Source organism: Thiocystis violacea (genome assembly GCF_016583575.1).
In the GTDB taxonomy this organism is placed as follows: Bacteria; Pseudomonadota; Gammaproteobacteria; order Chromatiales; family Chromatiaceae; genus Thiocystis; species Thiocystis violacea.
On record NZ_NRRG01000033.1, the window covers coordinates 1 to 55,775 of the forward strand.

Consider the following 55,775-nt stretch of genomic DNA (forward strand, 5'->3'; position numbering starts at 1 on the left):
GGGTTGACGGTGACCGTGACCGGGTTGGAGGTGGCAGGACCGTAGCTGCTGTCCCCCGCCTTGGCGGCGGTGACGTGGCATTGTCCCTCACCGGTGGCGGTGAGAAGGTTGCCGGCGAGGGTGCAGGGGCCGCTGTTCAGGGCAAAACTCACCGCGCCGGTACCGCTGCCGCCGGTGGTAGCGAGGGCACTGGTGTCATTGACGCCGAAGCTGGTCGGGCTGGCCGTGAGCACCAGGAGCGCTTGCGGGGTTTTGCCGATGCTGATGGCGACCGGGTTGGAGCTGACCGCCAGATAGTTGGCATCCGCCGCCTGCGTGGCGGTGACGGTGCAGGTGTCCGCTGTCGACCCGCCGGTGAGCGTCGTGCCGCTGATGGAACAGGTACCGGTCACCGCATAGCTGATGGCACCCGTACCGCCGCCGCCGCTGGTGCTCAGCGCGCTGGTGCCATTGAGGGCGATGCTCGTGGGGTTGACGCTGAGAACCAAGGGCTTCGGCTGGGCCTTGGCGATGCTGATGGTCTGGGTCACCTGTGGGGCGGGGCCGTAGTGGGCATTGCCCGGCTGATTGGCGGCGATGGTGCAGACGCCAGCGCTAACCATGTGTATGGCACTGCCGCTGGCGGTGCAGACCGCCGGGGTCAGGCTACTGTAGGTGACCGGCAGGGCCGAGCTGGCGCTGGCGAAAACCTGGAAGCCGCCACCAGGCGCATAGGTCGGACTGGGCGGCGGGCCGAAGCTGATGGTCTGGCTGGCGGCGCCGATGGCGAGATTGACCGTCGCCGTGGCGCTACCGCTGACGGACCCGATGCCGCGAATCGTGAAGGGGGTCGTCGCCAGAGCGGCGGTCGGCACGCCGAAGAGGGCGCCGGTGGCGTTGTTGAAGTTCAACCCGTTGGGGAGGCCGGGACTGATCGTGTAGGTCACGGTGCCGCCAAAGCCGCTCGGGATCATGTTGGCGGTCTGTGTCAGCGGGGCGCCGACGGTGCCGATGACAGTCTGGGGGTCCGGGCTCAGGCTGGCGGTCGACGGGACCGCCGGGACCACCGTCAGGGTGATCGCTCCGATATAGCCGGGATCGGGGGTGTCCGCGTAATTGATCCGGTAATGATTCAGACCCAGAACGAAGGTGCTGCCATCCTGATAGCCGTTGAAGAAGTGGTTTTTGGCCGAGGCAAATGCGCCATAGTCGATCAGGGTGAACGTCGTGCCGTCGGGCAGCACGGTGTCGTTGACGAGCGCGAGGTGCAGTTCGGCGAACGGAGCAATGTCCAGCGTGCTGCCGGCGCGGAGCTGGCCGTTCTTGAGCGCCGTGGGGTCAAGCGTCAGTTGCAGCGTCGAGAAATTGTCCAACTCCACGAGGTTGTTGGTCGTCAGGCTTTCGGTAGCGGCGAGGGCCGTGCCGGGATTACCGATCATGAGTGCACCCGCACTGCCGATGTCCAGAAGGCCTTCGCTGCCGCCCTGAATGATGACGGGTCCCACGGCCTGGAGCGTACTATCCGTTCCCACGACGATCTGGCCGTGGTTGGTCACCTGGCCCGGATCGGCGGCGCTGGCCCTCAGGACAAGGCTGCCGCCGTTCGTGGCGACCAATGCGCCAACCGCGTTACTGGTGCGATTGATGGTGATGGGTGAGCTGGGCCTGATGTCGAATCTAGCCCCGGCACTGACCAGGGTGGCCGTGTCGTTGATGACGATTTGGCCGGATGCCGGGAAGGCATAGTCCAACCCAAAGGTCACGGCCAGGCTACCCTGCCCGTTGAGCGTGAGGCTGGCGCCGGGCTCCATGACCATCGCGCCCGTCGTGGCGATGTAGTTCCCGGCACTCGATTCTTTGCCCAGGGCGAACGTGTTGGTCCCGAAGACATCGAGCACCGCGGTGTCGAGCTGGCTATCCTCATCGGTGGTCACATTGGCGCCATTGATCGTCACCCTATCGACCGCCTTCAAGCGGTTGGCGCTGCCCAGATTCAGGCGGCTGTTGAGAAAGAAGAAGTTGCCCGAGTCCAGGCGCCCGCCCTCGCCGGCGATATCCAATACCGCATTGTTCTGGAACGTCATCTTCCCAAGCTGCTCGCCGGGGGCGACCGCCGGTGTTCCGAATGTGACGAAGGATTGGTCCAGTTTCAGCGCGCCGCCGTCGATCGTCGCGACATCATCGGGGTGATTGAAGAACCAGGAGTCCGTGGCGATAGTCCCGCCCGCGAACTTGCCGAGCCGGAAGAAGGTCAGCGTGGACCCCGGCGTGACGTTCAGCGTGGTCTGGGAGCTAACCCGGCCTTTGCCCCAGTTGCTCAGCGTCGAGTCACCCGCAGCGGTCAGGGTGAAGTTGGCATCGACGTTGAAAAGCGGGGGGTTCAGGGCGGTCAGCGAGCTATCGTTGAGCGTCAGCGAGGTGGTCGTGCCGGGGCCGGGGGGGATGGGGTAAAACCGGAACTCGACATTCTGCGCATCCAGGTCCGCCCGCTCGAGCGTCAGGTTACGCAACTGGATATAGCGATCCTCCTGCTGCGACGTGCTCCAGTCCGTGCCCAGCAGGGAGGCGGGGAAACGCTGGGTGGGAAAACTTGAAGCCGGACGCCAGGTAGCCGATTCCCACGGCCCGTAGGACGGGTAGTCGTACTGCATGTCCATGTTCACATAGATTAGATTCTGGTGAACATTCGGATCATTCATGACCAGCCAGAGGGCATCGTAGATGGGATTTGAAGCCCCGATCATATTGATGAGACCCCAGGCGGGCGCCTTGTTTTCGTCCGCGCGGACGGCACCCGTGCCGCCGAGCACGAGGACTGCCGCGACCGTCAGGGTTTGCCAGAATTTAGGTAAATGCCGTTGGGTTTTCATGGTCTGGATGTCCTGACGGTTCCGCCAGCCCCGCGCGGATGGATGTCTGATCCGCCGCGTGGGGCGGCCAATCCTTCAATTGCCCGAGAATTGGGTGATTTTGCCCTTGGCATCGACGTCGCAGTAGCCCTCGGCCTTTCTGCGGGGCACGCTCCAGTTATAGGACGCGCCGCTGTCCTTGAGATCCGCCAGGCTCATGTCGCCGCTGTCGAGGCTCTCCTGGAGGCTGGCACCGACCGTGACCTGGATATCGGCCATGCTCACACCGGAAAACTTTTCGGCCACCCTGTTCTTGCAGACCTTCCCCAGACGCACCAGGGTGGCGTCGATCTTGGCCTGATCGTCGGCGAAGGCTGGGGTCATGACGCCGGCCACTAAGGTCGCGGCCAGACTGACGATGAGTGCTGTCTTCATGCGGGTATCCTCCGGTGATGAGCGATCGAGCGTCGGATGGTTTGAGTTAGCGATCCTTTAGTTCACTGATTCGGGCGTGATACTCGGCCTTGATGCAGGCCCTGATATCGGCGGCCTTGTCGCAGGCATTGCGGCTTTCCAGCCAATCCCGCTGCTCGTCTCTCAGGGTCGACTGTTCCTCATCGGAGAGACTTTTCAGCAGGACGTGGTAAAGCGATGCCAGGCTGGCATCCAGTTGGGCCAGTTCGTCATCGGTGCAGATCCGCTTTTCGACCGGCGAGGAATGGGCGTTGCACTTAAAACTCGCGTGGGCGGCCTGGGCCGACGGGCTCAAGGCCAGAGTGGCAAGAAGCATGATGAATGGATAGCGCATCGGTAGGCTCGTGGTCAGAGTGAGTCAGGAGGCGAGAGGGTCGAGACAGCATGACGACCCACATGGACCATATTTCCGCGCACGGCGGACTGTCTATCCAATATGCGAAGCCGGCTGTCCCAAATGCGAAACGCGACGCCTCCGAGCCTGACGGCGACGGCTCATGGCCGGGTCGGATCGGGGAGAGATCCGGAAGAGGCTAAATCGCTGCCAGGGAGACTGCGCTGTTTCGAGTCATGGTCATCAAAGGAGGCCGCTGCGACGCGGCTGAGTCGGATGTCTGGATGCTCGCGGGCGGGCTGGCGGCGGAGCCGCCTGAGCGTTTCCGCCGGCGGCTCGCCGAACTCACGCCGATAGGCATCGGCGAAGCGGCCCAGGTGAAAAAAGCCGAATTCCATGGCGACTTGAGTGACGGTGACGGTGGCCTCCTCGCCTCGTGCCAGGAGTGCCCGCCGGAGGCTGTGCAGACGCGCGCGGCGGATGAACGCCAGCGGGGTGCACTGGCGGTGACGCCGGAACGCCAACTGCACCGCGCGCGGCGAGACGCCGGCGAAACGCGCCATCAGGTCAACCGAAAGGGGTTGGCAGAGATTGTCAAGGATCCAGCCCTCAAGCTCGCTGAGCTTGAGCTTGCCCAGCATGGGACCGGGCGTCGCGGGGGAAGGACAGGATTCGGCGATGCAGGCCAGAAAGAGGCTGAACAAGGCATGGTCCAGGTGCTGCGCCGCTGGCCCGCGCGCGAGCGGCGTGCCGATCTGGTCCAACTCACGGGCTGTCCAGCGGCTCAGTGAGCGCAAGGCGGCGCCAGTGGGGGAAGTCAGATCGCAGTGGCTGGTCCACGGCTCGACGCGAATCCTGGGGAGTCCGCGCGCCAGCAGCGCCGCCTCGACCCGGGCCTGGGAAAAATCCAGGGCCAGGAGCCGGACCGCGCCAGTCTCCATACGCGCCTCCTGTCCAGGCGCCAGAATGACCCCGGTATCAGGCGTGGCGACGATGGATCGGCCATTGAGTCGGTGCTCGGCCGCGCCCTCTTCATGCAGATACAGGGTGAAGCGGTCGCCCCCCACCGTACAGCGCACCCGCAGAGGGGTCGGACAACGGACGTAAGTGAGCCCCATCTGCGCGATGTCCGCATGATTGACCTGGGTCTCGAAGGGGACTCGCCCCTTGATCGCCACCTCGTGCTCGCCCCACAACTCGCCGATGACCGCGCGCGACTCGTCCAGGTCGCGCGTGCTCAACAAGGGAAAGCCGGTCAGGTAGTCCGCGAGTGGATGGTCGCTCATGAGTGCCCTGGTTCCTGGTCGGCCCTCGGACGGTCGTCCGTCGGTTTGCACAGCTCGATCCGCAATGGGCCGATCGCGTCCAAGTGCAGATCACGCTGTGGATAGGCGATCTGGATGCCAGCCTTGCTGAATCGATCATTGATGGATCGATTCAGGGCGCTGATCGTCTCCACCCGCAGATCGACCGAGGCCACGAAGCAGCGCAAGACGAGGATGAGGGCATTGTCGCCAAAACTTTCGAAGATGACCGAGGGGGCCGGATCCCGCAGCACGTTCGCGTCCTCGCGCGCCGTCTCCTCCAAGAGCCGCATGGCCTCTGGGACGTTGGCGCCATAGGCGATGCCGAGCGAGATCAGAATGCGGGTCGTTTGATCGGATAGGGACCAGTTCAGCAAGCGTCCGGTGATGAACTCCTTGTTTGGCACCAGCAGCTCCTTGCCGTCCCAGTTGCGAATCGTGGTGGCGCGGATGCGGATACGGGTCACCGTGCCGTCCGTGTCGCCGACGGTAATCACGTCTCCGATCCGCACCGGCCGCTCGAACAGGATAATCAAGCCACTGACGAAGTTGGCGACAATCTCTTGCAGACCGAATCCGACGCCGACCCCGAGGGCGGCAACCAGCCATTGAAGCTCGGACCAGTCCGCACCAATGCGATCGAAGACCAGGACGATGCCGAGGATCACGATGGCGTAGCTGGTCAGGGTCGTCGCGGCATAGCGGCTCCCGGCGGCAAGCCGGGTGTGCCTGAGCAGGATGATCTCGGTCAGTGCCGGCAATCGCTTCACCAGAACCAGGGTCGCCAGCAGGTAGATGAGTGCGAGCCCGATATCCGCCAGCGTGACCGGCAGCGCGCGCGTCTCGCCGCCGACCACCGAGGGGTGATGCCAGAGGACGACATCCTGCAATAGACGCAGGGCTGGAAAAACATCGGACCAGATCATCAGAAGCAGGACGACGCCAGCGAACAGGATGGCATCGTCGAGCAGCTTGCGGCTGGTGTCGCTGAGGGCAAGGATGTCGACGTCCGATGCTTGGTCGTGGGCCTTGTTCGTTTCAGGCTCGACGCTGCGCGTGTCGCTTTCCCGCCGCGTTTCGGCGTCCGTCGAGCGCCGATCCGGCGCCGCCTCGCCAGTGAGTCGTCGACGGGCGACGCGCAGCCAGCGCAGCACGAACGCGCGCAGCACCACGAGCGTGGCGATCATCCAGGCGGTTTGCAGCAACAGGGGAAGCAGCATCCCGGCCGTATAGGGATAGCCCATGAGCGCGAGGATCCCGAGCGAAAGCGGCAGAGCGACGACCGCGATGAACGCAAGAAGATAGGATCGCCGCAAAGCCACACGCTCGTGATGGGCGCTGAAGTCACGCAGGACGCCGCGTCTGGGATGGAAGAGCCGGTAGAGCGCGAGCACCAGCGACGCGACCAGGATCAGGAAGGAGACCCGCCCGATCTCCAGGCCCATGTAAAGCGGATTCAGGTAATAGACGACAAGCATCAGCAACGCGGCCGGCAGGAACACCCAGCTCAGTCGATCCAGCTCCGCGCGCAGGTGTCGCAGGTTCTGCTCGGGCCAACGGAAGTGCGCGTCGGCCAGCCCGTCCGGTAGGCAGATCATCCGCAAGGCGCGGAGGTAGAAAAGTTGCCAGGCCAGCACGAGCAACGCCTGAGCCAGGGCATGACTGAAGTCGTTTCCTTCCGGTGAGATGCGCATCTGCCAACCTGTGACGCCCAGCAGGAGGGGCCAGATGGCGGCCGCCAGCAACGTGAGGGCGCCTGCGTGCAGGCTATCCTCGAAACGATCCGTGATGGATTCTCCGAGCCTCGTCCCGAGCTGCCGGATCCTGGCGATCAGGCGCCCGCGGATCGCCAGCAAAACCCCAAGCATGCACAGCGCCGGGAGGAACGTCTTGGAGTGCCGGGCCTGATACAGCAGCACCTTGCCCGCGACGCGCCAGCCATCAGGCGCCAGAACCCGCGCGAGCTGCTCTGGCAAGGCGCCCAGAGACGCGATCCCGACCGGTGCGGCGCTGCGAGCCCACAACAGATGCTCGTCCAGAAAGGCGTCGTAATCGTCTCGCAGGCTCACCAAGGCTTCCGTCGCTTGGGTCAGCGTTGCGAGTTGAGCGAGGGCCTGATCCTCCCGCTCGACGATGCCGCGCAGCAGGGACTGACGTGCCTGGACGAGTCCGTGGAACCGCTCCGTCTGCTCCGGCGTTGGCATGGTGCTGGCCGTTGTCGAAAGCGCCCGCAGAGCGGTGTCGGGATCATCGATCCGTCTCTGCTCGATCCGGTGCTCCAGGCGCTGGAGACCGATCGTCGCTTGCTCGCGCCCCAGCGCGTCGAGTTGCCGAGCAAGCCGCTTGCGATCGGGAAACAGCCGGCGCTGCTCAAGCAGAACGCGCCCCAGGTCCTGGCTCAGACCGCCGATCGCGATCGTCTCTCTCGCATCCTCAAGGGCGCCCGCCATGCGAGCCCGCAGACGTCCCACGGCGTCTTGCTCAGCGCCAATGCGGGAGATCCTGGCTCCCAGGAGCACAAGGGTCTGCGATAGCTCAGCGTTGCGCTGGTCCAATGCCAGAATCTCAGTCGCAAGCCCCGGTCGGACCACGTCTGGTGACACCTCGAATGACTGCGCACCGCTATTCCTCGGTGCCCAAGCCAACAACAAGAGCGCCGAGGCCGCGAGCAGCACAAGAAACCGCGACTTCGAGGAGGACAAGACAATGGCTGACATCACGCGCGAACCTCGATAGAGACATATCGCACCCGAGAAGCTGTGAAAAACCTCTCTGCGAAGAACCATGAACGCTTCTGTATCGAAAGCGTTTGGACGTGAGGAAACCCAGTTTTTTCGCAGCCTCTGGGCGTAACCCAGGCGCTTTCGCCCAGACGAGCATCTCCACGACATCATCAGCCGTTACCTCATGATCTACAATCGGCACAACCAAAAGCGCGCATTCGCGGATAAGATCATCGACTTCTGAAACGTCGATGCCGAGGGAGCACACCAGCTCCCCAAGCCTGAGTCCGTTCCCTTCAAGACTTCGAGGAGCCCATGGATTTCAAGACCGCCGACCTCTACGACCGCCACGACCGCCACGACCGCCACGCAGACGCACTGCGCGTCTGCGAGCCGCTCTTTCGCGACTTCGGCGGCAACCTCCGGTTTTTCGGCCCCATCGTCACCGTCAAATGCTTCGAGGACAACTCGCTCGTCAAGTCGACCCTGGCCGAGCCGGGTGACGGGCGCGTCCTGGTCGTCGACGCCGGTGGTTCCCTGCGCTACGCCATGCTCGGCGACCTCATCGCCGCCAGCGCGGTCGAGCAGGGCTGGGCCGGCGTCATCCTCCACGGCTGCGTGCGCGACCGCGTCGAACTCGCGCGCATGCCGCTCGGGATCAAGGCGCTCGCCAGCATCCCACGCAAGAGCCAGCGGCGCGGCGAGGGCCAGCGCGACATCCCGGTCAGCTTCGCCGGCGTGCGCTTCGCGCCGGGCGACTGGATCTACTGCGACGAGGACGGCATCCTGGTCGCGGAAGCGGCGCTCGATCTCGCGGACTGACCGCGGACCTTGGCACCCCTCGGGCGCCGCTCTGATAGACTCGAACGGAGTCATCAAGCAACGCGACGTCACATCAATCGAGGATTGACCTCATGGCGACCACGCCACCCCTCGCCCGCGAGCCAGAGGCCCAACTACTCGGCCGCCTGGAATTTCGCCTGCCGCCCGCCCTAGGCCACGACGACGAACAGCTCTTCGCGATCTGCCAAGCCAATCGCGAGCTGAGGATCGAGCGCAACGCCGATGGAGATCTGGAGATCATGTCACCGACTGGAGCGGAAACTGGGGTAAGGAACGCCGGGCTAACCAGCGATATGGTGGCTTGGGCAAGAACGGACGGCCGCGGCCTTATCTTCGATTCATCCACCGGCTTCCTGCTCCCCAACGGCGCCATGCGCTCGCCGGACGTCGCCTGGGTGTTGCGCGCCCATCTGGCGACCCTGAACCCCGAGCAGAAGCGCCGCTTTCTCCCGCTCGTACCCGATCTGGTGATCGAACTGGCCTCGCCCAGCGACCAGCCCGCCACGCTGCGGACCAAGATGGCCGAATGGCGCGACAACGGCGTCCCACTCGGCTGGCTGATCCTCCCCGACGAGCGTCAGGTCTGGTGTTACCGCATCGGCGCTGATCCGATCTGTCTCGATGATCCCCAGACACTCAGCGACGCCGATCACCTGCCCGGCCTGAGCCTACCACTCGCCCCCATCTGGATACCCGACCTCTGACCGGAACGGACCACCAACGGTCGCACCCCAGCCAACGGGCGCTGACACCTGCCCACTGACAACTGACAACTGATCCTTATGGCCTGGACCGAAGCCAAACTCATCGCCGAAGCCATCCTGGAAGGTTTCGAGCGCCATTACCGTCTCTTCCGCGAGATCACCGAGAGCGCCCGGACGCGTTTCGAGGAGGCCGACTGGCCCGCCGTCCAGACCGCCGCGCGCGATCGCATCGGCTTCTACGATCAGCGCGTCGGCGAGACGGTCGCCCTGCTGCGTCGCGAATTCCATCTGCGCGATCCGAGCGACATCCTCTGGCGGCGGGTCAAGGTCGAATACATGCGTCTGCTGCCCCAGCTCAACCAGCCGGAATTGGCCGAGACCTTCTACAATTCGGTCTTCTGCCGCCTGTTCGACCGTCACTATTACAACAACAGCTACATCTTCGTCTGGCCGCTCATCTCCACCGAGCATCTGGAGGCCGAGGTTCCCATCTTCCGGCCCTATTATCCGGCCCGCGACGGCTTTGCCCGCGTCCTCGCGCGGATCCTCAAGGACGCCGGCTTCAACCGCCGCTTCCGGGATCTCCGGCGCGATGTCCGCTGTCTGCTGCTCGCCATCCGCTCGCGTTTCCCGGCCAACCGGGCGATTCAACAGAACTTCCAGCTCGCCGTGCTTTGCGCGCCCTTCTACCGCAACAAAGGCGCTTACATCATCGGCAAGGCGATCAATGGCGCGGACCAGATCCCCTTCGTCATCCCCATCCTCAACGACGAGGAGCGCGAACTCTATGTCGACAGCCTGCTGACCGGCGAGGACGAGATCTCGGACGTCTTCAGCTTCTCGCGCGCCTATTTCATGATGGATACCGAGGTGCCGGCGGCGGTCGTCGACTTCCTGCGTCCCCTGATGCCGCGCAAGGGCAAGGCGGAACTCTATACCTCGATCGGGCTGCAAAAGTTCGGCAAGGCCGAGTTCTATCGGGATTTCCTCAAGCACCTGCGTTACTCCTCGGACGACTTCGTGGTCGCCCCCGGCATTCGCGGCATGGTGATGTGCGTCTTCACGCTCCCGTCCTTCCCCTTCGTCTTCAAGGTCATCAAGGACCGCTTCCCGCCGCCCAAGGAGATGACCCGCGAGCAGGTGAAGGAGAAATACCAGTTGGTGAAGATGCACGATCGGGTCGGACGCATGGCCGACTCCTGGGAGTATTCGCACGTCGCCTTTCCGCTCGAGCGTTTCTCGCCCGCCCTGCGGGAGATGCTGGAGGCCGAATGCGCCGCCAGCATCGAGCCGGTCGGCGACCAGCTTATCCTCAAGCACCTCTATATCGAGCGGCGCATGTCGCCCCTGAACCTCTATCTGCACACCGCCGACGACGAGGACATCCAGCACGCCATCGGCGAGTACGGCGACGCCATCAAGCAACTCGCCGCCGCCAACATCTTCCCCGGCGACTTCCTCTTCAAGAACTTCGGTGTCACCCGCCAGGGCCGGGTGGTCTTCTACGACTACGACGAACTCTGCTATCTCACCGAGTGCCACTTCCGCGAGATCCCGGAGGCCCCCTATCCGGAGATGGAAATGAGCGAGGAGGCCTGGTACACCGCCGGCCCCAACGATGTCTTTCCGGAGGAGTTCGAGACCTTCCTGCTCACCGATCCGCGCATCCGCAAGGTCTTTCGCGCGCGGCATCGCGAGTTGCTCGATCCCCTTTGGTGGCGCGCGCGCCAGGAGCACATCCGCGCCGGACATCTGGAGGATGTCTTCCCCTATCCGATCGAACGCCGCTTCCGCAAGGACCGGGAGGAATTCCCGAGGCGCTATCCCCATCTCGGCGGTTGAGCGACGGGTCGCCCCGTCTTGCCGCGCCATTGCCGGAGTTCCGCCATGTCCCGCCTGAAACTGCCCATTGGGATTCAGACCTTCGCCAAGCTGCGCGAGGATGAGTGTTACTACGTTGATAAGACGGCGTTTGCCTGGCAACTGATCGAGCAGGGGACGCATTACTTTCTTTCACGCCCCCGGCGTTTCGGCAAATCGCTGTTTCTCGACACCCTCGCCGAGCTGTTCGCCGGCAACGAGCCGCTGTTTCGCGGACTCTTCATCCATGAGCCCTGGGACTGGTCGCGTTCCGCCCCGGTCATTCGGCTGAGCTTTGGCGGCGGGGTGGTCGAGAGTCGCGCCGACCTGGATCGACGCATCCGCGCGTTGCTGCATCACAATGGGCAGGCGTTGGGGGTGAGCTGTCGCGATGGCGCGGATATCGTCGACTGTTTCGGGGAGTTGATCGAGCGGGCGCACACCATGAGCGGCGAGCGGGTGGTGGTGCTGGTCGACGAGTACGATAAGCCGATCCTCGACAACCTGACTCGCCTCGAGGTCGCGCGCGAGGTACGCGACGGACTGCGCAATCTCTACTCGGTCATCAAGGACGCCGACGCCCATATCCGCTTCGCCTTCCTCACCGGGGTTAGCAAGTTCAGCAAGGTGAGTATTTTCTCGGGACTGAACAACCTCAACGACATCAGCGTCGATGCCGAATATTCGGCGCTGTGCGGCTACACCGAGCGGGATCTGGAGACGGTGTTCGCACCCGAGCTGGAGGGTCTGGATCGCGCCGAGATCCGCCGTTGGTACAACGGCTACAACTGGACCGGCGAATCGGTCTATAACCCCTTCGATGTCCTGCTGCTGTTTCAGAAGCGCCAGTTCCGCCCCTGGTGGTTCGAGACCGGCACGCCGAGCTTTCTGGTCGAGGTGCTCACCGAGCGCGGCTATTTCACCCCGGATCTGGCGCGCCGCCAGACCAGCCTGGAACTGCTTTCGAGCTTTGACATCGAGCGCATCGACAGCGACGCGCTCCTGTTCCAGACCGGCTACCTGACGATTCAGTCGGTCGAGGAGCCGCTGACCGGCTATTGGGTCTACACCCTCGGCTATCCCAACCAGGAGGTCGAGACCAGTCTCAACGCCGCCCTGCTCATCGGCTATGGCGCGGACGGTCAGCGGGCCTTCGCCAATCGGCTGCGTCTGCTCCAATTGCTCGACGCCGGCGACTGTGCCGGACTGCATGGCCTGTTCGACGCCTTTTTCGCCAGCATCCCCAGCGACTGGTACCGCGGCAATCCGATCGCGCGCTATGAGGGACATTACGCCAGCGTCTTCTATTCCTACTTCGCCGCGCTCGGACTGGACATCGTTCTGGAAGAGAACAGCCGCCAGGGTCGGCTGGACATGGGCGTGCGCTTCAAGGGACGTGTCTATCTGTTCGAATTCAAGGTCGTGGAACTGGAGCCCGAGGGGCGGGCGCTGGAGCAGATCAAGGCGCGTGGCTATGCCGACAAGTACCGGGCCGAGGGCCAGCCAATCCACCTGATCGGGGTGGAGTTCAGCCGCGAGCGACGCGCGGTGGTCGGCTTCGAGGTGGAGACCCTCGCGCCTACTGGATCCTAGCCCAGCAGGGGGTGGATCGGTCCGGGGCGCATGGCCGGCGCGTTCACCCGGCGAGGCTCGGGTTTCTGTCCGATCGCCAAGCGCCTATACTGCGTCGCTGACAAAACAATACTTCGGATAGCCGTCGAGACGAGGACAAGCATGCATAACGGTACCAGCCTTACCCAGTTCATCATCGAGGAACAGCGCCATGTCGCCGGTGCGACGGGTGATTTCACCTCGCTCCTCAATGACGTGGTCACGGCCTGCAAGGTCATCAGCAACATGGTCAACCACGGCGCCCTGGTGGGTGTCCTGGGAAGTGCCGACACGGAGAATGTCCAGGGCGAGACCCAGAAGAAGATGGACGTCCTCTCCAACGAGGTCTTCATCAAGTCCAACGAGTGGGCGGGTCATCTGGGCGCCATGGCCTCGGAGGAAATGGATGAGATCTATCCCATTCCACGCCAGTATCCGCGCGGTAAGTATCTGCTGACCTTCGATCCGCTGGATGGCTCGTCCAACATCGATGTCAACGTCTCGGTGGGGACCATTTTTTCCATCCTGCGCTGCCCGGGCGGCGGTCAGGAGGCGACCGAGCGCGATTTTCTCCAGGCCGGAACGCAGCAGGTGGCGGCGGGCTATGCCCTCTACGGTCCTTCCACCATGATCGTGCTGACCACCGGCAAGGGGGTGAATGGCTTCACCCTGGATCAGAACATCGGTGAGTTCATCCTGACCCATCCCAAGATGACGATCCCGGCCGATACGCGCGAGTTCGCCATCAATGCCTCCAACATGCGGTTCTGGGAGCCGCCGGTGCGCCGTTATGTCCAGGAGTGTCTGGACGGCAAGGAAGGACCGCGCGGCGATGACTTCAACATGCGCTGGATCGCCTCCATGGTGGCCGAGGTGCATCGCATCCTGACCCGCGGCGGTATTTTCATGTATCCCATGGACTCCAAGATGAAGGAGAAGGGGCAGGGCGGTAAGCTGCGCCTGCTCTACGAGGCCAATCCCATGTCCTTCATCGTCGAGCAGGCCGGCGGCGGCTCCATCACGGGGACCGAGCGCATCCTGGAGTTGCAGCCCGAGTCACTGCATCAGCGGGTGCCGGTGATTCTCGGATCCAAGAACGAGGTCGAGCGTATCCTGGGCTATCACCAGCCGGCTTGAGCCGGGGTTGCCGTCTTGGCCGATTCGGCCAGGGCACCCCCGAAGCCTGATCATGACGCCGGATCCGCGTTGGGCGGGTCCGGCGTTTTTTGTTGGCACCAGAGAGGTCATATCCAGCATGATCGACGAGCTACGCCGCGCGCCCCTGCTGTCGCGGTTGGAAGCGGAACAACTGCAACGGGTGGTCCGGCATGCCGCGCGGGTGAAACTGACCACCGACCAGCTTCTGTTCAGCCAGGGCGATGCCGCCAATCGCTTTTATCTGCTGCTCGCCGGTCGGATGCGGCTCTTTCGTCTCTCCCCGGAAGGGGCGGAGAAGGTGATCGAGATCGTGAGCCCTGGGCAAACCTTCGCCGAGGCGCTGATGTTTCTCAACGCGCCGCGCTATCCGGTGTGCGCCTCGGCGCTCGTCGATTCGGAGCTGATCGCGATCGATGCCCTGGATTTCGCCGGTATGCTGCGTGAGTCGGTCGATAGCTGCTTTCTGCTGCTGGGGGCCTTGAGCCAGCGGTTGCGCGGTCTGATCGGCGAGATCGACGATCTCACCCTGCACACGGCGACCAGTCGTGTCGCCCGTTATCTGGCCTCGATGATCCCGCCTGGAGAACGCTCGCTGGAGCTGGATGTGCGCAAGGGCGTGCTGGCCTCGCGTCTGTCGGTGCAGCCGGAAACCTTCTCGCGGGTCGTCAAATCGCTGACCGACCAGGGGGTGATCAGCATGCAGGGCAGTCAGGTCGAGGTGCTCGATCCCGATGCCTTGATGCGGATCGCGGAGTTGCGCGACGCCCTCGAACCGGGGCCGCTCTCCATCGGTTCGCTGGGATCGCAGCGTCCCTAGAGCGCCCCCGGTCGCGGCGGCTCGGCGGGAAGCGGGGCGCCGCTTGAGCGATCGGCGCCGTCCACGAGATAAAGCGCCTGGAAGGTCTCGCGATCCACCGGGCGGCCCAGATGAAATCCCTGGCCGATGTCGCATCCGTTGCGGCGGAGGAATTCGTACTGCTCCGGGTTTTCGATCCCCTCGGCCACGACCGGGTAGCCGAGATGACCGGCCATGGAGAGGATGCAGCCGGCGATGACGTCCGCCGAGGATTGCTCGGCCAGATCCTTCACGAATTCGCGATCCAGCTTGATGCCGCTGGCGGGGTAGTTCTTGATCGATTTCAGGGACGAGTAGCCGGTGCCGAAATCGTCGATCCAGACCTCGAACCCGACCGTGCGCAGCGACCGGATATTGGCGAGCGCCTGCTCCTCGTTGCGGGCAATGGCGGTTTCGGTGATCTCGAGATGCAAGCGTTCCACGGGAACCGACTCCTGCTCCAGGATGGCGCGGAAGCGCGCGCCCAGATCGGTCTGGCTCAGCTCGATCGCGGAGACGTTGATGGCGAGTGGGATGCGCGGGAAGCCCAGCGCGTCCCAGGACCGGATCTGGCGGCAGGTCCGGCGCATCACCCACTCGCCGATCTCCACGATCTGGCCGGTACTTTCCGCGACCGGGATGAAGCTGGACGGGGGTAGGGGCGTGCCGTCGCCGAGCGTGAGTCGCAGCAGAACCTCGGCCCCGGCCAGGCGTCTGTCCGCCAGATGGAACAGGGGCTGGAAATGCAGGGTGAAGGAATCCTTGCGCAACGCCTCCTGGAGCAGGGATTCGGTGCGCAGGTGGGTCGAGCCCAACTCCGCCCAGCCGGGCTCGTAGAGGACGTGTTTGTTACGACCGGTGATCTTGGCGCGTTTGAGCGCACTGTCCGCGTTGCGGAGCATGACCTCGGCGGAGGTTGCCTCAAGGAGTCCTTCCGAGGAGGCGAGGCCGATGCTGACCGAGAGATAGAGCCGCGATCCGTGCTGGAGAAAGCCCTCGGCGATGTGGCTGTGCAGATGGTGGGCGAGTTCGGCGAGGCGCCGTGGATCGCGCACCCGCGCGAGCGCGATGCCGAATTCGTCCGCGCCGGTGCGCGCGAAGCAGATGTCGTGCTCGGCGATGCCGATGGTGTCCTGGACGAGTTGGGAGCGCAGCGCGCCATCGAGCCGCAGCGCGACCTCGCGCAGCACCTGGTCCCCGGTCTCGCAACCAAGCTCCCGGTTGACGCGATGGAAGCCGTCGATATCGAGCAGCAGGGTGGCCACCGCCAGGCGGGGTGTGCGGCCCAGGATCGCTTGCTGGAGGAAGCGCATGAAGTGGGCGCGATGGGCGAGCCCGGTCAGTTGATCCGCCGGGATGGCGATGTCCTCGCCGAGGCGCGCGCCGTTTGCCTCGTCTGGATCCGAATGGCTCGGCACCAGAAAGGACTCGGCGCCGCCCTGCAGGCGATCGAGCGTCAGGCCGGCGAGATCGGCCAGCGCGCCCAACGCCTCCTGGAGATGGTTGGGGATCCGCTGATCGACCCAGATGGCGACGCCATAGATGCGGTTGGCGGTCGCGATCCTGAGCAGGAGGGCGGTTTCGTCCAGTTGCGTGAGCCACCAGGAGGCTCCCTGTTTCAGGGCCTGGGCGAAACGGCCCTGCTCGATCAGCCGTTCCGTCAGTTCGCGCAGCCATGACTCGGAGTCGACGGGCAAGCAGTGGACAAGCTCGAAACAGGCATCCGGCTGACGCAGCAGAATACCGATGCGGGCCTCGGGCAGGAGCAGCCGCGAACTCTGATCGAGCACACCGAACAGCTCGGACAGCGTCCGACACAAGGGCACGCGCGCCATGGCCGCGCGCAGGACGTTGAGCGCCAGCGGATGGAAGCAGGCCGAGGAGCCCGGCGAGAGGTCGCCTGGCGATTCGGCGGGGGCCATCAGCCTCGGGTGCGGGACTGGATTCATCGGAATCTCCAGGTTGAAACCTCCCCCTTCAGGGGGATACTGCCGCACGGGAGAGGCGTAACCTCTTGTGTGCCGTATCGCCCGGCTTGGCCGGGCGTGGATTGAAACATTCAGGACTCCAGAAAGGCGGACGTGACGTCTCGCGTGGTGCGGATGGTGGTTTCGACGATGGCGGGAAGATGTCCGATATCGAGTCCCGTCAGGCGCCAGGCCTGATTGTCCAGGGTCGGAACCCAGCGCGTGCCGCTGGTGCCGAGCCTGAGACTGTTCACGATCAGATCCGCGACATGGGCGGCGGCGGTTTCGGGCGTCGGTGGCTGGTCGCGCGAGGGCGCATGGTGACCGGCGGCGGCGGCGCGAAAGACCTCGGGAATCCTCCAGTGTTCGAGCAGGGCCTCGCCGATCTCGGCATGGGTGGTGCCGAGGTACTGGCGCTCCAGGTCATGGAGATGGCCCTGGCGTTCGCGATGGGCTTGCAGCGCCGCGCCCATGTCGAGCGGTTCCAGGATGTAGAGCGGCAGGCGGCCGATGTCATGGAGCAGTCCGGCCAGGTAGGCGTGCTCGGGGCTGCCCTGGCCGCCCTGGCGCGCGATGAGGCGGGCCGCGATGCCGCAGGCGATGCCGTGCTCCCAGAAGGAGCGCATCGATACCAGGCCGAGCGGCAGATCGCGGAACACCGAGACAAGCGAGGTGGCCAGCACCAGATGATGGGTTTCGGTGACGCCGATGATGGTGAGTGCCCGCGGGACGCTGTCGACCTTGGCCGAGAGTCCGTAGAGCGCGCTGTTGGCGACCCGCAGCAGGCGAGCGGTCATGGCGGGATCGGTTTCGATGAGGCGGGCCGCCGTCTCCAGCGAACCGTCCGGGTCGTCGAGGGTCTCGCGCACGCGCTCGTAGATGGGGGGCAGGGAGGGCAGATCGCCGAGGCGTTCGATGATGTTCCTGACGCTCATCCACGGACTCCCTCAAGGTTGGCCGAGCGCTCGTCGCAGGCAGAGCTGATGCAGCGCCTGGACCGTGGGGTGATCGAGATTGCTCAGGCTGAACTGCGTGTCGAGCAACTGGTGGATCTCCGCGATGGCCTTGGGATCGCGGATCTCGCGTGGATTGGGAGCCTCGTCCGAGGTGATCTCGACCTCATGGATTCCCCATGACTTGAAGGCCCGGATCTGGCGCTCCGTGATGGCGAGGCCGGCGCGCATCAGGATATGTCCATGAGGATCGTGGATGTCCTTGGCGAGCCGCATCCCTGGCTGGATGTCTTCTATGCGCATGGTTCGCTCCTCGATCGAGGGACTCTGAGGGATTCTCCGTTGCTCGTCGTTCACTCCATTCTGTTGGCCGGCTCGGGCTTGCGAACTGTAGGGGCGAATTCATTCGCCCCTGCATCCGCGCCATCAACGCGGTCAATCCATTCGCCCCGCCGGCATCGGGAACATCCCATTCATTCGGATACGGCGCAAGTCATAATCCGGGCTTGGCCCAGCCTCATTGGGTCAGGCGTTCCTCGGCCTCGCGATATTTGGCCGCGGTCCGGTCGATGATCGCCTGAGGCAGCTCGGGGCCGGGCGGGGTCTTGTCCCAGTCCAGGGTCTCAAGATAATCGCGAACGAATTGTTTGTCGAAGCTTGGCGGGCTGGAGCCCGGCTGGTATTGGTCCGCCGGCCAGAAGCGGGAGGAGTCCGGGGTCAGCGCCTCGTCGATCAGATGGAGTCGGCCCTCGTCGTCGAGCCCGAATTCGAATTTGGTATCCGCGATGATGATGCCGCGTCCAAGGGCATAGGCGGCGCACTGGGTATAGATGGCGAGACTGGTGTCGCGCACCTGCTCGGCCAACTCCCGGCCCAGGAGCGCGACCGTGCGGGCGAAGTCGACGTTTTCGTCGTGGGCTCCCAGTTCCGCCTTGGTCGATGGTGTGAAGATGGCCCCGGGGAGGCGATCGGCCTGGCGCAGCCCGCGTGGCAGGGCGATACCGCAGATCGCGCCGCTCGACTGATAATCCTTCCAGCCGGAGCCGATCAGATAGCCGCGCACGATCGCCTCGACCGGCAGGGGCTTGAGCCGCCGAACGACCATGGCGCGCTCGCCAAGCTGGTCGAGCGTGGCCGGATCCGTCACGATGGCCGCGACCGGGATCTCGGTCAGATGATTCGGGATCAGGCCCGAGGTGCGGGCGAACCAGAAGCGGGAGAGGCGCGAGAGCACCTCGCCCTTGCCTGGAATGGGTTGGGGCAGCACGACATCGAACGCGGACAGGCGGTCGGTGGCGACCACCAGCAGATGATCCGAACCGACCTCGTAGAGGTCGCGGACCTTGCCGCGGCCGATCAATGGGAGGTTCGAGAGATTGGATTGGTACAAGGCTGGCATGAAGGTTGATCCGGAATCGACAAGGTTGCGATTATATCGAGACATCCTCAGGCTAGCTCGATTGGTACCCGGAATTCTCGCGATGACTGACGCCACCGCTTCGCTCGACCCTTTTCTTACCGCCTTTCGCGGGAGTTTCACCTCGGCGCTGCGCTGGCCGCAGCTCGATGCCCTCTGGGATCGAGTCCGGGCCTCCGCCGATGCCGGCTGGTATCTCTATGCCGTCGGGGAGCCGCCGCCCGTCGCGCCGGCCGACGCGGCACAGGTTCTGACCTTCGTCGCGGAGATCGACGCGCTCCTCCGGGCCGAGCATGACGAGGATTATTGCGGCATCGTCTATGCCGACGAGCCGAGCTGTCCGGCCTTGATCAAGATCTACGATCCGCACAATCTCGGGGTGTCCTGCGGTTCCAGCACCAACCCGCCGCTGCCGGGCTGGGTGATGAGCCTGCTGCCGCCCTGCGATCTGCCGGCGAGCCGGGCGGCGCCGAACAATCGCCGCCGTTGGTGGAAGCGGCTTTTCCACTAGAATCCGGTCTCGTGAGAGCCGGGAGCCACCCTTGGGGTGATTTCCAGAAAACCCTCCCAGTCAGCGCTTGCCCGCGCTCGCTTTTGGCGCTGACTGGCCACAGGCCCAGCATTTTTCGGAGCCATCGACATGACCAAGCAGATCATTCGCACCGACCGCGCGCCGCGCGCGATCGGCACCTATTCCCAGGCGGTTCGGGTTCGCGACACCGTCTATCTATCGGGCCAGATTCCCTTGGTTCCCGAGACCATGGAACTGGTCGCCGGAGGCATGGATGCCCAGATCCGACGTGTGTTCGACAATCTGAGCGCCGTCACCCGCGCCGCTAACGGCAGTCTGGCCGATATCGTCAAGCTCAATATCTTTCTGACCGACCTCAACGACTTCGCCTTGGTGAACCAGGTCATGGCCGAGTATTTCCAGGAACCCTATCCGGCCCGTGCCGCGATCGGCGTGGCGGCTCTGCCCAAGGGCGCGGCGATCGAGATGGATGGCGTGATGGTTCTGGATGACTGATCGCCCTAGGCGATTTCCTGGAGAATTCAGGTCAGACCGAAAGGGTTGGATTCAGACAGGATCAACAGGATTTCTCAAGATTTACAGGATTGAAAATAATGGTTTATAAATCCTGCTGATCCTGAATCATCCTGTTAATCCTGTCTATTTCATCGGATTTTGGGTATGGATTTTTCAGGAAACAATCTCGGTCCAGCGGCCGTCCGGGCGGAATCCGGGAGCGATCCGGGTTGGCGATGAGTCGTTCCGCCTCGTGAAACGCGGGTGCGAGTCCGGTCCATGTCCCCGCCGCTCGCGTCACTTAATTCCGAGAAAATTAAGTGGCTTGCTTTGCGATCCTCGATTTCTGCCTTACTCTATCGCGCCACTCGATTCCGTTTCTCAGGCCCTCCGTCATGCGCATTCCGATGTTCCTCGTCCTGGTTCCCTTGATGTTGCTCGCTGGTTGTAGCACTCAATCGACCCGGCCGGCTCCCGATTACACCCATCTGGCCAGGCCCTCGGCGGCCAGGGTCGGCGGCGATTTCGCGGGCGCGCCAGGCGTGGATGGGTTCATCGAGCGGATGCGCCGGCATGGCTTCGAGCCGGAGCGCACGGCGGCGATCCTCTCTAAGGCGCGCCGGCAGCAATCCATCATCGATCTGATGGATCGCCAGGCCCCAAGCAAGAGCACTGGCCCTAATGGGGCCTGGACCCGCTATCGCGCCAAGTTCCTCTCCGATGAGTCAATCGGCAATGGCGTCGCCTTCTGGCGGCGCAACGCCTCGGCGCTCGATCGGGCCGCCGCGCGTTACGGCGTGCCACCCGAGTACATGGTGGCCATCATCGGTGTCGAGACCCGTTACGGCGGCTTCGTCGGCAAGACGCGCATCATCGACGCGCTCTCGACGCTCGCCTTCGCCTATCCGCGTCGTGCCGAGTACTTCACCGGCGAATTGGAGAATTTCCTCATCATGACCCGCGACGAGGGCGTGGATCCCCAGAGTCCGCGCGGATCCTTCGCGGGCGCCATGGGGTTGGGACAGTTCATGCCATCGAGCTTCCGCGACCACGCGGTCGACCTGAACGGCGACGGACACCGCGACCTCTGGAATCCGGCCGACGCCATCGGCAGCGTGGCCAACTATTTCAAACAGCACGGCTGGCAAACGGGCGAGCCGGTGGCGGTGCGCGCGCAAGTGGGACCGGGGTCGAACGCTCGGCTCATGAAGACCGGCTTCAACACCAGCTATGGACTGGGCGAGCTGTCGAGCCGAGGTATCACGCCCGCGCGCCCGATCGGACGGGCCGGTTCGGTCAGTCTGCTGGAGTTGGACGCCAAGGGCGGCTATGAATACTGGCTGGGACTCAAGAACTTCTACGTCATCACCCGTTATAACCACAGCACCTACTACGCCATGGCGGTCCACCAGTTGGCCCAGGCCATCCGCTCGCGCATGGGCGGAGCGGATGGCGCGCGCCTCAGCGCGGCCCCGTGAATACCGGCCCAGGCCGTCACTCACCGATCATGGTGCAGGCGACACGCCGCTGGTGCGGGTGGGCGCGATGCTCGTAGAGATAGATACCCTGCCAGGTTCCGAGCCGACAGTCGCCGTCGTGGATGGGAACCGTCAGGTCCATGTTGGTCAGGATGGCGCGCAGATGGGCCGGCATGTCGTCCGGTCCCTCGTCGGTGTGATCGAACAGACGGTCGCCGTCCGGAACCAGCCGCGCCATGAAGGCTTCGAGATCCCGCCGCACGGTGGGATCGGCGTTCTCGCAGAGCACCAGCGAGGCGCTGGTGTGCTGGACGAAGACATGACAGAGGCCGAGCCGAAGGCCGCTGTCGCGAACCCGCCGACAGACCTCCTGGGTGATGTCGTAGGTTCCGCGTCCGCGGGTTTGCAGTGATAGGGTCTGTTGCACGATCATCCAGCGGACTCCAGGGCTTGGGGTTGAAACCGGACCGGTTCGGTCCTCGATTAGATCAAACACGCCGACCTTGACTCAACTCGCGCCAGACTCCCCAGATCCACCGCTTCGGCTGGACCGGGTTCCCGTGCGGTCGCTGAACCGCGTGGGGCCCAAGGTCGCCGAGCGGCTCGACAAACTCGGGATCCGCACGGTGCAGGATCTGCTTTTCCATCTGCCGGTCCGCTATCAGGATCGCACCCGCTTGACGCCGATTCAGGATGTCCAACCCGGGAGCGAGGCCCTGGTCGAGGGCGAGATCCTCGACGCCGAGATCGCTTCCGGACGTCGGCGCTCGCTCAAGGTGTGGCTCGGCGATGTGGCCGGCGCGGGCCTGCTGCTGAGATTCTTCCATTTTTCCCCCCAGCAGGTCGCGAGCCTCAAGGTTGGCGAGCGTCTGCGCTGCTATGGCGAGGTGCGCCAGGGCCCCCAATCGCTCGAAATCGTGCATCCGGAATACCGGCTCCAGCGTGCCTCGGACGAGGGGACGGGGGCGCGACTGACGCCCATCTATCCCTCTACCGAGGGGCTCCAGCAATCGAGCTGGCGCGGTCTGACCGATCAGGCGCTCGCGCTCATGGAGCAGGCGAGCCCGGCCGAGCTGCTGCCGGCCGGGATCCTGGCGTCCCTCGGCCTACCCAGCCTGACCGAGGCGCTGGCGTTCCTGCACCGGCCTCCGATCGAGACCAGTCTCCAGGAGCTGATGGACGGGCGGCACCCCGCCTTCGCGCGGCTGGCCTTCGAGGAGTTGGTGGCCCATCAGGTCAGTCTGCGACGCATGCGACTGGAGCAGCGCGGGATCGCGGCGCCGGTGTTGAACGGCGATGGTCGACTGCGTCGCTCACTGCTCGCGGGTCTGCCGTTCGCGCTGACCGCCGCCCAGGAACGGGTCGTCGCGGAGATCGCCGGGGATTTGACCCAGACGCGGCCGATGCAGCGCCTCCTGCAGGGCGACGTGGGCGCGGGCAAGACGGTCGTCGCGGCCCTGGCGGCGCTCCAGGCGCTTGAGGCGGGCTGTCAAGCCGCCCTGATGGCGCCGACCGAACTGCTCTCCGAACAGCATCATCGGAGCCTGGGCGGCTGGGTCCGGTCGTTGGGGATCGAGCCCCTTTGGCTGGCCGGTCGTCACAAGGGCCGGGAGCGCGAGGAGCGACTGGAGGCGATCGCCTCCGGCGCGGCGCGGATCGTGGTGGGAACCCATGCCCTCCTGCAGGACGACGTCGCCTTCCGGGATCTCGGGCTGGTGATCGTCGACGAGCAGCATCGCTTCGGCGTGCATCAGCGCATGAAGCTGCGCGAGAAGGGCGGGCGCGACGGTGGCGCGCCGCATCAGCTCATCATGACCGCCACCCCGATTCCGCGCTCGCTCGCCATGACCCTGTACGCCGATCTGGATCTCTCGGTGATCGACGCCCTGCCGCCGGGGCGTACCCCGATCACCACCCGCGCGGTTCCGGACAACCGCCGCGACGAGGTCATCGAGCGGGTCCGCCTGGCCTGCGAGGCGGGGCGTCAAGCCTATTGGGTCTGTACCCTGATCGAGGAGTCCGAGGCGCTGGAATGCCAGGCGGCCGAGGAGACCGCCCGTCAGTTGTCCGAACGTCTGCCGGGGCAGCGTGTCGGGCTGGTGCATGGTCGGCTCAAGAGCCAGGAGCGCGACGCCCTGATGGCGGAATTCGCGGCCGGGACGCTGGATCTGCTGGTCGCGACCACGGTGATCGAGGTCGGCGTCGACGTGCCCAATGCCAGCCTCATGATCATCGAGAACCCCGAGCGGCTTGGGCTCGCCCAACTTCATCAGTTGCGCGGGCGGGTCGGGCGCGGCTCGGTCGAGAGCCATTGTCTGTTGCTCTATCACGCGCCCCTGTCCCTGGTGGCCAAGGAGCGGCTTGGCATCATTCGCGGCTCGGTCAGTGGCTTCGAGATCGCCGAGCGTGACCTCGCGATCCGTGGCGCGGGCGAGGTGCTGGGGACGCGCCAGACCGGCGCGATCCAGTTTCGCATCGCCGATCCACTGCGCGATCAACCGCTGGTTCCGGCGGCGCAACGCGCCGCCGACCGGATTCTGAGCCAGCATCCCGAGCTGGCGACCCCGCTGGTCGCGCGCTGGCTCGGCGAGCGCGAGCACTACGGACAGGTCTGAGGAGGAATCCTTGGGGTTCGCGCTCGCCCGCCCCAGTCCACGAAGGATGGCCGGTACGCCTCATTTTTGGTCACGCCCAGGCCGGTTGGACCTGCCCATCCTCCAAGCTCCGAGGCTCAAGATACCCACGAAGCTCGCATCCCTGAGGATGTCGAAGGATGGATTGAGAGCCGGATCTCATCCGGGTGCTTCGAAACAGGGCAGAATCGCGCGTACTGGTTGCGTCCGAGCGGGTTAGGCCTAAGAATCATGTGGGCTATGTTCAGCCCGGATTGTCCCGCCATCCCGATCACCAGGCTCGTCTCCCGACGCCCAGGCGGTTTCAAGGCTTCGAATCATTTGGAGATCGCTTGTCCCTTATATTCAATCTAGTTTTCCGCGCGGGACAGGGAGTGCCGCGTCCGTCTGATCCCTGGTCGGAGGCTTAACGATGGACGCAAGCCTGGCGACGATCCTGATCGTCGATGACTCGCCCGAAAATCTGACGGTTCTCAGTGAACTCCTGCAGACCGATTACCGCGTGCGCGCCGCTACCTCCGGCGAAAAGGCGCTGCGGGTGGTCAAGACGGCGCCCAAGCCCGATTTGATCCTGCTCGATGTCATGATGCCCGACATGGATGGTTATCAGGTCTTTTCGCGGTTGCGCGCCGATGTGGCGACCCGCGATATCCCGGTCATCTTCGTCACCGCCATGGACAGTACCGAGGCCGAGATCCGCGGGCTCGATGTCGGCGCGGTGGACTATATCGCCAAGCCGGTGGTGCCGCCGATCCTGAGGGCGCGGGTGCATACCCAGTTGGAGCTCAAGCAGGCGCGCGATTGGCTGAGGGATCAGAACACCTATCTCGAAAGCGAACTCCAGCGGCGCATGAGCGAGAATCTGGTGGTCCAGGATGTCAGCATCCACGCCCTGGCGCACCTGGCCGAGATCCGCGATCCCGAGACCGGCAATCATTTGCGGCGAACCCAGGGCTATGTGCATGCCCTGGCCGAGCAGCTGCGCGAGCATCCCCGTTTCGTCGAGTTCCTGACGCCTCGCAACATCGATCTTCTGGTCAAGTCGGCGCCCTTGCACGACATCGGCAAGGTGGGGATTCCGGATTACATCCTGCTCAAGCCCGGCAAGCTGACGCCGAACGAGTGGGAGATCATGAAGACCCACGCCAAGCTCGGCAGCGATGCCATCGAATATGCCGAGCGTGATGCCGAGCGGCCGCTCGAATTCCTCGTCATGGCCAAGGACATCGCCCATTACCACCACGAGCGCTGGGACGGGTCCGGCTATCCGGATGGGCTGGCCGGGGATGCGATCCCCATCGCCGCGCGGCTGATGGCGCTCGCCGATGTCTTCGACGCGCTCATCTCGCCGCGCGTCTACAAGCCGCCGATGCCCTTCCAGGATGCCTACGACATCATCTTCGCGGGGCGTGGCGCGCATTTCGACCCGGACGTGACGGATGCCTTTATCGCCAGGTTCGAGGAATTCCAAAGGATCGCGGTGCGTTACGGTGAAAGCGAAGGCGCATGAGCGGCGCCCCTGATCCAGGGGTCGCTCGGGCTGGGCGCCGCTGGATGCCGTGGCTCCTCCTGGCCTATGCCCTGCTCGCCGGACTCTGGGTGTTCCTCGACGGTCGATTGGCGGCCTGGCTGATCGATCTCTCGCCGCGACTGGCGCCCATCGCCGCGCTCGAGGGTTGGCTGTTCACGGTCCTGGCCCTCGCGTTGCCGTACCCGCTGGCGCAAGGCTTGTGGCGCTCGGTCGCGCGGGGGCGCGTGCCGGTGCATGGTGCCGCTTCACCGCGCTCCCCCTGTTTTCCCATCGCGCTGCTGGCGGTGGCGATCGCGCTCCTGACCGCGGGCGGCATCCTGCTCGGCTATCAGCAGCACCGGGGCAATGTGGCGGCGCGTCTGCTGACCATCGCCGAACTCAAGACGAGCCAGATCTCCGCCTGGCTCGGGGAGCGACGGGGCGACGCGGGCTTCCTGCGCAACACCCTGCTGGTCTCCGAACTGGACTCCAGTCCCGACTCGGAAGCGGGCCTGCGGTTGGCGGCCTCCCTGATCGTCCATCTCAAGGAGTTCGCGCGTTACAACGCCTTTCAGGGGGTCATGATGCTCGATGCGGGCGGTCGGCCCCTGTGGAACTCCCAGGGCGCGCTGCATCCGCTGGACGCCCGGCTCGTCACGGCCGCGAAACAGGCCGTCATCGACCAGAACCTTGTTCATCACGGACCCTATCGCGACGCGGCGGGGGCCATGCATCTGGACTTCCTGGTGCCACTCTCGGCCTACCACGACGGCCGCCCTGGACCCCTGATCGTGCTCCATAGCGATCCGGGGTTCTTTCTCCATCCGCTGATCGCGGTCTGGCCGATTCCGACCGACACCGGAGAGGCTCTGCTGCTGCGGCGCGAGGGGGATCGGATCCTGGTCCTCAATCAGCTCCGCCACCTGGAGGACGGGGCGGCGGCGGCGGGGCGCTTCGATATGCCGCTCGCGACCGAGGATTTGCTGGCGGCTCGGTTCATCCAAGATCCAAGTCTCCTGGGTCGGCTCCAGGTCGGCCGCGATTATCGTCGCGCGCCCGTGATGGGGGTCGCGCGGCTGGTTCCCGAGACCGACTGGCTGCTGGTGGTCAAGATCGATCTCGCCGAGGTGATCGCCGAGGCGGCCGGGAGCGCCGTCTGGATCCTGTTCGCCGGATTGCTGGCGCTCGTCATGGCCGTCGCGGTCGTGGTGGTGATCCGTCAGCGCCAGGAGATCGCTCTGGCCGATGAGACCGCGCGCCGCCTGGCGCTGATCGAGCGCTCGCGCGACGGCATTCTCGTCGTCGACCATGAGCATCGCATCATGGAGGCCAACCACCGCTTCGCCGAGATGCTCGGCTATGCGCCGGAAGAACTCATCGGTCTGCGCACCTGGGAATACGATGCCCTCATGTCCGAGGCGGACATCCGCCAGGGCTTCGCCCACCTGGAAGATTTCCAGGGCACCTTCGAGTCCCGTCACCGGCGCAAGGACGGCTCGGAATATGACGTGGAGGTTAGCGTCGGGGGAACCGATTGGGGCGGCGAGCAGATGGTCCTCTGCATCTGTCGCGAGATCGGCGAGCGTAAGCAGGCGGAGAAGTTACTGCGCGAGATCAATCAGTTGTTTGGCGAGATGAGTGCCATCGCCCATATCGGCGCCTGGGAATACGATCCAGCGACCGGCCAGGGCTCCTGGACCGACGAGGTGGCGAGGATCCATGGGGTGGATCCCGCCCGCAAGGCGGATGTCGATTTTGGCTTGAGCTTCTTCCATGGCGAGCACCGCGCCCGCGTCGAGCGGGCCATCCAGGACGCCATGAAGGAGGGATGCCCCTATGATCTGGAGGCCCTGCTCGTCACCGTCTCGGGCGAGGAGAAATGGGTGCGTGTCCTCGGACGTCCGATCTTCGAGGACGGGTATTTGACGCGAATGCGCGGATCGATACAGGACATCGACGCGCTCAAGCGCGCGAGCGAGGAGGTCGAGCGTTACCGCAAGCACCTCGAGGAGTTGGTGAGCACCCGCACCACCGAATTGCGCCGTCAGACGCAATCGCTGCGCGCCATCATCGACAACATTCCCTTCATGATCTGGCTGAAGGATGCCGGTGGACGCTTCCTGGCGCTGAACCGGGCCAAGGCGGAGGTCTGTGGCCGCTCGATCGAGGACATCATCGGCAAGACGGATTTCGACATCTGGCCGCCCGAGGTCGCCCGGGATTACCGCGCCGACGACGAGGAGGTGATGGCCAGTCGTCACCAAAAGACGGTCGAGGAAATCATTCCGACCCAGCCGCCGTCACTGAACGAGACCTTCAAGGCGCCGGTGCTGGACGCCGATGGAACCCTGCTCGGCCTCGTGGGTTTCTCGCGCGACATCAGCGCGCGCAAGGAGACGGATCGCCTCCGGGAATCGGCGCGCCAGGCCGCCGAGACGGCCAACCGCGCCAAGAGTGCCTTCCTGGCCAATATGAGCCACGAGATCCGTACCCCGATGAACGCCATCATCGGTCTCACCTATCTGATGGGACAGAGTGGCGTCACACCCGAGCAGGCGGGGCGTTTGAGCAAGATCGAGTCGGCCGCCAAGCATCTGTTGGCGATCGTCAACGACATTCTCGATCTGTCCAAGATCGAGTCGGGCCGAATGGATCTGGAACAAACGGATTTCTCGCTCCAGGGTCTGTTCGAACAGGTTCGATCGCTGATCGCCGACCAGGCGCGATCGAAGGGGTTGGTGATTCGGCTGGATACGGGCGATGTACCGCCCTGGCTGAGCGGCGATCCGACGCGCCTGCGACAGGCCCTGCTGAACTACGCGGCGAATGCCGTCAAATTCACCGAGCGGGGGAGTGTCACCCTGCGGGCGCGTCGGCTGGAGGATCGGGCCGGTTGCGCGCTGGTGCGCTTCGAGGTCAGCGACACCGGCGTCGGCCTCCAGCCGGACGCGCTGCCGCGGCTGTTCACGCCCTTCGGTCAGGCGGACGTCTCGACCACCCGGAAATATGGCGGCACCGGTCTGGGGCTCGCCATCACCCGCCGGCTCGCCGAACTCATGGGCGGCGAGGCGGGGGTGGAGAGCCAATTCGAGGTGGGCAGTACCTTTTGGTTCACCGCGTGTCTCGGTCGAGGCCAGGACGTCGTCGAGTCCCCGGTATCGGCGCGACCGGGGGACAGCACCGAGGATCTTCTGCGCGAGCACTGTTCTAACGCCCGTCTTCTGTTGGCCGAGGACAATCTCATCAACCGCGAGGTGGCGCTGGAGTTGCTCCATGCGGTGAACCTCGCGGTGGATACGGCGGAGAATGGACGCCTGGCCCTGGACATGCTCGCCGAGCGGGCTTACGACCTGGTCCTGATGGATGTTCAGATGCCCGAGATGGATGGGCTGGAAGCCACGCGACATATCCGCGCCGATCCCGCCCAGGCCGCGCTGCCGATCCTGGCCATGACCGCCAACGCCTTCGAGGAAGACCGCCAGGCCTGTCTGGCTGCGGGGATGACCGATTTCGTGGCCAAGCCGGTCGAGCCCGGCGCGCTCTACGCCGCGCTTCTGCGCTGGCTGCCGTCGCGACCCGGAGCGCCGTCCAGGGCGCGAACGCCAGGAACCGACGAGGGCGCGAACCCGCGCGATGTCGAGCGGCTGTCGTCGATCCCCGGTCTGAACGCGGAGCGTGGACTCGCCTCGGTGCGTGGCAATCGGGCGACCTATTCGCGCCTGCTGCATCTCTTCGTCCAGCATCACGCCGAGGACGCGCGGCGGATGCGTACCCAGCTTGACGCCGGTGAGCGCGAGGCCGCGGCCCGGATCGCTCATGGGCTCAAGGGGGTCGCCGGCAATCTGGGGGCCGAGCGCCTGGCCGAACTCGCGGCATGTCTTCAGGCGGCGTTGCGCGCGGAGGCGATGCCGGATGGGATCGAGCCGGTGCTCGCGGAGGTCGAAGCGGCCTTCGGCGACTTGATCGAGGGCATCCGGCCCTGGGCGCCTCCCGATGAGGTCAGGGGCCTTGATCCTGGCTGGGATCCGGATCGGTTCGGCCAGGCACTCGATGAACTGGACCGCTTGCTGGAGGAAGACAACAGCCGCGCCATTCAATGCCTGCGCGAGTCCGCTCCGCTTATTGGAGACCTGTTCGGGGACGCCTTCGAAGGCTTCACGCACGCGGTCGAATGCTTCGATTTCGAAACGGCCCGCGCGACCCTGGGCCTGGTTCGCGCGTCGCTCGATCTGGATGGGACGGATTCCCCGGTGTCCGCGCGCGCCGAAGGGGATCCTGGGTAGAAAGGGTCAGAGTCGAATCTGGTGATGATCGAGCGCGTATCCGCGTTCGCGGTAGACCCGGAAGCGCTCGCGTCCGGCCTGGCGCGCCTGGGGTTCATGGTCCACGACCTCGCACAGGCGCTCGAAACGGTCCAGGAAATCGGGGATCCCGAGGGACAGGTTCAGCAACACCTGATGCTCGCTCTCGGGCGAACCACCCTGGCTGATGAGCACGGGGGTCAGATCCGGATCCACCTGACCCACCAGCCCATGGGGTAGAAAGCTGTCCTCGCGGAAGGTCCAGAGCAGGCGGTCCAGATGCCGACATTCCTCGGGATCGGGACAATGGATCAGCACCCGCCGCGCGCTGGCGCGGATGCGTTCCACCAGACGGCAGGTCAGCAGAAACCGGTCGCCGCGACTCTCGGGAGCGAGGCTGTAGAAGTCGATTCTGGTCATGTCGATTCGTTCAAAACGATTTCCGGGAAGTCCGTACCCGACCGAAGGCTCCGGAATGGGACAGGATTAACAGGATTCTTCAAGATTGACAGGATTAAAAACAGAGCTTTATAGACCCTGCCAACTGCCAACTGCCAACTGCCAACTGCCAACTGCCAATCCCGTCCATGACGGGGCGAATCGTGAGTACGAGGTTTCCATCCTTGATACAGTTTATCCTGTACTGACATTGACACTACACCTATACTTTGGGACGTCACATAGGGAGCCACCGTCATGACGGCAACCAACCTCGTAGCCAAGCGCGACACCCTGAATCTGCGCATCAAGCCCGAAGTGCGCGGTCTGATCGACCGGGCGGCCAAGGCCCAGGGAAAGAACCGCACCGACTTCATTCTCGACGCCGCCCGGAGCGCGGCTGAGGCAGCTCTATTGGATCGAGCCTTGCTAATGGTCGCACCGGATGCCTACGCCGAGTTCCTGGCGCGTCTCGACCGCGCCCCGGATCCCAATTCGCGCCTACGGAAAACCCTGCGAACCCCAGCTCCATGGGATGAGCCGTGAGCCTTGCCGCGCCGGAGCCGCTCGCCGCCCATCACGACACGATCACCTTTGACTGCGGCGTCGAGAGCCTGGATCGCTGGCTCAAACAGCGTGCCCTCAAGAATCAGGCAACCGGCGCCTCCCGCACCTTCGTCGTCTGCCATAGCCGCCGGGTCTTCGCCTATTACGCGCTGGCCTCCAGCGCCGTGACGGTTGAACTGGCCACTGGCCGTTTACGGCGCAACATGCCCGATCCCATCCCAGTCGTGGTTCTGGGTCGGCTTGCCGTCGACCAATCATTGCAAGGCTCTGGAGTGGGGCGTGCCCTGGTCCGTGATGCCTGTTTGCGAGTCATGGCGGCAGCGGATGCCATAGGTATCCGTGGCCTGATCGTCCATGCCTTGTCGCCGTCCACGCAAGCGTTTTACGAGCGTGTCGGATTCGATCCCTCACCCCTCGATCCCATGACGCTGATGGCTAACATCAACGATCTTCGCGAAGGACTTTAGGCCGTTTGGTGGACGGCGCTTCGCTTGTCCACGCTCTTGCCAGCATTGACCCGCTTGATCGCCTGTGACTTAAACTCGGCGGTGTAGTCCTGCTTCGGAATCTTTTGCGTCATCGTCTCCAGTGTGACAGTCATTGTGCGTCACCCTTGGAAGACGAAATTTCGGGGGAATCTCAGGTTTCCGATCCTGGAAATCCCGAGCCTCCGGTCCATCGACCAGCCGCCGGCGGGATCCCGTTCAGGAAACCGCCCTAGAACCCATCGGTCGAGGTGAAGAGACCGACCCGTAGATCCTTGGCGGTATAGATGGTGCGACCATCGACCTGAACCACCCCATCGCCGATGCCCAGCACCAGCTTGCGGGTGATGACGCGCTTCATGTCGATGTGATAACTCACCCGGGTGGCGTTCGGCAGTACCTGTCCGGTGAACTTGACCTCTCCGACACCCAGCGCCCGGCCGTGACCGGGGTTGCCGATCCAGCCCAGATAGAAGCCGACGAGCTGCCAGAGGGCATCCAGGCCGAGACAGCCCGGCATGACCGGATCGCCCGGAAAATGACACTGAAAGAACCAGAGATCCGGGTTGATATCCAGCTCGGCAACGATCTCGCCCTTGGCGTTCGCGCCACCGAAGTTCGCGATGCGGGTGATGCGATCCATCATCAGCATGTTGGGCACCGGCAACTGGGCATTGCCCGGACCGAACATCTCGCCGCGCCCGCAGGCCAGCAACTCATCGCGGTTGAAAGAGGCTTCTTTATTCACGGGTGATCCTAGGTTCCTAAGTGGGGGAGGCCGCCGACGCCGAGGCGCGGCGCTCGGGCCGATCGGTCAAGACTATGGCGGCCTGATGTTCTCGTCGCCGACGCCGAGCTTCCGGTGCTCGACGTGGCGCGAGTGGTTGTTTGGGTCAGCGCGTCGCCGGACGCTGGCTGGATCTCTATGACCTCAGCCGTTCGCGCACGAAGCCGACGATCTCGGCGAGCGGGATGAGCTGCATCTCTTCGTCGGTCCGGCCCTTGTACTCGACCTGGCCGTCATCGAGTCCCTTGTCGCCGACGACGATGCGGTGTGGGATGCCGATCAGTTCCATGTCGGCGAACATGAAGCCGGGACGGGCATCGCGGTCGTCGAGCAGAACCTCGATCCCGGCCGCTTGCAGCTCGGCGTAGAGCTGGTCGGTCACCTCGCGCACCCGGTAGGACTTGCCGAGCTTCATCGGCAGCAGGGCAACCTCGAAGGGGGCGATGGGGGCGGGCCAGCAAATGCCGCGCTCGTCGTGATGCTGCTCGATCGCGGCGGCGACCAGGCGCGAGACCCCGATGCCGTAGCAGCCCATGGTCAGCGTCGTCGCCCGGCCGTCCTCGCCCAGCACGGTCGTTTTCATCGCCTCGCTGTACTTGCGTCCGAGCTGGAAGATGTGACCGACCTCGATGCCGCGCGCGATGGTGAGCGTCCCCTGGCCGTCCGGGCTGGGATCGCCCTCGACCACGTTGCGCAGATCGGCGACCTCGGGCAGCGGCAGATCCCGGCCCCAGTTGAGCCCGAACCAATGCTTGCCGTCCTGGTTGGCCCCGGCGCTGAAGTCGGCGGTGACCGCGACCGTGCGGTCGACGATGCAGGGAATCGGCAGATCCCTGGGGCCGAGCGAGCCGGGACCGGCGCCGATCGCCGCGCGGATCTCGTCCTCGCTCGCCATGCGCAGCGGGGCGGCGACCTGGGGCAGTTTTTCCGCCTTGATGGCGTTGAGTTCATGGTCGCCGCGCACCAGCAGGGCGACCAGGTTCGCCTCCATCCCGTCGGCGGCGGCGACGACCAGGGTCTTGACCGTGTGCTCGATCGGCTGGTCGAACCCCTCGACCAGGTCGGCGATGGTCCGGGCGTTGGGCGTGTCGACCAACCGCGCCTCCTGGCTTGGCGCCGCGAGCCTGTCGCTTAGGGCGACGGCTTCGGCCAGCTCGATGTTGGCGGCATAGTCGCTCCCGGTCGAGAAGGCGATGGCGTCCTCGCCCGAGGACGCCAGCACATGGAACTCGTGCGAGACGTTGCCGCCGATGCTGCCGGTGTCGGCCTGCACGGGGCGGAAATCCAGTCCGCAGCGGCTGAAGACGCGGCAGTAGGTCTCGTGCATCCGCTGGTAGGTCTCGTTGAGCGAGTCGTCGTCCAGATGGAAGGAGTAGGCGTCCTTCATCAGGAACTCGCGCGCGCGCATCACACCGAAGCGTGGACGGATCTCGTCGCGGAACTTGGTCTGGATCTGGTAAAAATTGATCGGGAGCTGCTTGTAGCTCTTGAGCTCGTTGCGGGCGAGATCCGTGATGATCTCCTCGTGCGTGGGACCGAAGCAGAAGTCGCGTTGATGGCGGTCGCGCAGGCGCAGCAGCTCCGGTCCGTACTGATCCCAGCGCCCGGATTCCTGCCACAACTCGGCGGGCTGCACGGCGGGCATGGAGACCTCCAGCGCCCCGGCGCGATCCATCTCCTCGCGCACGATGCGCTCGACCTTGCGCAGCACCCGCAGCCCGAGCGGCAGCCAGGTGTAGAGGCCGGCGGCGAGCTTGCGGATCAGGCCCGCGCGCAGCATCAGCCGGTGACTGGCGATTTCGGCATCGGCCGGCGTCTCTTTGATGGTCTGGAGAGGAAACTGTGAGGTGCGCATCGGATCCGGCTTCATCGATTAAAGCGCGGAAGTCTATTGATCTAGCGACGCGGAAACAACCCGCGCCCTTTGCCGGCGGCCCCGATCGCCCGGAATCGGTGGCCGACGAGAGAATCCGCGAGGGAATCCCGAGAAAGAGGATGGGGTGTCGCTCACAAAGGCCCGGGGCGGTTTCCTCTATACTTCCCGCATGCTTCAAGGTCTGTTGCTTGATAGAGTACACGGGTTTCAGGCTCGGGCTCGGTGGCAGGGATCGCAGGGACTCGGAGCCGTAGGGTTCTAAAAAGGTGATTTGTCATGAACGAGTTACAGCCACGGTTGACCGCGACGGATCGGCGCACGCAGACGCGCATCGACTTGCGGATTCCGGTCAAGCTCACCATCCCTGGCCAGGACGAGCCGATCATGGCGGTCAACCGGGATATCTCCTGGGGCGGCGCGCTGCTCTATATCGCCGAACCGTTGCCGAAACAGGCGGGTCCACTGCGAATCGTCTTCCCCTGGAAGCGCGACGATCAAATCACGGCTTACGCTCAGTTGTTGCGGGCGAGGCCGCTCGCCGATGGCGGCTATCTGATCGCGGTCAGGTTCATCAGCCTGTCGCCGCGCAGTCAGTCCCGGCTGGAGCGGCTGCTCAAGCTGCTTCGCACGGGTGACATGACCGTCGAGAGCCAGGATGGCGGTGCCCTGGTTCGGGAGCTTGAGGTGACCGTCAACGATACCGAGGAGCTGCGCCGGATGCTGCTGCAGATCGCCAAGGGTCGGCATTCGGTGACCGTGTTCGATGCCTACGAGGCCAATCAGAGCATCAGCCTCGCGATCGCGGGGACGCGCGACTTGCCCGGCCTTCGTCTGCGCGCGCGCGTCGTCGATGTCCGTAAGTCGGCGGCCAAGGGTTTCGACTGGGCGGAACTCTATACCCTGGCGCTTGAGTTCGAGCATCCCCGCAAGGCCATCAAGGCCTTCGTCAATCTGCTCCTCGATCAGTTGCCGGACAGGGCTCGCCATAGTCCCGGCAGCCTGGAGGGCGCCCCGGATTGGATGCGTTCGCTCCCGCTGGCGCGTCCCACGAGCGCCGATCTCGCGAGACTATCCGGACGGGCTGGCGGGCTTTCGCGACTCGAATCCGACTTTCCGGAGGCGATCAGTCGACTGATCGCCGGATGGGGAGATGTCGATGCCTTCGAGATCATGTTTCGCGACCTGGTTCTGGGGGACCACGGACAGCCGGGTGGCTGGCCGGAAGACGCCTGGGAAGAACTTGAGCTGCTGCAAAATATCCACGACGAGGCCTATGGCATGTCCGATACCCGAAGCCGTGTCCTCAAGGGCGGTCGTAGCGCCTGAGGTAAAGCAATCGCGTCGATAACCACCTCCAACTTTTCCGTCCGGCGTCCACCGAATCTAGATGCCGGGGTGAACGAACCTGAACCCCAACCCTCTATCTTCACGTCTCCATCCTATTATTTTTAGAGAAAGAGCTGTCAGCGATCCGCCTCCAGCCGTGGTATGGCCGAGGTTTTCGCTTCGGTTTTCGCTTCTTGCGGGCTTCACCCAATGGGTGAGCCTCGGCCGGTCTCGGTCAATGGCCAGGTGGCTGATTCCCAATAGCTGGCGGCTGGAAGCTGACAGCTCTTTTTAGGTCGATCGTTCTCATCAAGCCCGCGAGGTTCTTGCGTGACCCCTTATGACAAGCCTTATTCCGCCTCCTGCGACGAGAACAGGGAGCCGATTCTGGCGGTGATCGAGCCGCTGTTTCGTGAGGCACGGCGGCTGCTGGAAATCGGTGGCGGTACGGGTCAGCACGCGGTCTTTTTCGGCGCGGCCATGCCGCGTTTGACCTGGCAGACGAGCGATGTTCCGGCCCATCTGCCGGGCATTCGGGCGTGGCTGGATGAGGCCGGGTTGCCGAACCTCCCTCCGCCATTGCCGCTCGATGTCATGGGCGCCTGGCCGGATGGCCCCTTCGATGCGGTGTTCAGCGCCAATACGGCGCATATCATGCCCTTCGAGGCGGTCGTGGCGATGTTCCGCGGGGTGGGCGCGGTGCTCGCGCCGGGTGGGCTTTTCGCGCTCTATGGCCCCTTCAACGCGGGCGGGGGCTATACCAGCGACAGCAACCGGCGCTTCGATGCCTGGCTCAAGGCCCAGGATCCTCGGATGGGGCTGCGTGATCTGGAAGAGTTGGAATCGCTGGCCGACCGGAACGGCTTGACGCTGGTCGCCAACCAGGCGATGCCGGTCAACAACCGGACACTGGTTTGGCGGCGGGAGTCTGTTTGAGGGTCGAGAGCGAGGGAGCGCTCGCGGGAGTCGCGCGGCGCCTATTCAACGGGCGAAGCGACCGATCACCCGTCGACCAGGGCAGCCTCGTCACCGGACCAGCGACCTCAATGCAGCCTCTGTCCGACGCACCAAACCTCGAAATACCGCCGCATTACCTCGCGGACGTGCACTGGGTAGTCGAGTGCCTCCATCTGTCCCATACCCTCGCGGAAGAAGTCCGGCGCGTCTTCCGGCAGGTGCTCGACGATCGAGTCGAAGGCCTCTTCCATCAGGATCGGCTGGTGGCTGCGGGTGGCGACGATCGCCCGATTCATCAGCAGGACGCGCCAGGGACGGGCGGGATTGCCGAGCTCCATCTCTAGTCCCCGTTCGCTGCCGATCCCGTCCATGACCTCGGTCATGAGCCCGAAGAGTTCCGCGAGCCGCTCCGGCTGGCGCAGACTGTTGGCGAGCAGGGCCATGGCGTTGACCACGGGTTCGGGGTGCGGAAGCTCGCAGCCGCGGCGCAGCATCCAACAACTCAAGGGGAGCGCGAGTTGCTCGATGGCGCGGGCCTGGTCGGCAAGACCCAGCCGCTCGGCGACTCCCGCGAGCTGGGCGAGCAGATGCAGACCATGCTCCAGGAGAACCTCGGGGTCGGAGCCGGTCGTGTCCTGGACGGCCTTCGCGAAATCGGCGCTTGATCCCTTATCCGCCGCCCTGATGATGTCCAGGAGGCGGTCGAGGCCGGTGATCAGGATGTGCGGGGGCGGCTCGATGGGGTTCCCCGCGTCCTCTCGGGCACGCTGGAGATCCTCGCCAAGCTCGCCGAGTCGGTTGGCGATGTAGCTGATGTCGATCGGTGGCAGCATCATGGATTTCACCCCGTCGCGTCATGGCGGTCTTTCGTTTGACCGCGCTTCTCTAGGCCGGGCCGACCGCTGGTTCCCAAGAATAGCAATCGCAATGGCCTCCGTCTTGCGTATCCACTCACGCCGCTCCCCGCGTTCAGTTAAACTATGCCGATGAATCCCATCCCCGATCTGCATACCCACTCGACCGCGTCCGACGGCACGCTCGCGCCCAGTGAGCTGATCGAGCGCGCGTTCGCGGCGGGCGTGGGGGTTCTGGCCCTGACGGATCACGATACGACCGATGGGTTGGATGAGGCCGCGTCGGCGGCCGAGGTTCTTGGTCTGGTTCTGATTCCAGGGGTCGAGGTCTCGGTGACCTGGAGCCGCCGCACGGTGCATGTGGTCGGCCTGCGCCTCGATTGCGCCAATCCAAGGCTTCGGGAAGGGCTGGCTCGCTTGATGGAGTTTCGCGCCTGGCGGGCCGAGGAAATCGGCCGTCGACTCGGCAAGCATGGCGTGCCGGATGCCTATGAAGGGGCCAGGGAACTTTCCAACGGTCGCCTGATCGGTCGTACCCACTTCGCCCGCTTCCTGGTCAAGGCGCGTCTGGCGTCCGACATGGGAGAGGTCTTCAGGCGCTTTCTGACCAACGGCAAGCCGGGCCATGTGCCTGGTCAGTGGGCGACCCTGGAGGAGGCGCTCGGTTGGATCCGGGCGGCGGGCGGCGAGGCGGTGATCGCCCATCCGGCCCGTTACGGACTTACCCGCACGCGCATGCAGGCGCTGCTGGGCGAGTTTCGCGAAGTAGGTGGCGTGGGGGTCGAGGTAGTTACCGGCAGTCATAGTCGCGACGATGCCTTCACCTTCGCCCGCCATGCCCGCGAGCAGCGGCTGCGCGCCTCGGCCGGTTCGGATTATCACGGACCCGAGAATCCCTGGATCGAGCTGGGTCGGCTGCCGCGACTTCCGGAAGGCTGCGTGCCGATCTGGCGCGACTGGTCCGGGATGCCGGTGGCCCCGGTCGAACCCCAGGCCGCCTGTGGGTAAGGAGCGACTATGGCTCAGTTCTTCCAGATCCACCCCGAGAATCCGCAGCCGCGCCTGGTACGGCGGACGGTCGAGATCCTGCTCGAAGGCGGCATCGTGGTCTATCCCACGGACTCTTCCTATGCGCTGGGCTGCCAGATCGGCGAGAAGTCCGCGATGGAGCGCATCCGACGCATCCGTCGCCTAGACGACAAGCACAATTTCACCCTGGTCTGCCGGGATCTCTCGGAGATCACCACCTACGCCAAGATCGACAATCAGGCGTTCCGGCTCTTGAAGTCCCTCACGCCCGGCGCCTACACCTTCATCCACGAAGCCACCAAGCAGGTGCCGCGACGGCTGCTGCATCCCAAGCGCAAGGCGATCGGGTTGCGAGTGCCCGACAACGAGATCTGTCGCGCGCTGCTCGGCGAGCTGAACCAGCCCATTCTCAGCACCACCCTGATCCTGCCCGACGATGAGCTGCCGATGACGGATCCCTACGAGATGCGCGAGATCCTGGACAAACATGTGGATCTGATCATCGATGGCGGTTTCTGTGGCCTGGAGCCGACCACCGTGGTCGACATGACGGCCGATCCGCCGGCGCTGGTGCGTCGCGGCAAGGGCGACGCGACCCTGTTCGAGGAATGATGCAAGCCCTCAACCATCTCCAATTGCTGGCGGTCCTCGCCATTCCGGTGCTGTTCGCGATCACCGTCCACGAGGCCGCTCACGGCTGGGTCGCCAACCGCCTGGGCGACAAGACCGCCTTCATGCTGGGTCGGGTGACCTTCAATCCGATCCGGCATGTGGATCTGGTCGGCACCCTGCTGGTTCCCATCGCGACCTTCATGCTGGCGGGCTTTCTGTTCGGCTGGGCCAAGCCGGTTCCGGTCGACTGGCGCAATCTGCGCCATCCCCGGCGCGACATGGCCCTGGTGGCCATCGCCGGGCCGGGCGCCAATCTCATCATGGCGATTTTCTGGGCGCTCGCCATCCAGGCCGGGCTGATGCTCTTCCATTCCAGCCAGTGGGTGGCGCTGCCGCTGATCTACACCGGCGCGGCGGGCGTGCTCATCAACGTCTTCCTCATGGTCCTGAACCTGGTTCCGCTGCTGCCGCTCGACGGCGGTCGGGTGCTGAACGCCCTGCTGCCGCCGCGCCTGGCCTACTACTTTTCCCGGCTCGAGCCCTTCGGGCTCATCATCCTCCTGGCGCTCCTGGTCACGGGCCTGCTTGGCTCCATCCTGCTGCCGATCGTGATTTCCATGGTCGAGCTGCTGCCGGGTTCCGGTGTGGTCAAAGAGCTTTTCTTCGTCTGACGCGAGGTCGCTGACCCTTGGCTTCTGTCTCCACACAACACGCGCGCGTGCTCTCCGGCATGCGCCCGACCGGCCGGCTGCATCTTGGCCATTATCATGGCGTGCTCAAGAACTGGCTCGAACTCCAACACGAGTACGAGTGTTTCTTCTTCGTCGCCGACTGGCACGCGCTCACCACCCACTACGAGGATCCCTCGATCATTCCGGGCAGCACCCGCGAGATGGTGATCGACTGGCTGGCCGCAGGCATCAATCCTGGCTCGGCGACGCTGTTCGTCCAGTCGCGGGTGCCCGAGCATGCCGAGTTGCACCTGCTGCTCTCCATGATCACGCCGCTCGGCTGGCTGGAGCGGGTGCCGAGCTACAAGGATCAGCAGGAGAGGCTTAAGGAACGGGATCTGGCGACCTATGGGTTTCTCGGTTATCCGCTGCTCCAGAGCGCGGACATCCTCATGTACAAGGCCGGTCAGGTGCCGGTGGGCGAGGATCAGGTCGCCCATGTCGAGCTGACCCGCGAGGTCGCGCGGCGCTTCAACCACATCTACGGGCGCGAGGCGGGCTTCGAGGACAAGGCGGAAGAGGCCATCCGCAAGATGGGCAAGAAGAACGCCAAGCTGTTCGACTCGCTCAAGCGCCGCTACCAGGAGCAGGGCGATCAGGAGGCGCTGGAGATCGCCCGAGCCCTCCTGGAAGGCCAGGGCAACATTACCCTGTCCGACCGCGAGCGTCTGTTCGGCTATCTGGAGGGCGGCGGTCGCATCATCCTGCCGGAGCCGCGCGCGCTGCTGACCAAGGCGTCCAAGATGCCGGGGCTGGACGGTCAGAAGATGTCCAAGTCCTACAACAACACCATCGCGCTCCGCGATTCCCCGGCCAACGTGGAAAAGGCGCTGCGGACCATGCCGACCGATCCCGCGCGGGTGCGCCGCACGGATCCGGGCGATCCGGAGAAGTGCCCGGTGTGGTCGTTCCATCAGGTCTATTCCGACGATCAGGTGCGCGACTGGGTTCAGGAAGGCTGTCGCTCGGCCGGGATCGGCTGTATCGAATGCAAGCAGCCCATCATCGACGGGGTACTGGCGGAACTACTCCCGATTCAGCAGCGGGCGCGGGAGTACGAGGCCCAGCCCGATCTGGTGCGCAGCATCATCAACGAGGGTTGTGAAAAGGCGCGCGACGTCGCTCGCGAGACCATCGAAGAGGTCCGTCACGCCATGTCACTGGTGATGGCCTGAGCCCGGTGCCGTCGGGCGAGGGGACTGGAACGGCACTGGAATGAAAGGCGTCTGACCGGGATGGAAGCGTCGGACAGCGACACCAGCCTGGCTGCGGAAGCGCTCGAGCCCAGGCGCCCGACACGCCTGGCGTGCGCGCGTCGGGCTTCAGGCGCGATGGGCGAGCCGGGGCCGGATGATCCGGCCATTGGGGCTCAGCGGGAATTGCCGCTGGCCATGGTCCAGGGGTCGCCCTTCCTGACGCTGCCCCAGGATCTCTATATCCCGCCCGACGCACTGGAGGTCTTCCTCGATGCCTTCGAGGGTCCGCTCGACCTTCTGCTCTATCTGATCAAACGCCAGAATCTGGATATCCTGGATATCCCGATCGCCGAGATCACCACCCAGTACATGGAATACGTCGATCTGATGCGCGAGCTGCGTTTGGAACTGGCGGCCGAGTATCTGGTGATGGCCGCCATGCTGGCGGAGATCAAATCCCGACTGCTGCTCCCGCGCGCGAGCGAGGAAGCCGAGGAGGCTGGGGATCCCCGCGCCGAGCTGATCCGCCGGCTCCAGGAGTACGAGCGATTCAAACAGGCGGCCGAGGATATCGACGCCCTGCCTCGGCTGGAGCGGGATATCTTCACGGTGCACGCGGGCATTCCACCGGGACACATCCAGCGCCAGCCGCCGGACGTGGATCTGCGTGAGCTGCTCGTCGCCTTGCGCGGCGTGCTGGCGCGCGCGGATCTTTTCACCAGTCACAGGGTCGAGAAGGAATCGCTCTCGCTGCGCGAGCGCATGTCCCAGGTGATGGAGCGGCTGCGTGGCGGCGGTTTCATCGGCCTGACGGATCTGTTCGACATCGGCGAGGGGCGTCCGGGGGTCGTGGTGACCTTCCTGGCCATCCTGGAATTGATCAAATCGAGCGCTCTGGAGCTGGTCCAGTCCGAGGCCTTCGCCCCCATCCATGTGCGACTGCGCGAGACCAGCCACCCCGAGGCGCATGAGTTCACCGTCGCTTAAGCAGATCGTCGAGGGCGCCCTGATCGCGGCGGGCGGCCCCCTGACCCTGGACCAGATCCAGGCGCTCTTCGCGGAGGACGAGCGGCCCGAGCGGGCGCGAATCCTGGAGGGCATCCGTGCGCTGGAAGAGGATTACCGAACGCGCGGCATCGAGATCGCCGAGGTCGCCGGCGGCTATCGGGTTCAGGTGCGCGCCTCGGTCGCCCCCTGGGTCGCGCGTCTCTGGGACGAGAAGGCCCCGCGCTACTCCCGGGCCCTGCTGGAAACCCTGTCCCTGATCGCCTATCGTCAGCCCATCACGCGCGGCGAGATCGAGGACATCCGCGGCGTGGCGGTCAGCACCAACATCGTCAAGACCCTGACCGAACGCGAGTGGGTGCGGGTCGTGGGGCATCGCGACGTACCCGGACGGCCGGCGCTCTATGCGACGACACGCCGGTTCCTGGACTACTTCGGCCTGCGCTCGCTCAACGACCTGCCGCCCTTGTCCGAGATCCGCGATCCCGACTCCTTCCTCGGCGAGGAACTGGCTCTGAACGACCCAGCCATCGAGGCGCCCGCCAGGCCGATCGCGCCACCGACCGAACCCATCAGGACCGACCCATGAGAAACGATCGACATACGCCCCGCTTCAGTTCCGCCGAGGAGCCGGTTCGGTTACAGAAATTGCTGGCGGAGGCCGGTCTCGGCTCGCGCCGGGTGATCGAGGGCTGGATCAGCGAGGGCCGGGTCCGGGTCAACGGCAACCTGGCCAAGCTGGGCGACCGGGCGATTCGCGCCGACCGCATCCGCATCGACGGACGCGACGTCGTGATCAAGCCCAACCGCGAGACCACGCCCCAGGTCATCGTCTATCACAAGCCCGAGGGCGAACTGGTCACCCGCCGCGATCCGGAGGAACGGCCGACCGTCTTCCGCCGTCTGCCGCGACCCAAGCAAGGCCGCTGGATCGCGGTCGGGCGACTGGACATCAACACCTCGGGCCTGATCCTCTTCACCACCGACGGCGAGCTGGCCAACCGGCTCATGCATCCCTCGCGCGAGGTCGAGCGCGAATACGCCGTGCGTATCCTCGGGGAGGTCGCGCCCGGCACCCTGGAGCGCCTGACCGCCGGCATCGAGCTTGAGGACGGACCGGCCAAGTTCGACCGGATCACCGAGGAGGGCGGCACCGGCGCCAATCGCTGGTTCAACGTGGTTCTGCGCGAGGGCCGCAACCGCGAGATACGGCGTCTCTGGGAGGCCGCCGGCTGCACCGTCAGCCGCTTGATCCGCATTCGCTACGGCAACATCGAACTGGGCCGGAGACTCTTCACCGGCAACTGGCGACCCCTGACGGACGAGGAACTCAAGGCCCTGATGGGATTGGCCGGGCTCACCCTGCTGGAACGGCCGCGACTGCACCGACTGGCGCCGGGGGCGAGGAAACCCTGGGAGTCCAAGGCCAGGCCCGAGGGCGAGCCGAGTCCGGGCGGTGGTCCCAAATGGGGGCGGGGCGGGCGTTCGCGGTAAGTCCCGTCGGAGCGGCGAGCCAATGAGGCGTGGCGCCCCTCATGATCGATGGATGACACTCTCCACGAGCGGGCGCGGGCTGGGTTATGGCCGATTCTCCCGCGGATTCCCCCTGACCGCCGCCCGGTAGGCACTCGGTGTCATACCGGTCCAACCTCTGAAGGCCCGCGAGAAGGCCCCCGGCTCCGAATAGTGCAGCGTGGCGGCGATCTCGTTCAGTGGCATCCGTGATTCCAGCAACAACTGCCGGGCGAGCTCGTGACGAATCTCGTTCATGAGCGCGTGGACACTGGTGCCTTCGGCCGCCATTCGTCGGTAGAGCGTGCGGCGGCTCAGGCCGAGCGCGCTGGCGATTCGCTCGGTCGAGGGGTGCCCGCTCACCAGTAGCTCGATGGCGACCTGGCGCGCGGCCTCGATGAAGGAGGCCGTCTTCAGGTGTTCGAGATCGGCGATGAGCCCGGACAGATGCTCAAGAGCTTTCGGATCGGCTCCGGCGACCGGTTGATCGAGCCAACGGGTCGAGAAGACCAGGGCCGAGCGGCGTGTGTCGAAACGGACGGGCGCGCGGAAAAAGGCGCGATAGGGAGCGACATCCGCCGGCCGGCGATGCGCGAAGGTGACCTCGATCGGTGTCCAGGCGGCGCCACAGAGTCCGCTTAGGAGGTGGAAGCCGATGGCGATCGCGCCATCCGCCATCTGTGCGGCCCCAGGCATCTCGCGCGTGTGAATCACATAGGCGAGCTCGATTTCGGTTCGGCTACGCACGAAGAGTACCGGCGCTCCGCCCCGGTCGTGCAGATGGAAATACAGGATGAGGTTGCGCAGCCCCGCCTGAACCGTGACCGATTGTCGCGCGAGTTCTCCGATCAGTCCGAGGACGGCGGCGTTCGCGCGTTGTCCCGTCAGCAGACCGAAATGAGGGCATCCCGTCGCAGTGCTGCAATCGGACAGCAGCCGTCCGACGGCTTCGAAGGGTAAGCGGTTCTCGCTCTATCGCGCTAGGCGCCACCCACGCCCCGCACCATGTGCCGAAGGAGTGGATCGCGCGCTGGGAAGGCAAATTCGACCAGGGCTGGGACCGGCTGCGCGAGGAGATCCTGGCGCGTCAGATCGTGCGCGGCGTCGTGCCCGAGGGCCCGGTGCTGGCGCCCAAGCCCGAGGCGATCCAGGACTGGGACAGCCTGAGCGCGGATGAGAAGCGGCTGTTCAGCCGTCAGGCCGAGGTCTTCGCCGCCTTCGTCGAGTACACCGACCACGAGATCGGCCGGCTGCTGGAGTCCATGTCCCCGCCAACGTCGGCCGTTCCGACCTCATGGCGGGGCGCACCTCGCTGACCCTGGCCGAGGGCATGACCGGCATGACCGAGAACGTCTTCATCAACCTCAAGAACAAATCCAAGACCCTCACCGCCGAGGTCGAGATCCCGGACGGCGCGACCGCCAACGGCATCATCCTGGCGCAGGGCGGTCGCTTCGGCGACTGGGCGCTCTATGTCAAGGACGGTGTCCCGGCCTACGACTACAACTTCCTGGGTCTGGAACGCTTCACGGTCGCGGCCAACGAACCGCTCGCACCCGGCAAGTCGAGCATCCGATTCGTGTTCGACTATGACGGCGGCGGCGCGGGCAAGGGTGGCAACGGGACGCTCTACGTCAATGACCGGAAGGTCGGTGAGGGACACATTGATCGGACCCAGCCGGCAATCTTCTCCGCCGACGAAACCGCCGACGTCGGGATCGACCTGGCCACACCCGTCGTCGAGAGGATCGGCGCCGAGCGTGCCTCGGCCTTCACCGGACGCATTCCCAAGGTGACCGTCGAGGTGAATTAGCCGAGAATCGTGGGAGTCCCGATGATTCCATGACCCACATCCAACCGCCCGGGAGGCGAACCAAGATGATCTTGAAGCACGTCGTCTGCCTGATCGCGATGACAGCCGTTCTGTTCGTCCAGGGCTGCGCGGGACTGGTTCGCAAGGAGGCCGTCCCGGCCGCGTTCACCGACCGGGCCGTCATCCCCGGCATGGCCGACGTGCGCTACCGGATCGGCATCGATACCGCGGCGATCCAGGCCGAGGGGATTGCCTCGGTGCGGCGCGAGCAGGCCCACCTTGCGTCCATCGGTCATCGTGGCGGCTTGCCCCCGGCGGTCTTCCTGGCCGTCTCGGGTGGCGGCGACAACGGCGCCTTTGGCGCCGGGCTGCTGAACGGCTGGACCGCGGCGGGTGATCGGCCAGAGTTCAAGCTCGTCACCGGCGTCAGCACCGGCGCCCTCATTGCTCCCTTTGCCTTTCTGGGGCCGGCCTACGACAAGCCGCTCGAACGCTTCTACACGACCACCGGCCCCAAGGACATCGCGAAACAGCGCTCGATCTTGGCGGCGGTGACGAGCGACGCCCTGGCGGACAATGCGCCGCTCTGGCAATTGGTGAGCCGGGAGGTCAACCAGTCGTTGCTGGACGCCATTGCGCGCGAGTACGACAAAGGGCGCTTGCTGCTGGTGGCCACCGTGGATCTGGATGCGCGCCAGTCGGTCCTCTGGAACCTGACCAAGATCGCCGCGAGCCAGCATCCCGATGCGCTCGACTTGTTCCGGTCGCTGATGATCGCCTCCGCCTCCATTCCCGGCGCCTTTCCACCGGTCATGATCGATGTCGAGGCCAACGGGCGCGCCTACCAGGAGATGCATGTCGACGGCGGCACCATGTCGCAGGTCTTCGTCTATCCGCCATCCCTTCACGTCGATACCCTCGCCCGTAAACTCGGGGTTCAGCGTGAGCGCCGCGTCTACGTCATCCGCAATGCACGCCTGGATCCGGAATGGGCGCAAGTCGACCGCCGGACCATGAGCATCGCCGGACGGTCGATCTCATCCCTCATTCATACCCAGGGCCTCGGCGACCTCTACCGGATCTACCTGACCACTCAACGCGATGGCGTGGATTTCAACCTCGCCTATGTCCCGGCGAGCTTCAAGGCCCCGCACCGCGAGGAGTTCGATACCGATTTCATGCGCGCCTTGTTCCAGACCGGCTACGACCTGGCGGCTGGCGGCTATCCCTGGGAGAAAAAGCCACCAGGCTTTTGAGAGGCATCCCGATCTCCCGTGACAACCGCCCCGGCTGATTCCGGAGAGCGCTTCTCGCTCGTCTTTGGCGGCCTCTTTCAAGTCTTGCCGCATCGTCCCGGGATTCGTTCCGCCCATCATCACATGACAACCAGGCCGGTTCTCCTTGCCTGCGACCACTGGAGGTCGTCCATGCCAAATCGAGCTGAATGCATCGCGGATCTGATCGCGGCGACGGATCAGATGAAACAGGCCGCGTTGGGGGATGACTGGGAACTGGTGGAGCGACTCCAGAAACGTCGTCGCGTGCTGGTCGAACGGATCCTCGAACAGGTCGGGAAACTGGACCTGACCGGGGAGGACGCGGAGCGGCTGCGCGAGGTGCGCAGGCAGGAGGCGATCATCGCGGCGCTGGCCGGCGCGCGACGTCAGGCGTTGAGCGAGGCGATCGCCCAGACGCAAACCGGGGTGCGCGTCGAGAAGAGCCGCCGCATGCGGCGGGCCTATGGCGACACGGATCGGCGGCGCTGACCTTGGGCTGAACCAAGGGCCGGGAGCCCCGAGGTCGTCGGGGACTCCAGCCATCCGGCTCCGATCCTGATGCCCCTTGGCGTCACAATTCCTGGGACGCGAAGTCCGCCAGCCTGGAGCGTTCGCCGCGCATGAGCGTGATGTGCCCGCTATGCGGCCAATGCTTGAAACGGTCGACGACGTAGGTCAGCCCGGAGGTCGTTTCGGTCAGATAGGGCGTGTCGATCTGACCAATGTTGCCGAGACAGACGAACTTGGTCCCCGGTCCGGAGCGGGTGATCAGGGTCTTCATCTGTTTGGCGGTCAGGTTCTGCGCCTCGTCGAGGATGATGTATTTGTTGAGGAAGGTGCGCCCGCGCATGAAGTTGAGCGAGGAGATGCGGATACGGTTGCGCACCAGGTCGTTGGTGGCGGCGCGGCCCCACTCGCCGCCCTCGGGACGGGTCAGGACCTCCAGGTTGTCCATGAGCGCGCCCATCCAGGGCGTCATCTTCTCTTCCTCGGTGCCGGGCAGGAAGCCGATGTCCTCGCCCACCGGAACCGTCACCCGGGTCATGATGATCTCGCGGTAGAGGTTGCGGTCGAGCACCTGCGCCAGTCCGGCGGCCAGGGCCAGCAGGGTCTTGCCGGTGCCGGCGGTGCCGAGCAGGGTGACGAAATCCAGCTCCGGATTCATCAGCATGTTGAGCGCGAAATTCTGCTCGCGGTTGCGGGCGTTGATACCCCAGACGTTGTGGCGGATCTGGCGATAGTCCTCGACCAGCTCGATGATGGCCTCGGTCTCGGAGCGTTTCTCGCGCACCATGGCCTCGAAGGCGCCTTCCTCGCCGATGGCGAGACATTCGGCCGGATACCAGTCGGCGATGTCGGGTCCGGAGACCCGATAGAAGGTGCGGCCTTCTTCCCGCCAGGCGTCGATGGTCTTTTCGTGGTGCTCCCAGAAATCGTCCGGGAGGCTCTCGAGTCCCGTGTAGAGCAGGTTGGCGTCATCGAGTACCTGGTCGTTGGAATAGTCCTCCGCCGGGATGCCGAGCACGGCGGCCTTGATGCGCAGGTTGATGTCCTTGGAGACGATGATGACCTGGCGGTCGGTGCGCCGCTCGCGCAGGGCCTGGGCGGTGCCGAGCAGGTTGTTGTCCGGGATCGTGCCGGGCAGGGAGGCCGGCAGATTCAGATCCAGTTGCTCGGTCTGGAAGAACAGGCGACCGGTCGAGGGCAGGATGAGGCCGCCTCCGTTCGCGGCGGTGGGGCCGATCGGCAGACCGGCGTCGATCTCCTCCTTGTCCGCGTTGCTCATGAGCTGATCGAGGAAGCGGCTGACCTGGCGGACGTTACGGGCGACCTCGGACAGGCCCTTCTTGGACCGGTCCAGTTCCTCAAGCACCACCATCGGCAGGAAGATGTCGTGCTCCTGGAAGCGGAACAAGGCCGTGGGATCGTGCATCAGGACATTGGTGTCCAGAACGAACAGGCAGGGCTTATCGTTTTCGCGTTTGATCATGGGCTTCCGGGACCGGGTTGTCCGTGCCGCTGGGGCGCGTCGAGGAGGAGGGGAGCCGGCGCGCACGCCGGCCGGACGGGGTCGATCGCCTGGAGCGGGGTTATCCGGCGGCGAGGGCCTGGGCGGCGGCCAGAACCTCCGCGACGTGGCCGGGTACCTTCACTCCTCGCCATTCGCGCCTCAGGACGCCCCCGGCATCGATCAGGAAAGTGGCGCGCTCGACGCCCAGGCTCTCCTTGCCGTACATCTTCTTGAGCTTGATGACGTCGAACGCCCGGCAGAGTGCCTCGTCCTTGTCCGACAGCAGATCGAAGGGGAAGGACTGCTTGGCCTTGAAGTTCTCCTGGGCCTTGAGGCCGTCGCGCGAGGCGCCGAGGAGGCGGGTGTTGGCGGCCGCGAAGGCGTCCGTCGCGGCGCTGAAATCCAGTCCTTCCTGGGTGCAGCCGGGGGTGCTGGCCTTGGGATAGAAATAGAGCACCAGGTTCTGGCCCCGGTAGTCCGAGAGTTTGAGGGTCTTGCCGCCGGTGGCCGGAAGCTCGATGTCCGGGATGGTCTCGCCGATCGCTGGGGCCATGGTCGCTGTCTCCGGTATTCAACAGTTGGAAGGTCGGTCGCGGGCGTCCGTTTCGCTGCTTGAAGTGGGGATGACTGGCGCCGGACCCAAAGCGATCGGCGAGCGAGGTCGGTGTTTCAGCCCTTCAGCGGCTCGAGCACCGCGTCCAGGTTGAGTCCGTCGCAATAGTCCATGAACTCCTCGCGCAGACCGGCGATATGGACGTCGGCCGGGATTCCGACCGTCATGTGCACCGCGAACATGGGCGTGCCGGTATGGGCCGCGGCATAGGTGCTGGTCGCCATGTCCTCGATGTTGATATTGCGTTCGGCGAAGAAGCCCGCCAGGTTGTTGACGATGCCGGGGTGATCCATGGAGACCACGTCGATGGCGTAGGGCAGCAGGTTGCGTCCCGTGGCACGCTCGCCGGTGCGCTTGGAGATGATGGTCATGCCGAGCTGACGCTCCAGCTCGGGAAGCGAGTTCTCGATCTTGGCCAGGGTATTCCACTTACCCTCCACCAGGAGCATCGCCGCGAATTCCCCGCCGAGGACCGTCATGCGGCTGTCCTCGATGTTGCAGCCGTGCTCCAGCACGGCCTTGGAGAGCTGATTGACGATGCCTGGGTGATCTTCACCCAGCGCCGAAATCACGAGGTAAGTCTTCTGCCTGGTCATGTCCTTGCCGATGTTCGGAGATGTGGGAAATTGGATCTGATGGTTCGAGTGTAGCATGGCGAAACCGGCCGCTACATCGCGCTCGGGACCGTCCGCGGGGGGCTGTCAGGTGCCCGACGACTCCGGATCCTCGCCCCGTCCCTCCGTTGGCGCCTCCTCGCCGCTCCCGCCCGTCGAGGCGCCGCGCATTCTACAGCGGACGCGCGAAGCGGCGAGGATCGGCCTCACACATCGGCCCAGAGGCGCAGCAGATTGGCGTAGGAGCGATCGACATAACCGGTGGCGGCCTCGCCCGGCGCGGTCTTGAGCAGGTGCTCGCGCGCCAGATTCAGCTCGTGGAGGAGTTCGCGCTTGGCCGGATCGCGCACATGGCTCTGGATCCAGGTCAGCGCCACCAGGCGCTCGCCGGACCGCACCTCCGCCACCCGGTGCAGGCTGGACGAGGGATAGACCACCGCGTGCCCGGCCGGCAGCTTGACCTCCTGGTCGCCGAAGGGGGTGCGGATGACCAGCTCCCCGCCCTCGTAGGCCTCGGGCGGATTGAGAAAGACCGTCATGGAAACGTCGCTGCGAAAACGCGGTCCGCCAGAACCCATGATGGGATCGTCCACATGATCGCCGTAGGCCATGCCCGCCGTGTAACGCGCGAAAATCGGATCCGCGACCCGTTGCGGCAGCACGCCGAAGCGAAAGGTCGGATGGTGGCCGAGGCTCGCCATGAGGATGCGGATCAGAAGCCGCAGGCGCTCGGGATCCGCTTGCAGCTCCTCGTTGCGCTTGACGCGCGCGGCGGCGAAGCCGGCGCTGAGGCGCCCGTCGACGAAAACCGCGCCGGCGAGGGTTTCCCGGATCTTGTCGAGTTGGGCGGAGTCGAGCAGTTCAGGGATGGTCAGGGGCATCGGTGGGTCTCGGTTGGATTGCCGCGAGGCGGGGCCTCGGGCCGCTCGTGTTCGCGGTCGGCTGGCGGAAGTGTCGCGCGGCGCGCCGTCGATCCTGGCGTCCGCATGGCGCGCCATTGGACAATCCGCGTAAGCTGAAGCTCGGCCATATCATCACCACGAGGAGGCACCGCATGATTCTAAAGGCCATCATCGACGAGCAGAGCTATGAGATCAACGTGCCGGATGCCCTTTTGGTCGAGGCGCAAGGGTATTTCGATCAGCTTGATCGGGACATGGATTCCGGCTGGCGGATGAGTCGCGACTGGGTCGAGAACCCGGACCGGATTCAGCGTTGCCAGATCGTCGCCGACAAGCTGCTGACGGCCCTGGAGGCCGGCAACGAAAAGCTCGGAACCCTGATGGCGGGCTACATCCTGGCGCGTTTGCCGGGCGTGGAGTCGGTCGAGTTGGACATCCAGGGCGAGATTCAGAACACGGGGTTTCTGATGGGACGGACCCCGGCGACGGCTCCGGCGCCGATCCAGTCGACCGGGGCGGGCTTGACCAAGCTGGAGGCGATGGAGCAGGCGGGCAAGGATGTGACTCAGGTATTCAAGGTGGGGCGTGGCTATCGATTCTCCGTTTTCGATCATGCCGCGAGTCTCTGGCGGGACTCTCCCCTGGCGGCGACGGAACGAGAGGCGGCGCGTCTGCGCCAAGAGGCGTTCAAGGCGCGCTACGAGGCGCTACTGGAGGGTGTGGCTTAAGGTAGGGGCGGGTACCGGACCTGGCGAGCATCGCTCGGGATGCGCCATCCATGGCCAAGGGGATCCGTCCTCGCCGACGGACTGGCTTCGGCGAGGGATGGCGATCAGTCCGACTTCTTGACGGTGCTGAACTTGAACGGCAGGTAGGCCGGGCAGAACCCGATCGCGCCGGTCGCGAGGATGATCAGACCCAGAATGTCCAGGATGATGTTGCCGGTCATGAGGCCGGCCAGGATCAGTACGCCGGCCACGGCCAAGCGGATGTTACGGTCCATGGCGCCGACGTTTTTTGGCAAATTCATGGTTAAAGCTCCTGATTGTGCTTAAGAAAGGGGGGCGAATGAGTTGGCGGTCACTCGGGGAGGGCGTTCGGGTATCGCGGAGGCAGTATACTCCCCGTTCATCATCCCGGTGATTGCTATATGTTAATCCACCGATGCCTTATCGGCGTTTCGGTCCGTCCCACGCCGTCCCAAAGGAGCGATTGAATCATGGCGCACCAGTGGTCGAGGTCTGTCCGTTCGCCGAGTCTGGCGATCCTATGTTTTGTCTTCGTCGCGGTAGCCGGCTGCTCCAGCCCCGGCGAGGATGTGCGTGTGACTCTCTGCAAGGATATGGCCTCGGGCCTTCTGAACGCGCCGTCCACTCCGGTTTGGCGCGAGGCGCGCGCCGAACCCCGCCGGTTGGATCGGCTGGCCATCCATCTGAGCTTCGAGGCGGCGGATCCCGCCGACGGTCGGGTCAAGCCCATGCATGCCACCTGCTTCTACCGTTACGACGCGGTCGAAGAGACGGCCATGACCCTCGCCGATCCCCTGTCGGCCTTTTCGACCTCGCCCTCGGGCATGACGCTGAATGGCCGGGAGGTCGCCAATCCACTCCTCGCGGAGGCCGTCAAGGAGGTGATGCTGAAGCAGGGGCGCGAATTCCTGGAGCGTGCCCGACGTGGCATCGAGGAAGCGGCCGATCAAGCGCGAGAGCGTCTGAACGGCCTTCAATCCAGCGACTGACGCCCGACCTGGCGACTCGGGGAAGCGCGCGATTCCCGTCCGTGACCGGATGCGGTTTCGCCGGGGGTGACGCCCGGGCTGAAAAGACGAAGCCAAATCAGGTCTTTGACAGGCAAGGCGATTCACGTATGATGCGCGATTCCCCGCGATCCGGGGTTACTCCTTGCCTCACCGCCATCCGGGTGGGAGGCTGTCAATCCGAAGGGAGCAGCAATGCGTCATTACGAAGTGGTTTTTCTGGTTCACCCGAGCCAGAGCGAGCAGGTGCCCGGCATGATCGAGCGCTATCAGGGCAACCTGGAGAAGCGTGGCGGGGTCATCCACCGTACCGAGGATTGGGGTCGCCGTCCCCTGGCCTACCCGATCAACAAGGTGCACAAGGCGCACTATGTGCTGATGAATGTCGAGTGCGATCAGGAAGCCATCGACGAGCTGGAGAACACCTTCCGCTTCAACGATGCCGTGCTGCGCAACCTCATCATTCACCGCGGCGCCGCGGTCACCGAGGCATCACCGCTCGCCAAGGGCAGCGATGAGCGCGAGCGCCCCGAGAGCGCCGATGCCGACTCGGATACCGATACCGACGCCAGCGACGACTGAGCGATCGTCAGTCGAGCTTTCGGCTCAAGCCTCAAGTCACGGAGAAAACCATGTCCCGCTTTTTTCGCCGCAAACGTTATTGCCGCTTTACCGCCGAGGGTATCGCCGAGATCGATTACAAGGATCTCAACCTTCTGAAGGCCTATGTCAGTGAATCCGGAAAGATCGTGCCGAGCCGCATCACGGGCACCTCGGCTCGGTCCCAGCGCCAGCTTGCCCAGGCCGTCAAGCGCGCCCGCTTCCTCGCCCTGCTGCCCTATACCGACGGGCATTGAGCCAGGGGCGACCGATCCGCCCGAGTCGGGGGGAGAGGTCGCCGATGTATCCGTCTCCCGGCGGTAGGGATGACAACCCCGGAGTCCGATCCGCGACCATGAAGCTGCTCGCGAACTTCGTCATGCGAGGTTATTCGCAGGCGACCCTGGTAACCACGGTTGCTGGTCTGCTGTCCCTGCTGTTGCCCTTCATCGGGATCCTCAGCTCGGCGGCGGTGGGCTTGGTGACCTTGCGCAAGGGACAGCGCGAAGGTCTTCTGCTGTTGATCTTCGCCACCCTGGCCGCGAGTCTCATCGCCCTTCTGGCGCTCGGCAATGCCTGGGTTGGGGTCGGGTTGCTGGTCATCCTCTGGGTGCCGATCTGGGGTCTGGCCAATATTCTGCGCTCGACCCGGTCGCTTGCGACCACGGTCCAGTTGGCCGCCCTGGGTGGCCTGGTCATGGTGCTGGTCATCCATGTGGCGGTCGGCGACCCGGCGCTCTACTGGCGGCAACTGATGGAGCCGCTGCGGCTGTCGTTGGTTGGCGATGGGCTGTTCGACGCGGACGCGAGCGAGGTTCTGTTCGGCCAGTTGGCCAAATGGATGACCGGAGCCTTCGCCGCCGCCCTGGTCTTTCAGTACCTGGTCAGCCTCTTCATCGCGCGCTGGTGGCAGGCCCATCTCTATAACCCCGGTGGCTTCGGCGATGAATTCAGGGCCATGCGACTCCGGCCGGTGGTGGGGATTCTTTTTCTGGTCCTCTTGGGCTGGGGGTTGCTCGCCAAGGGGATCGGCCTGGATCTGGCGCCCGTGCTCGGGTTTCTGCTGCTCCTGCAGGGATTGACGGTGGTTCATGGCTTGAGGGGATTGCTGGCCGTCCATCGGGGCTGGCTGGTCGCGCTCTACCTATTGTTGGTTTTATTCATGCCGCAGACCGGCCTGTTGCTGGCCAGTATCGGCTTGGTCGATCTCTGGGCTGACATCCGCGCCCGCGTCGCGCAACGAGTCTCCGGGCAGCGCTGAGCGCTCCCCGGCGACGGCATCAGATGAATTGTTGAGAGGAATACACAAGTGGAAGTCATCCTGCTGAAGAACGTGAGCAAGCTCGGCCTGCTCGGCGACAAGGTGAAGGTTCGTTCCGGCTACGGCCGTAACTATCTGCTCCCCGGCGGTTACGCCGTCGCGGCGACCCCGGCGAACCTTGAGGCGTTCGAGGCGCGTCGTGCCGAGCTGGAGCGCCTCGCGGCCGAGAATCTGGCCGAGGCCGAGGCCCGCAAGGCCAAGCTCGCCGGAGTGCGTCTGACCATCGCCCGCAAGGCTGGCGACGAGGGTCGTCTCTTTGGTTCGGTGGGTGCCGCCGATATCGTCGAGGCCGCCATCCAGGCCGGTTTCGAGCTGACCAAGCCCGAAATCCGTCTTCCCCCAGGCGGCCCCTTCCGTGCCCTGGGCGAATACGAAGTCGCGCTGCACCTGCACACGGACGTCGACGCTCAACTGAAAGTCGACATCGTCCCCGAGAATTGATGCCCCAGGCGTCCCGGTTTCGCCGGGGCGCCCATCCCGCTTGCCCACGCTGGTCCAGCGGGCCAGAATCCTCCCCAGGCTGGTCTTCGTATCCCGCATCCGGCCGCGCCATCCAGGGCGCTCGACACGTCCCACTTGACCGATCGATTCGCGGATCTCGGGGTCCGCACGGGGAAGCATGTTCGATTCAAATGTCGATGAGATGATGCCGCTCCAGGACATGGATGCCGGGTTCGATGAACTGCGCGTGCCGCCGCACAATATCCACGCGGAGCAATCCCTGCTCGGCGGCCTGATGCTCGACAACAGCGCCTGGGACCGGGTCGCGGACATGGTAACGGAAGGCGATCTGTACCGTCGCGAGCACCGTCTGATCTTCGGTGCCATCGCCAAACTCGCCGGGCAGGAGCAGCCCTTCGACGTCGTCACCCTGGCTGAGACGCTGGAGCGCACCGAGCGCCTGGCCGATGCCGGAGGGCTACCCTATCTCGGCACCCTGGCCAACGAGACGCCGAGCGCGGCGAACATCAAGGCCTATGCGCGGATCGTCCGTCAGACCTCGGTGCTGCGCCAGATGATCGAGGCTGGCACGGCGATCGCGGATAGCGGCTACAACCCTCAGGGTCGGGATGCCTCGGAACTGCTCGATGACGCCGAGCGGCGGGTCTTCGCCATCGCGGAGCAGGAGGCGCGCGGCGGGGGTGGCTTCCAGCCGATCAAGATCCTGCTCGGACGGGCGGTCGAACGGATCGACGCGCTTTATCAGCGTGACGAACCCATCACCGGGGTCGCCACCGGCTTCACGGATTTCGACATGATGACCTCGGGTCTGCAAGCCTCGGATCTGATCATCGTGGCGGGACGCCCCTCGATGGGTAAGACCAGCTTCGCGATGAACATCGCCGAGAACGTCGCGATCCAATCCAAGCGTCCGGTCGCCGTCTTCAGCATGGAGATGCCGGGCGACTCGCTCGCCATGCGCATGATGTCCTCCCTTGGTCGCATCGATCAGCACCGCGTCCGCACCGGCAAGCTGGAGGACGACGAGTGGCCTCGGCTGACCTCGGCGGTCAATATCCTGGCCGCCGCGTC

55 protein-coding genes and 1 pseudogene (1 of these 56 running past the window's edge) are annotated in these 55,775 nt (G+C 64.8%); 34 read left to right on the plus strand and 22 right to left on the minus strand.

Annotated features, from left to right (window positions below; translation table 11 throughout):
• The 5 genes from CKO27_RS15225 to CKO27_RS15245 form a co-directional block, all read right to left on the minus strand.
• A partial coding sequence (locus CKO27_RS15225; RefSeq protein WP_200375760.1) for a putative Ig domain-containing protein occupies positions 1-2,849 on the minus strand: 2,849 nt, incomplete at its 3' end.
• Between the two features lie 75 nt (positions 2,850-2,924).
• Positions 2,925-3,263, minus strand: coding sequence for a hypothetical protein (locus CKO27_RS15230; protein WP_200375761.1), 339 nt, complete (start codon positions 3,261-3,263; stop codon positions 2,925-2,927).
• A gap of 46 nt (positions 3,264-3,309) precedes the next feature.
• Positions 3,310-3,636: a lysozyme inhibitor LprI family protein gene (locus CKO27_RS15235; protein WP_200375762.1), complete on the minus strand. Its 327-nt coding sequence runs from the start codon at positions 3,634-3,636 to the stop codon at positions 3,310-3,312.
• Positions 3,637-3,797: 161 nt separating this feature from the next.
• Positions 3,798-4,922, minus strand: coding sequence for an AraC family transcriptional regulator (locus CKO27_RS15240; RefSeq protein ID WP_200375763.1), 1,125 nt, complete (start codon positions 4,920-4,922; stop codon positions 3,798-3,800).
• Positions 4,919-7,411, minus strand: a complete 2,493-nt coding sequence (locus tag CKO27_RS15245) for a mechanosensitive ion channel domain-containing protein (protein WP_200375764.1) — start codon at positions 7,409-7,411, stop codon at positions 4,919-4,921. Before CKO27_RS15245 ends, CKO27_RS15240 begins: the two co-directional genes overlap by 4 nt.
• A 567-nt stretch (positions 7,412-7,978) precedes the next feature.
• Between CKO27_RS15245 and rraA the strand changes: the two genes are divergently transcribed.
• The 6 genes from rraA to CKO27_RS15275 all read left to right on the plus strand — a co-directional run bounded on the left by rraA (position 7,979) and on the right by CKO27_RS15275 (position 14,656).
• On the plus strand, positions 7,979-8,485 hold the full coding sequence (gene rraA / locus CKO27_RS15250; protein WP_200375765.1) for a ribonuclease E activity regulator RraA: 507 nt from the start codon (positions 7,979-7,981) through the stop codon (positions 8,483-8,485).
• Positions 8,486-8,577: 92 nt separating this feature from the next.
• The gene (locus CKO27_RS15255; protein WP_200375766.1) at positions 8,578-9,210 is read left to right on the plus strand and encodes a Uma2 family endonuclease; all 633 of its coding nucleotides are present in this window, start codon (positions 8,578-8,580) and stop codon (positions 9,208-9,210) included.
• 78 nt (positions 9,211-9,288) lie between these two features.
• Complete coding sequence (gene aceK, locus CKO27_RS15260; RefSeq protein WP_200375767.1) at positions 9,289-11,052, plus strand: bifunctional isocitrate dehydrogenase kinase/phosphatase; 1,764 nt, start codon at positions 9,289-9,291, stop codon at positions 11,050-11,052.
• A gap of 45 nt (positions 11,053-11,097) precedes the next feature.
• Entirely contained in the window at positions 11,098-12,663 is a 1,566-nt protein-coding gene (locus CKO27_RS15265; protein ID WP_200375768.1) for an ATP-binding protein, read from the plus strand.
• Between the two features lie 141 nt (positions 12,664-12,804).
• Positions 12,805-13,818, plus strand: a complete 1,014-nt coding sequence (locus tag CKO27_RS15270) for a class 1 fructose-bisphosphatase (RefSeq protein ID WP_200375769.1) — start codon at positions 12,805-12,807, stop codon at positions 13,816-13,818.
• Positions 13,819-13,936: 118 nt separating this feature from the next.
• Positions 13,937-14,656: a Crp/Fnr family transcriptional regulator gene (locus tag CKO27_RS15275; protein WP_200375770.1), complete on the plus strand. Its 720-nt coding sequence runs from the start codon at positions 13,937-13,939 to the stop codon at positions 14,654-14,656.
• Here CKO27_RS15275 and CKO27_RS15280 read toward each other — a convergent pair.
• The 4 genes from CKO27_RS15280 to CKO27_RS15295 all read right to left on the minus strand — a co-directional run bounded on the left by CKO27_RS15280 (position 14,653) and on the right by CKO27_RS15295 (position 18,993).
• A complete protein-coding gene (locus tag CKO27_RS15280; RefSeq protein ID WP_200375771.1) occupies positions 14,653-16,623 on the minus strand; it encodes a putative bifunctional diguanylate cyclase/phosphodiesterase in 1,971 nt (656 codons plus the stop codon). The genes CKO27_RS15275 and CKO27_RS15280 overlap by 4 nt on opposite strands.
• A 110-nt stretch (positions 16,624-16,733) precedes the next feature.
• Positions 16,734-17,576: an HDOD domain-containing protein gene (locus CKO27_RS15285; protein ID WP_200375772.1), complete on the minus strand. Its 843-nt coding sequence runs from the start codon at positions 17,574-17,576 to the stop codon at positions 16,734-16,736.
• Positions 17,577-17,588: 12 nt separating this feature from the next.
• Entirely contained in the window at positions 17,589-17,897 is a 309-nt protein-coding gene (locus CKO27_RS15290) for a hypothetical protein (RefSeq protein ID WP_200375773.1), read from the minus strand.
• Positions 17,898-18,111: 214 nt separating this feature from the next.
• Positions 18,112-18,993 (minus strand): phosphoribosylaminoimidazolesuccinocarboxamide synthase, encoded by an 882-nt coding sequence (locus CKO27_RS15295; protein ID WP_200375774.1) that lies wholly within the window; start codon positions 18,991-18,993, stop codon positions 18,112-18,114.
• Positions 18,994-19,075: 82 nt separating this feature from the next.
• Between CKO27_RS15295 and CKO27_RS15300 the strand changes: the two genes are divergently transcribed.
• The 3 genes from CKO27_RS15300 (at position 19,076) to mltB (ending at position 21,516) form a co-directional block, all read left to right on the plus strand.
• On the plus strand, positions 19,076-19,522 hold the full coding sequence (locus tag CKO27_RS15300) for a hypothetical protein (protein ID WP_200375775.1): 447 nt from the start codon (positions 19,076-19,078) through the stop codon (positions 19,520-19,522).
• Positions 19,523-19,651: 129 nt separating this feature from the next.
• The gene (locus tag CKO27_RS15305; protein WP_200375776.1) at positions 19,652-20,038 is read left to right on the plus strand and encodes a RidA family protein; all 387 of its coding nucleotides are present in this window, start codon (positions 19,652-19,654) and stop codon (positions 20,036-20,038) included.
• 395 nt (positions 20,039-20,433) lie between these two features.
• On the plus strand, positions 20,434-21,516 hold the full coding sequence (gene mltB, locus CKO27_RS15310; RefSeq protein WP_200375777.1) for a lytic murein transglycosylase B: 1,083 nt from the start codon (positions 20,434-20,436) through the stop codon (positions 21,514-21,516).
• Between the two features lie 16 nt (positions 21,517-21,532).
• On the opposite strand, the gene CKO27_RS15315 is transcribed toward mltB, so the two are convergent.
• A complete protein-coding gene (locus CKO27_RS15315; RefSeq protein WP_200375778.1) occupies positions 21,533-21,949 on the minus strand; it encodes a secondary thiamine-phosphate synthase enzyme YjbQ in 417 nt (138 codons plus the stop codon).
• A 70-nt stretch (positions 21,950-22,019) separates the two neighbouring features.
• On the opposite strand from CKO27_RS15315, the gene recG reads away from it, so the two are divergent.
• The 3 genes from recG to CKO27_RS15330 all read left to right on the plus strand — a co-directional run bounded on the left by recG (position 22,020) and on the right by CKO27_RS15330 (position 29,942).
• Entirely contained in the window at positions 22,020-24,131 is a 2,112-nt protein-coding gene (gene recG, locus CKO27_RS15320; protein ID WP_420825837.1) for an ATP-dependent DNA helicase RecG, read from the plus strand.
• Positions 24,132-24,561: 430 nt separating this feature from the next.
• On the plus strand, positions 24,562-25,659 hold the full coding sequence (locus tag CKO27_RS15325) for a response regulator (protein WP_200375779.1): 1,098 nt from the start codon (positions 24,562-24,564) through the stop codon (positions 25,657-25,659).
• 44 nt (positions 25,660-25,703) lie between these two features.
• Positions 25,704-29,942 carry a PAS domain S-box protein gene (locus tag CKO27_RS15330; protein ID WP_200375780.1) on the plus strand — a complete coding sequence of 1,413 codons (4,239 nt, stop codon included), beginning with the start codon at positions 25,704-25,706 and terminating at the stop codon, positions 29,940-29,942.
• Positions 29,943-29,948: 6 nt separating this feature from the next.
• On the opposite strand, the gene CKO27_RS15335 is transcribed toward CKO27_RS15330, so the two are convergent.
• Positions 29,949-30,380, minus strand: a complete 432-nt coding sequence (locus CKO27_RS15335; protein WP_200375781.1) for a DNA polymerase III subunit chi — start codon at positions 30,378-30,380, stop codon at positions 29,949-29,951.
• Between the two features lie 276 nt (positions 30,381-30,656).
• Here CKO27_RS15335 and CKO27_RS15340 point away from each other — a divergent pair, with 276 nt between their 5' ends.
• Together CKO27_RS15340 and CKO27_RS25205 are read left to right on the plus strand one after the other, a co-directional pair.
• Positions 30,657-30,944, plus strand: a complete 288-nt coding sequence (locus CKO27_RS15340) for a type II toxin-antitoxin system TacA family antitoxin (RefSeq protein ID WP_200375782.1) — start codon at positions 30,657-30,659, stop codon at positions 30,942-30,944.
• Positions 30,941-31,432, plus strand: coding sequence for a GNAT family N-acetyltransferase (locus tag CKO27_RS25205; protein ID WP_200375783.1), 492 nt, complete (start codon positions 30,941-30,943; stop codon positions 31,430-31,432). Before CKO27_RS15340 ends, CKO27_RS25205 begins: the two co-directional genes overlap by 4 nt.
• Here CKO27_RS25205 and CKO27_RS15350 read toward each other — a convergent pair.
• The 3 genes from CKO27_RS15350 to CKO27_RS15360 form a co-directional block, all read right to left on the minus strand.
• Complete coding sequence (locus CKO27_RS15350; protein WP_200375784.1) at positions 31,429-31,566, minus strand: hypothetical protein; 138 nt, start codon at positions 31,564-31,566, stop codon at positions 31,429-31,431. The genes CKO27_RS25205 and CKO27_RS15350 overlap by 4 nt on opposite strands.
• 116 nt (positions 31,567-31,682) lie before the next feature.
• On the minus strand, positions 31,683-32,198 hold the full coding sequence (gene fabA / locus CKO27_RS15355) for a 3-hydroxyacyl-[acyl-carrier-protein] dehydratase FabA (protein ID WP_200375785.1): 516 nt from the start codon (positions 32,196-32,198) through the stop codon (positions 31,683-31,685).
• Between the two features lie 175 nt (positions 32,199-32,373).
• Positions 32,374-34,092, minus strand: coding sequence for a proline--tRNA ligase (locus CKO27_RS15360; RefSeq protein WP_200375786.1), 1,719 nt, complete (start codon positions 34,090-34,092; stop codon positions 32,374-32,376).
• A 297-nt stretch (positions 34,093-34,389) separates the two neighbouring features.
• Here CKO27_RS15360 and CKO27_RS15365 point away from each other — a divergent pair, with 297 nt between their 5' ends.
• Together CKO27_RS15365 and CKO27_RS15370 are read left to right on the plus strand one after the other, a co-directional pair.
• The gene (locus CKO27_RS15365) at positions 34,390-35,439 is read left to right on the plus strand and encodes a PilZ domain-containing protein (RefSeq protein WP_200375787.1); all 1,050 of its coding nucleotides are present in this window, start codon (positions 34,390-34,392) and stop codon (positions 35,437-35,439) included.
• Between the two features lie 330 nt (positions 35,440-35,769).
• Positions 35,770-36,375, plus strand: a complete 606-nt coding sequence (locus tag CKO27_RS15370; RefSeq protein ID WP_200375788.1) for a DUF938 domain-containing protein — start codon at positions 35,770-35,772, stop codon at positions 36,373-36,375.
• A gap of 107 nt (positions 36,376-36,482) precedes the next feature.
• Here CKO27_RS15370 and CKO27_RS15375 read toward each other — a convergent pair whose 3' ends face one another.
• Positions 36,483-37,232, minus strand: coding sequence for a hypothetical protein (locus tag CKO27_RS15375; protein ID WP_242470937.1), 750 nt, complete (start codon positions 37,230-37,232; stop codon positions 36,483-36,485).
• A 150-nt stretch (positions 37,233-37,382) separates the two neighbouring features.
• Here CKO27_RS15375 and CKO27_RS15380 point away from each other — a divergent pair, with 150 nt between their 5' ends.
• The 7 genes from CKO27_RS15380 (at position 37,383) to rluB (ending at position 43,317) form a co-directional block, all read left to right on the plus strand.
• Entirely contained in the window at positions 37,383-38,258 is an 876-nt protein-coding gene (locus tag CKO27_RS15380) for a PHP domain-containing protein (protein WP_200375789.1), read from the plus strand.
• A 9-nt stretch (positions 38,259-38,267) separates the two neighbouring features.
• Positions 38,268-38,891 (plus strand): L-threonylcarbamoyladenylate synthase, encoded by a 624-nt coding sequence (locus CKO27_RS15385; protein WP_200375790.1) that lies wholly within the window; start codon positions 38,268-38,270, stop codon positions 38,889-38,891.
• Complete coding sequence (locus CKO27_RS15390) at positions 38,891-39,562, plus strand: site-2 protease family protein (RefSeq protein WP_200375791.1); 672 nt, start codon at positions 38,891-38,893, stop codon at positions 39,560-39,562. Before CKO27_RS15385 ends, CKO27_RS15390 begins: the two co-directional genes overlap by 1 nt.
• Positions 39,563-39,579: 17 nt before the next feature.
• Positions 39,580-40,797, plus strand: coding sequence for a tryptophan--tRNA ligase (locus tag CKO27_RS15395; RefSeq protein WP_200375792.1), 1,218 nt, complete (start codon positions 39,580-39,582; stop codon positions 40,795-40,797).
• Between the two features lie 156 nt (positions 40,798-40,953).
• Positions 40,954-41,805 carry a segregation and condensation protein A gene (locus CKO27_RS15400; RefSeq protein WP_200375818.1) on the plus strand — a complete coding sequence of 284 codons (852 nt, stop codon included), beginning with the start codon at positions 40,954-40,956 and terminating at the stop codon, positions 41,803-41,805.
• On the plus strand, positions 41,786-42,412 hold the full coding sequence (gene scpB / locus CKO27_RS15405; protein ID WP_200375793.1) for an SMC-Scp complex subunit ScpB: 627 nt from the start codon (positions 41,786-41,788) through the stop codon (positions 42,410-42,412). Before CKO27_RS15400 ends, scpB begins: the two co-directional genes overlap by 20 nt.
• Positions 42,409-43,317, plus strand: coding sequence for a 23S rRNA pseudouridine(2605) synthase RluB (gene rluB, locus CKO27_RS15410; protein WP_200375794.1), 909 nt, complete (start codon positions 42,409-42,411; stop codon positions 43,315-43,317). The genes scpB and rluB overlap by 4 nt, the downstream gene beginning before the upstream one ends.
• An 84-nt stretch (positions 43,318-43,401) precedes the next feature.
• On the opposite strand, the gene CKO27_RS25000 is transcribed toward rluB, so the two are convergent.
• Entirely contained in the window at positions 43,402-43,698 is a 297-nt protein-coding gene (locus tag CKO27_RS25000; RefSeq protein WP_338116064.1) for a helix-turn-helix transcriptional regulator, read from the minus strand.
• A gap of 126 nt (positions 43,699-43,824) precedes the next feature.
• Positions 43,825-44,289: pseudogene (locus CKO27_RS25005) on the minus strand (AraC family transcriptional regulator ligand-binding domain-containing protein); the annotation flags it as partial.
• Between the two features lie 53 nt (positions 44,290-44,342).
• Between CKO27_RS25005 and CKO27_RS15420 the strand changes: the two are divergent.
• The 4 genes from CKO27_RS15420 to CKO27_RS15435 all read left to right on the plus strand — a co-directional run bounded on the left by CKO27_RS15420 (position 44,343) and on the right by CKO27_RS15435 (position 46,914).
• A complete protein-coding gene (locus CKO27_RS15420; RefSeq protein ID WP_200375796.1) occupies positions 44,343-44,651 on the plus strand; it encodes an alkaline phosphatase family protein in 309 nt (102 codons plus the stop codon).
• On the plus strand, positions 44,630-45,148 hold the full coding sequence (locus CKO27_RS15425) for a hypothetical protein (protein WP_200375797.1): 519 nt from the start codon (positions 44,630-44,632) through the stop codon (positions 45,146-45,148). Before CKO27_RS15420 ends, CKO27_RS15425 begins: the two co-directional genes overlap by 22 nt.
• Before the next feature lie 65 nt (positions 45,149-45,213).
• Positions 45,214-46,404 carry a patatin-like phospholipase family protein gene (locus CKO27_RS15430; protein WP_200375798.1) on the plus strand — a complete coding sequence of 397 codons (1,191 nt, stop codon included), beginning with the start codon at positions 45,214-45,216 and terminating at the stop codon, positions 46,402-46,404.
• A gap of 171 nt (positions 46,405-46,575) precedes the next feature.
• A complete protein-coding gene (locus CKO27_RS15435) occupies positions 46,576-46,914 on the plus strand; it encodes a flagellar protein FliT (RefSeq protein ID WP_200375799.1) in 339 nt (112 codons plus the stop codon).
• An 82-nt stretch (positions 46,915-46,996) separates the two neighbouring features.
• Here CKO27_RS15435 and CKO27_RS15440 read toward each other — a convergent pair whose 3' ends face one another.
• The 4 genes from CKO27_RS15440 to CKO27_RS15455 all read right to left on the minus strand — a co-directional run bounded on the left by CKO27_RS15440 (position 46,997) and on the right by CKO27_RS15455 (position 50,544).
• Positions 46,997-48,415 carry a PhoH family protein gene (locus tag CKO27_RS15440; protein WP_200375800.1) on the minus strand — a complete coding sequence of 473 codons (1,419 nt, stop codon included), beginning with the start codon at positions 48,413-48,415 and terminating at the stop codon, positions 46,997-46,999.
• Between the two features lie 100 nt (positions 48,416-48,515).
• On the minus strand, positions 48,516-48,989 hold the full coding sequence (locus CKO27_RS15445) for a peroxiredoxin (RefSeq protein ID WP_200375801.1): 474 nt from the start codon (positions 48,987-48,989) through the stop codon (positions 48,516-48,518).
• A 116-nt stretch (positions 48,990-49,105) separates the two neighbouring features.
• The gene (locus CKO27_RS15450; protein WP_200375802.1) at positions 49,106-49,645 is read right to left on the minus strand and encodes a glycine cleavage system transcriptional repressor; all 540 of its coding nucleotides are present in this window, start codon (positions 49,643-49,645) and stop codon (positions 49,106-49,108) included.
• A 224-nt stretch (positions 49,646-49,869) separates the two neighbouring features.
• Positions 49,870-50,544, minus strand: coding sequence for a Fe2+-dependent dioxygenase (locus CKO27_RS15455; RefSeq protein ID WP_200375803.1), 675 nt, complete (start codon positions 50,542-50,544; stop codon positions 49,870-49,872).
• Positions 50,545-50,717: 173 nt separating this feature from the next.
• On the opposite strand from CKO27_RS15455, the gene CKO27_RS15460 reads away from it, so the two are divergent.
• Complete coding sequence (locus tag CKO27_RS15460) at positions 50,718-51,293, plus strand: hypothetical protein (protein WP_200375804.1); 576 nt, start codon at positions 50,718-50,720, stop codon at positions 51,291-51,293.
• A gap of 104 nt (positions 51,294-51,397) precedes the next feature.
• Here CKO27_RS15460 and CKO27_RS15465 read toward each other — a convergent pair whose 3' ends face one another.
• Positions 51,398-51,595: a YgaP family membrane protein gene (locus tag CKO27_RS15465; protein WP_200375805.1), complete on the minus strand. Its 198-nt coding sequence runs from the start codon at positions 51,593-51,595 to the stop codon at positions 51,398-51,400.
• 294 nt (positions 51,596-51,889) lie between these two features.
• Here CKO27_RS15465 and CKO27_RS15470 point away from each other — a divergent pair, with 294 nt between their 5' ends.
• The 6 genes from CKO27_RS15470 to dnaB form a co-directional block, all read left to right on the plus strand.
• Complete coding sequence (locus CKO27_RS15470; protein ID WP_242470938.1) at positions 51,890-52,303, plus strand: hypothetical protein; 414 nt, start codon at positions 51,890-51,892, stop codon at positions 52,301-52,303.
• Between the two features lie 213 nt (positions 52,304-52,516).
• The gene (gene rpsF / locus CKO27_RS15475) at positions 52,517-52,903 is read left to right on the plus strand and encodes a 30S ribosomal protein S6 (protein WP_200375807.1); all 387 of its coding nucleotides are present in this window, start codon (positions 52,517-52,519) and stop codon (positions 52,901-52,903) included.
• Positions 52,904-52,953: 50 nt separating this feature from the next.
• A complete protein-coding gene (gene rpsR / locus CKO27_RS15480; RefSeq protein WP_200375808.1) occupies positions 52,954-53,178 on the plus strand; it encodes a 30S ribosomal protein S18 in 225 nt (74 codons plus the stop codon).
• 98 nt (positions 53,179-53,276) lie between these two features.
• A complete protein-coding gene (locus CKO27_RS15485) occupies positions 53,277-54,182 on the plus strand; it encodes a hypothetical protein (protein WP_200375809.1) in 906 nt (301 codons plus the stop codon).
• 48 nt (positions 54,183-54,230) lie between these two features.
• Positions 54,231-54,683 (plus strand): 50S ribosomal protein L9, encoded by a 453-nt coding sequence (gene rplI / locus CKO27_RS15490; RefSeq protein ID WP_200375810.1) that lies wholly within the window; start codon positions 54,231-54,233, stop codon positions 54,681-54,683.
• A 178-nt stretch (positions 54,684-54,861) separates the two neighbouring features.
• Positions 54,862-55,775, plus strand: partial view of a replicative DNA helicase gene (gene dnaB, locus CKO27_RS15495; RefSeq protein WP_200375811.1) — the 5' portion only. It continues 496 nt past the right edge of the window; the window shows 914 of its 1,410 coding nt (coding positions 1-914); it begins with the start codon at positions 54,862-54,864; its stop codon lies beyond the right edge, outside the window.

Excerpts from the sequence above, each read along its gene's own strand:
- CKO27_RS15485 (WP_200375809.1), top strand. The coding sequence starts at position 53,277 with ATGAAGCTGCTCGCGAACTTCGTCATGCGAGGTTATTCGCAGGCGACC.
- CKO27_RS15305 (WP_200375776.1), top strand. The coding sequence starts at position 19,652 with ATGACCAAGCAGATCATTCGCACCGACCGCGCGCCGCGCGCGATCGGC.
- CKO27_RS15435 (WP_200375799.1), top strand. The coding sequence starts at position 46,576 with ATGCCAAATCGAGCTGAATGCATCGCGGATCTGATCGCGGCGACGGAT.
- CKO27_RS15270 (WP_200375769.1), top strand. The coding sequence starts at position 12,805 with ATGCATAACGGTACCAGCCTTACCCAGTTCATCATCGAGGAACAGCGC.
- CKO27_RS15335 (WP_200375781.1), bottom strand. The coding sequence starts at position 30,380 with ATGACCAGAATCGACTTCTACAGCCTCGCTCCCGAGAGTCGCGGCGAC.
- rraA (WP_200375765.1), top strand. The coding sequence starts at position 7,979 with ATGGATTTCAAGACCGCCGACCTCTACGACCGCCACGACCGCCACGAC.
- CKO27_RS15275 (WP_200375770.1), top strand. The coding sequence starts at position 13,937 with ATGATCGACGAGCTACGCCGCGCGCCCCTGCTGTCGCGGTTGGAAGCG.
- CKO27_RS15235 (WP_200375762.1), bottom strand. The coding sequence starts at position 3,636 with ATGCGCTATCCATTCATCATGCTTCTTGCCACTCTGGCCTTGAGCCCG.
- mltB (WP_200375777.1), top strand. The coding sequence starts at position 20,434 with ATGCGCATTCCGATGTTCCTCGTCCTGGTTCCCTTGATGTTGCTCGCT.
- CKO27_RS15255 (WP_200375766.1), top strand. The coding sequence starts at position 8,578 with ATGGCGACCACGCCACCCCTCGCCCGCGAGCCAGAGGCCCAACTACTC.
- CKO27_RS15385 (WP_200375790.1), top strand. The coding sequence starts at position 38,268 with ATGGCTCAGTTCTTCCAGATCCACCCCGAGAATCCGCAGCCGCGCCTG.
- CKO27_RS15365 (WP_200375787.1), top strand. The coding sequence starts at position 34,390 with ATGAACGAGTTACAGCCACGGTTGACCGCGACGGATCGGCGCACGCAG.
- aceK (WP_200375767.1), top strand. The coding sequence starts at position 9,289 with ATGGCCTGGACCGAAGCCAAACTCATCGCCGAAGCCATCCTGGAAGGT.
- CKO27_RS15445 (WP_200375801.1), bottom strand. The coding sequence starts at position 48,989 with ATGGCCCCAGCGATCGGCGAGACCATCCCGGACATCGAGCTTCCGGCC.
- CKO27_RS15350 (WP_200375784.1), bottom strand. The coding sequence starts at position 31,566 with ATGACTGTCACACTGGAGACGATGACGCAAAAGATTCCGAAGCAGGAC.
- rpsF (WP_200375807.1), top strand. The coding sequence starts at position 52,517 with ATGCGTCATTACGAAGTGGTTTTTCTGGTTCACCCGAGCCAGAGCGAG.
- CKO27_RS15400 (WP_200375818.1), top strand. The coding sequence starts at position 40,954 with ATGGGCGAGCCGGGGCCGGATGATCCGGCCATTGGGGCTCAGCGGGAA.
- CKO27_RS15430 (WP_200375798.1), top strand. The coding sequence starts at position 45,214 with ATGATCTTGAAGCACGTCGTCTGCCTGATCGCGATGACAGCCGTTCTG.
- CKO27_RS15450 (WP_200375802.1), bottom strand. The coding sequence starts at position 49,645 with ATGACCAGGCAGAAGACTTACCTCGTGATTTCGGCGCTGGGTGAAGAT.
- rluB (WP_200375794.1), top strand. The coding sequence starts at position 42,409 with ATGAGAAACGATCGACATACGCCCCGCTTCAGTTCCGCCGAGGAGCCG.
- CKO27_RS15390 (WP_200375791.1), top strand. The coding sequence starts at position 38,891 with ATGCAAGCCCTCAACCATCTCCAATTGCTGGCGGTCCTCGCCATTCCG.
- CKO27_RS15340 (WP_200375782.1), top strand. The coding sequence starts at position 30,657 with ATGACGGCAACCAACCTCGTAGCCAAGCGCGACACCCTGAATCTGCGC.
- CKO27_RS15295 (WP_200375774.1), bottom strand. The coding sequence starts at position 18,993 with ATGCCAGCCTTGTACCAATCCAATCTCTCGAACCTCCCATTGATCGGC.
- CKO27_RS15360 (WP_200375786.1), bottom strand. The coding sequence starts at position 34,092 with ATGCGCACCTCACAGTTTCCTCTCCAGACCATCAAAGAGACGCCGGCC.
- CKO27_RS15460 (WP_200375804.1), top strand. The coding sequence starts at position 50,718 with ATGATTCTAAAGGCCATCATCGACGAGCAGAGCTATGAGATCAACGTG.
- CKO27_RS15290 (WP_200375773.1), bottom strand. The coding sequence starts at position 17,897 with ATGCGCATAGAAGACATCCAGCCAGGGATGCGGCTCGCCAAGGACATC.
- CKO27_RS15440 (WP_200375800.1), bottom strand. The coding sequence starts at position 48,415 with ATGATCAAACGCGAAAACGATAAGCCCTGCCTGTTCGTTCTGGACACC.
- CKO27_RS15265 (WP_200375768.1), top strand. The coding sequence starts at position 11,098 with ATGTCCCGCCTGAAACTGCCCATTGGGATTCAGACCTTCGCCAAGCTG.
- CKO27_RS15240 (WP_200375763.1), bottom strand. The coding sequence starts at position 4,922 with ATGAGCGACCATCCACTCGCGGACTACCTGACCGGCTTTCCCTTGTTG.
- CKO27_RS15455 (WP_200375803.1), bottom strand. The coding sequence starts at position 50,544 with ATGCCCCTGACCATCCCTGAACTGCTCGACTCCGCCCAACTCGACAAG.
- CKO27_RS15280 (WP_200375771.1), bottom strand. The coding sequence starts at position 16,623 with ATGAATCCAGTCCCGCACCCGAGGCTGATGGCCCCCGCCGAATCGCCA.
- CKO27_RS15230 (WP_200375761.1), bottom strand. The coding sequence starts at position 3,263 with ATGAAGACAGCACTCATCGTCAGTCTGGCCGCGACCTTAGTGGCCGGC.
- CKO27_RS15285 (WP_200375772.1), bottom strand. The coding sequence starts at position 17,576 with ATGAGCGTCAGGAACATCATCGAACGCCTCGGCGATCTGCCCTCCCTG.
- CKO27_RS15465 (WP_200375805.1), bottom strand. The coding sequence starts at position 51,595 with ATGAATTTGCCAAAAAACGTCGGCGCCATGGACCGTAACATCCGCTTG.
- CKO27_RS15325 (WP_200375779.1), top strand. The coding sequence starts at position 24,562 with ATGGACGCAAGCCTGGCGACGATCCTGATCGTCGATGACTCGCCCGAA.
- CKO27_RS15380 (WP_200375789.1), top strand. The coding sequence starts at position 37,383 with ATGAATCCCATCCCCGATCTGCATACCCACTCGACCGCGTCCGACGGC.
- CKO27_RS15330 (WP_200375780.1), top strand. The coding sequence starts at position 25,704 with ATGCCGTGGCTCCTCCTGGCCTATGCCCTGCTCGCCGGACTCTGGGTG.
- scpB (WP_200375793.1), top strand. The coding sequence starts at position 41,786 with ATGAGTTCACCGTCGCTTAAGCAGATCGTCGAGGGCGCCCTGATCGCG.
- CKO27_RS15375 (WP_242470937.1), bottom strand. The coding sequence starts at position 37,232 with ATGATGCTGCCACCGATCGACATCAGCTACATCGCCAACCGACTCGGC.
- CKO27_RS15425 (WP_200375797.1), top strand. The coding sequence starts at position 44,630 with ATGGCGGGGCGCACCTCGCTGACCCTGGCCGAGGGCATGACCGGCATG.
- CKO27_RS15300 (WP_200375775.1), top strand. The coding sequence starts at position 19,076 with ATGACTGACGCCACCGCTTCGCTCGACCCTTTTCTTACCGCCTTTCGC.
- rpsR (WP_200375808.1), top strand. The coding sequence starts at position 52,954 with ATGTCCCGCTTTTTTCGCCGCAAACGTTATTGCCGCTTTACCGCCGAG.
- CKO27_RS15315 (WP_200375778.1), bottom strand. The coding sequence starts at position 21,949 with ATGATCGTGCAACAGACCCTATCACTGCAAACCCGCGGACGCGGAACC.